The 56,971-nt window shown below is 73.4% G+C and carries 46 protein-coding genes and 2 pseudogenes (1 of these 48 only partly in view); 16 read left to right on the top strand and 32 right to left on the bottom strand.

What is annotated here, in order from left to right; translation table 11 throughout:
• The 6 genes and pseudogenes from ACFZAU_RS04815 to ACFZAU_RS04790 all read right to left on the bottom strand — a co-directional run.
• Positions 1-3,737: pseudogene (locus ACFZAU_RS04815) on the bottom strand (type I polyketide synthase); the annotation flags it as partial.
• A gap of 347 nt (positions 3,738-4,084) precedes the next feature.
• Complete coding sequence (locus tag ACFZAU_RS04810; RefSeq protein WP_500551092.1) at positions 4,085-5,704, bottom strand: PH domain-containing protein; 1,620 nt, start codon at positions 5,702-5,704, stop codon at positions 4,085-4,087.
• Positions 5,701-6,201, bottom strand: coding sequence for a PH domain-containing protein (locus ACFZAU_RS04805; RefSeq protein ID WP_500551091.1), 501 nt, complete (start codon positions 6,199-6,201; stop codon positions 5,701-5,703). The genes ACFZAU_RS04810 and ACFZAU_RS04805 overlap by 4 nt, the downstream gene beginning before the upstream one ends.
• Positions 6,202-6,230: 29 nt before the next feature.
• Entirely contained in the window at positions 6,231-9,047 is a 2,817-nt protein-coding gene (locus tag ACFZAU_RS04800; RefSeq protein ID WP_500551090.1) for a helix-turn-helix transcriptional regulator, read from the bottom strand.
• 209 nt (positions 9,048-9,256) lie between these two features.
• Positions 9,257-10,021, bottom strand: a complete 765-nt coding sequence (locus ACFZAU_RS04795) for a thioesterase II family protein (protein WP_500551089.1) — start codon at positions 10,019-10,021, stop codon at positions 9,257-9,259.
• Positions 10,022-10,285: 264 nt separating this feature from the next.
• Positions 10,286-11,503, bottom strand: a complete 1,218-nt coding sequence (locus ACFZAU_RS04790; protein ID WP_500551088.1) for a serine hydrolase domain-containing protein — start codon at positions 11,501-11,503, stop codon at positions 10,286-10,288.
• 411 nt (positions 11,504-11,914) lie between these two features.
• Here ACFZAU_RS04790 and ACFZAU_RS04785 point away from each other — a divergent pair, with 411 nt between their 5' ends.
• Both ACFZAU_RS04785 and ACFZAU_RS04780 read left to right on the top strand, forming a co-directional pair.
• A complete protein-coding gene (locus ACFZAU_RS04785) occupies positions 11,915-12,676 on the top strand; it encodes an alpha/beta fold hydrolase (RefSeq protein WP_500551087.1) in 762 nt (253 codons plus the stop codon).
• A gap of 205 nt (positions 12,677-12,881) precedes the next feature.
• Positions 12,882-13,310, top strand: a complete 429-nt coding sequence (locus ACFZAU_RS04780) for a VOC family protein (protein ID WP_500551086.1) — start codon at positions 12,882-12,884, stop codon at positions 13,308-13,310.
• 134 nt (positions 13,311-13,444) lie between these two features.
• Here ACFZAU_RS04780 and ACFZAU_RS04775 read toward each other — a convergent pair whose 3' ends face one another.
• From ACFZAU_RS04775 to ACFZAU_RS04755, 5 genes are all read right to left on the bottom strand, one after another.
• Positions 13,445-14,434, bottom strand: a complete 990-nt coding sequence (locus tag ACFZAU_RS04775; protein ID WP_500551085.1) for an NAD(P)-dependent alcohol dehydrogenase — start codon at positions 14,432-14,434, stop codon at positions 13,445-13,447.
• Positions 14,435-14,586: 152 nt separating this feature from the next.
• Positions 14,587-15,273 carry a TetR/AcrR family transcriptional regulator gene (locus ACFZAU_RS04770; RefSeq protein ID WP_500551084.1) on the bottom strand — a complete coding sequence of 229 codons (687 nt, stop codon included), beginning with the start codon at positions 15,271-15,273 and terminating at the stop codon, positions 14,587-14,589.
• A gap of 116 nt (positions 15,274-15,389) precedes the next feature.
• Positions 15,390-15,806 (bottom strand): hypothetical protein, encoded by a 417-nt coding sequence (locus ACFZAU_RS04765; RefSeq protein ID WP_500551083.1) that lies wholly within the window; start codon positions 15,804-15,806, stop codon positions 15,390-15,392.
• A gap of 148 nt (positions 15,807-15,954) precedes the next feature.
• On the bottom strand, positions 15,955-16,689 hold the full coding sequence (locus tag ACFZAU_RS04760; protein ID WP_500551082.1) for a hypothetical protein: 735 nt from the start codon (positions 16,687-16,689) through the stop codon (positions 15,955-15,957).
• A gap of 312 nt (positions 16,690-17,001) precedes the next feature.
• Positions 17,002-18,042, bottom strand: coding sequence for an aldo/keto reductase (locus ACFZAU_RS04755; protein WP_500551081.1), 1,041 nt, complete (start codon positions 18,040-18,042; stop codon positions 17,002-17,004).
• Positions 18,043-18,254: 212 nt separating this feature from the next.
• On the opposite strand from ACFZAU_RS04755, the gene ACFZAU_RS04750 reads away from it, so the two are divergent.
• The 10 genes from ACFZAU_RS04750 (at position 18,255) to pqqE (ending at position 28,485) form a co-directional block, all read left to right on the top strand.
• Entirely contained in the window at positions 18,255-18,875 is a 621-nt protein-coding gene (locus ACFZAU_RS04750; protein ID WP_500551080.1) for a TetR/AcrR family transcriptional regulator, read from the top strand.
• Positions 18,876-19,086: 211 nt separating this feature from the next.
• Positions 19,087-20,481 carry a DNA-binding protein gene (locus ACFZAU_RS04745; protein ID WP_500551079.1) on the top strand — a complete coding sequence of 465 codons (1,395 nt, stop codon included), beginning with the start codon at positions 19,087-19,089 and terminating at the stop codon, positions 20,479-20,481.
• A 33-nt stretch (positions 20,482-20,514) separates the two neighbouring features.
• Positions 20,515-22,794 carry a catalase/peroxidase HPI gene (katG, locus tag ACFZAU_RS04740; protein WP_500551078.1) on the top strand — a complete coding sequence of 760 codons (2,280 nt, stop codon included), beginning with the start codon at positions 20,515-20,517 and terminating at the stop codon, positions 22,792-22,794.
• 206 nt (positions 22,795-23,000) lie between these two features.
• Entirely contained in the window at positions 23,001-23,462 is a 462-nt protein-coding gene (locus tag ACFZAU_RS04735) for an MSMEG_3727 family PQQ-associated protein (protein ID WP_499601191.1), read from the top strand.
• Positions 23,463-23,485: 23 nt separating this feature from the next.
• Positions 23,486-25,186, top strand: coding sequence for a PQQ-dependent dehydrogenase, methanol/ethanol family (locus ACFZAU_RS04730; RefSeq protein ID WP_500551077.1), 1,701 nt, complete (start codon positions 23,486-23,488; stop codon positions 25,184-25,186).
• A gap of 45 nt (positions 25,187-25,231) precedes the next feature.
• On the top strand, positions 25,232-25,327 hold the full coding sequence (gene pqqA / locus ACFZAU_RS04725) for a pyrroloquinoline quinone precursor peptide PqqA (RefSeq protein ID WP_499601189.1): 96 nt from the start codon (positions 25,232-25,234) through the stop codon (positions 25,325-25,327).
• Positions 25,328-25,439: 112 nt separating this feature from the next.
• Positions 25,440-26,327 carry a pyrroloquinoline quinone biosynthesis protein PqqB gene (pqqB, locus tag ACFZAU_RS04720; protein ID WP_500551076.1) on the top strand — a complete coding sequence of 296 codons (888 nt, stop codon included), beginning with the start codon at positions 25,440-25,442 and terminating at the stop codon, positions 26,325-26,327.
• 4 nt (positions 26,328-26,331) lie between these two features.
• Complete coding sequence (pqqC, locus tag ACFZAU_RS04715; RefSeq protein WP_500551075.1) at positions 26,332-27,042, top strand: pyrroloquinoline-quinone synthase PqqC; 711 nt, start codon at positions 26,332-26,334, stop codon at positions 27,040-27,042.
• Between the two features lie 5 nt (positions 27,043-27,047).
• Positions 27,048-27,377 (top strand): pyrroloquinoline quinone biosynthesis peptide chaperone PqqD, encoded by a 330-nt coding sequence (pqqD, locus tag ACFZAU_RS04710; protein WP_499601186.1) that lies wholly within the window; start codon positions 27,048-27,050, stop codon positions 27,375-27,377.
• Entirely contained in the window at positions 27,370-28,485 is a 1,116-nt protein-coding gene (pqqE, locus tag ACFZAU_RS04705; protein WP_500551074.1) for a pyrroloquinoline quinone biosynthesis protein PqqE, read from the top strand. The genes pqqD and pqqE overlap by 8 nt, the downstream gene beginning before the upstream one ends.
• Before the next feature lie 16 nt (positions 28,486-28,501).
• Here pqqE and ACFZAU_RS04700 read toward each other — a convergent pair whose 3' ends face one another.
• From ACFZAU_RS04700 to ACFZAU_RS04645, 12 genes and pseudogenes are all read right to left on the bottom strand, one after another.
• Positions 28,502-28,798, bottom strand: coding sequence for a DUF7336 domain-containing protein (locus ACFZAU_RS04700; protein WP_500551073.1), 297 nt, complete (start codon positions 28,796-28,798; stop codon positions 28,502-28,504).
• Positions 28,798-29,109: a hypothetical protein gene (locus ACFZAU_RS04695; RefSeq protein ID WP_500551072.1), complete on the bottom strand. Its 312-nt coding sequence runs from the start codon at positions 29,107-29,109 to the stop codon at positions 28,798-28,800. Before ACFZAU_RS04695 ends, ACFZAU_RS04700 begins: the two co-directional genes overlap by 1 nt.
• Before the next feature lie 51 nt (positions 29,110-29,160).
• Positions 29,161-29,700 (bottom strand): manganese efflux pump MntP, encoded by a 540-nt coding sequence (locus tag ACFZAU_RS04690; RefSeq protein WP_499601183.1) that lies wholly within the window; start codon positions 29,698-29,700, stop codon positions 29,161-29,163.
• A 187-nt stretch (positions 29,701-29,887) separates the two neighbouring features.
• Positions 29,888-30,802, bottom strand: a complete 915-nt coding sequence (locus ACFZAU_RS04685; protein ID WP_500551071.1) for a class I SAM-dependent methyltransferase — start codon at positions 30,800-30,802, stop codon at positions 29,888-29,890.
• 93 nt (positions 30,803-30,895) lie between these two features.
• Positions 30,896-31,483: a helix-turn-helix domain-containing protein gene (locus ACFZAU_RS04680; protein WP_500551070.1), complete on the bottom strand. Its 588-nt coding sequence runs from the start codon at positions 31,481-31,483 to the stop codon at positions 30,896-30,898.
• A gap of 127 nt (positions 31,484-31,610) precedes the next feature.
• Positions 31,611-33,206: an ABC transporter substrate-binding protein gene (locus ACFZAU_RS04675; protein WP_500551069.1), complete on the bottom strand. Its 1,596-nt coding sequence runs from the start codon at positions 33,204-33,206 to the stop codon at positions 31,611-31,613.
• A gap of 442 nt (positions 33,207-33,648) precedes the next feature.
• Positions 33,649-36,603 (bottom strand): annotated as a pseudogene (locus ACFZAU_RS04670) (M14 family metallopeptidase).
• 279 nt (positions 36,604-36,882) lie between these two features.
• Positions 36,883-37,851: a hypothetical protein gene (locus ACFZAU_RS04665; RefSeq protein WP_500551068.1), complete on the bottom strand. Its 969-nt coding sequence runs from the start codon at positions 37,849-37,851 to the stop codon at positions 36,883-36,885.
• Positions 37,848-38,336, bottom strand: a complete 489-nt coding sequence (locus ACFZAU_RS04660; protein WP_500551067.1) for a hypothetical protein — start codon at positions 38,334-38,336, stop codon at positions 37,848-37,850. Before ACFZAU_RS04660 ends, ACFZAU_RS04665 begins: the two co-directional genes overlap by 4 nt.
• A 3-nt stretch (positions 38,337-38,339) precedes the next feature.
• Positions 38,340-39,566 carry a macrolide family glycosyltransferase gene (locus ACFZAU_RS04655; RefSeq protein ID WP_500551066.1) on the bottom strand — a complete coding sequence of 409 codons (1,227 nt, stop codon included), beginning with the start codon at positions 39,564-39,566 and terminating at the stop codon, positions 38,340-38,342.
• On the bottom strand, positions 39,563-40,627 hold the full coding sequence (locus ACFZAU_RS04650) for a patatin-like phospholipase family protein (RefSeq protein WP_500551065.1): 1,065 nt from the start codon (positions 40,625-40,627) through the stop codon (positions 39,563-39,565). The genes ACFZAU_RS04655 and ACFZAU_RS04650 overlap by 4 nt, the downstream gene beginning before the upstream one ends.
• Before the next feature lie 190 nt (positions 40,628-40,817).
• On the bottom strand, positions 40,818-41,303 hold the full coding sequence (locus ACFZAU_RS04645) for a MarR family winged helix-turn-helix transcriptional regulator (RefSeq protein WP_500463858.1): 486 nt from the start codon (positions 41,301-41,303) through the stop codon (positions 40,818-40,820).
• Positions 41,304-41,467: 164 nt separating this feature from the next.
• Between ACFZAU_RS04645 and ACFZAU_RS04640 the strand changes: the two genes are divergently transcribed.
• A complete protein-coding gene (locus tag ACFZAU_RS04640; RefSeq protein WP_499601173.1) occupies positions 41,468-41,992 on the top strand; it encodes a signal peptidase II in 525 nt (174 codons plus the stop codon).
• Between the two features lie 51 nt (positions 41,993-42,043).
• Here ACFZAU_RS04640 and ACFZAU_RS04635 read toward each other — a convergent pair whose 3' ends face one another.
• On the bottom strand, positions 42,044-42,409 hold the full coding sequence (locus tag ACFZAU_RS04635; protein ID WP_500551064.1) for a winged helix-turn-helix transcriptional regulator: 366 nt from the start codon (positions 42,407-42,409) through the stop codon (positions 42,044-42,046).
• A 139-nt stretch (positions 42,410-42,548) separates the two neighbouring features.
• Here ACFZAU_RS04635 and ACFZAU_RS04630 point away from each other — a divergent pair, with 139 nt between their 5' ends.
• Positions 42,549-43,616: an alkene reductase gene (locus tag ACFZAU_RS04630; protein ID WP_500551063.1), complete on the top strand. Its 1,068-nt coding sequence runs from the start codon at positions 42,549-42,551 to the stop codon at positions 43,614-43,616.
• A gap of 175 nt (positions 43,617-43,791) precedes the next feature.
• Entirely contained in the window at positions 43,792-45,747 is a 1,956-nt protein-coding gene (locus tag ACFZAU_RS04625) for an FUSC family protein (RefSeq protein WP_500551062.1), read from the top strand.
• On the opposite strand, the gene ACFZAU_RS04620 is transcribed toward ACFZAU_RS04625, so the two are convergent.
• The 8 genes from ACFZAU_RS04620 to ACFZAU_RS04585 form a co-directional block, all read right to left on the bottom strand.
• The gene (locus tag ACFZAU_RS04620; RefSeq protein WP_500551061.1) at positions 45,727-47,367 is read right to left on the bottom strand and encodes a phytoene desaturase family protein; all 1,641 of its coding nucleotides are present in this window, start codon (positions 47,365-47,367) and stop codon (positions 45,727-45,729) included. The genes ACFZAU_RS04625 and ACFZAU_RS04620 overlap by 21 nt on opposite strands.
• Positions 47,368-47,413: 46 nt before the next feature.
• A complete protein-coding gene (locus tag ACFZAU_RS04615) occupies positions 47,414-49,552 on the bottom strand; it encodes a SpoIIE family protein phosphatase (protein ID WP_500551060.1) in 2,139 nt (712 codons plus the stop codon).
• 212 nt (positions 49,553-49,764) lie between these two features.
• On the bottom strand, positions 49,765-50,496 hold the full coding sequence (locus ACFZAU_RS04610) for a sigma-70 family RNA polymerase sigma factor family protein (RefSeq protein ID WP_500551059.1): 732 nt from the start codon (positions 50,494-50,496) through the stop codon (positions 49,765-49,767).
• Positions 50,497-50,643: 147 nt separating this feature from the next.
• The gene (locus ACFZAU_RS04605; protein WP_500551058.1) at positions 50,644-52,809 is read right to left on the bottom strand and encodes a SpoIIE family protein phosphatase; all 2,166 of its coding nucleotides are present in this window, start codon (positions 52,807-52,809) and stop codon (positions 50,644-50,646) included.
• 53 nt (positions 52,810-52,862) lie between these two features.
• Entirely contained in the window at positions 52,863-53,321 is a 459-nt protein-coding gene (locus tag ACFZAU_RS04600) for a carboxymuconolactone decarboxylase family protein (protein WP_500551057.1), read from the bottom strand.
• A gap of 113 nt (positions 53,322-53,434) precedes the next feature.
• On the bottom strand, positions 53,435-54,316 hold the full coding sequence (gene sigJ, locus ACFZAU_RS04595; RefSeq protein WP_499601162.1) for an RNA polymerase sigma factor SigJ: 882 nt from the start codon (positions 54,314-54,316) through the stop codon (positions 53,435-53,437).
• Positions 54,317-54,417: 101 nt separating this feature from the next.
• Entirely contained in the window at positions 54,418-54,903 is a 486-nt protein-coding gene (locus ACFZAU_RS04590; RefSeq protein WP_500551056.1) for an RrF2 family transcriptional regulator, read from the bottom strand.
• A 260-nt stretch (positions 54,904-55,163) separates the two neighbouring features.
• Positions 55,164-56,360, bottom strand: coding sequence for an MFS transporter (locus ACFZAU_RS04585; RefSeq protein ID WP_500551125.1), 1,197 nt, complete (start codon positions 56,358-56,360; stop codon positions 55,164-55,166).
• Between the two features lie 123 nt (positions 56,361-56,483).
• Here ACFZAU_RS04585 and ACFZAU_RS04580 point away from each other — a divergent pair, with 123 nt between their 5' ends.
• Positions 56,484-56,971, top strand: partial view of an ADP-ribosylglycohydrolase family protein gene (locus ACFZAU_RS04580; RefSeq protein WP_500551055.1) — the 5' portion only. The gene runs 2,011 nt beyond the window's last position; only the first 488 of its 2,499 coding nucleotides appear in the window; the start codon lies at positions 56,484-56,486; its stop codon lies beyond the right edge, outside the window.

Below are 56,971 nucleotides of genomic sequence, written 5' to 3'. Positions count from 1 at the left end.
CGCACCGCCACCTGGTCCTCACCGAAACCAGCCAGCACCCCGACCACACGTGACAGCGCACGCTCGTCCAGCACCTCCGGCAGGTCGACCAGACCGCCCCAGCGCTCCGGAACCTCCAGCGCAGCCACCCGGCCCAGACCCCACACCTGCGCCTGCACCGGCGACACCAGCCGGTCCGACCGGCCGACCGACACCGCACCCCGCGTGAGACACCACAACCGGGCACCCACACCGGCATCGCCCAACGCCTGCACCAACGCCACCGTGTCGACGAGCCCGAGCAGCGAGACGACACCGGCGTACGCACCGCCGACCAGCCTCGCCAACGCCGCACGATCCGTCCCCGGCTCGACCTCGACCCGGCGCACCTCCGCGCCCCGCCCCACCAGCGCACCCACCAACGGCCCGGCAACGTCACTCCCGGCCGGCGCGACCACCAGCCACTCGCCCGACGGGCGCGCGCCGGAAGCCTCGGCGAGCGGCTGCCACACGACCCGGTACCGCCGGCCGTCCGCCTCGGACTCCGTACGCCGCCGTCGGCGCCACGCCGACAGGGCGGGAATCAGTTCGCTGAGCGGCCGGTCGCCGTCGAGGTCGAGTCCGAGTGCCGTCGCGAGTCCGGCCACGTCCTCCTGCTCGACCGCGTCCCAGAAGGCGGTGTCGACGGTGTCCGGGCCGTGCGCCACGTGGGCGGCGGTGCCGGGGCCCGCGTCCATCCAGTAGCGCGAGCGCTGGAAGGCGTAGGTCGGCAGGTCCACGCGCCGTGCGCCGGTGCCGCCGAAGAGGCGGCTCCAGTCGACGGCCGCGCCGCGTACGTGGGCGCGGGCGACGGCGGTGAGCAGGGTGACGTCCTCGGCGCGGCCGGAGCGCAGGGCCGCGGCGAAGGCGGTGCCCTCGAGGTCGACGCACTCCTGCGCCATCGCGGTGAGCACGGCGTCGGGGCCGAGTTCGAGGTACGTGGTGACGCCGCGGCCTTCGAGGGTGCGGACGCCGTCGAGGAAGCGGACGGCCTCGCGGACGTGCCGCACCCAGTGCTCGGGGTCGGCCAGTTCGTCCGGGGTGGCGGCGCGTCCGGTGAGGAGGGAGACCAGCGGGAGCGTCGGGGTGCCGTACTCGATCACCTGCGCCACTCGGCGGAACTCGTCCAGCATGCCGTCCATGTGGGGCGAGTGGAACGCGTGGCTGACGACGAGCCGCCTGGTCTTGCGTCCCCGTGCCGTGAAGTGGGCGGCGACGTCCTTCGCGACGTCCTCGTCGCCGGCGATGACCACCGACTCCGGGCCGTTGACGGCGGCGACGCTCACGCGTCCGTCGAGCAGCGGCAGGACCTCGTCCTCCGCGGCCTGGACGGCGATCATGACGCCGCCGCCCGGCAGCGCCTGCATCAGCCGGCCGCGTGCGGCGACCAGGGCGCACGCGTCCTCCAGCGAGAACACGCCCGCCACGTGCGCCGCGGCGATCTCGCCGACCGAGTGGCCGGACACCACGTCCGGCCGCAGGCCCCAGCTCTCCAGCAGCCGGTACAGCGCCACTTCCACCGCGAACAGCGCGGGCTGGGTGTAGGCGGTCTCGTGGAGGAGCGCGGCCCCGGGTGTGCCCTCTTCGGCGAACAGTACGTCGAGCAGCGGTCGTTCGAGCTGGTCCTCGAGGTACCAGCACACGTCGTCGAGGGCGTCGGCGAACTCGGGGTGAGTGTCGTACAGCTGACGGCCCATGCCCAGGCGCTGGCTTCCCTGCCCGGTGAACAGGAACGCGAGCCGGCCGGTGGCGGGCTCGTCGTGGACGGTGGCGGGGGTCCCGGTGCCGTGGGCGAGGGCGTTCAGCGCCTGCAGGAGCGTCTCGCGGTCGGTGCCCAGCGCCACGGCGCGGTGTTCGAAGACGCCGCGGGTGGTGGCGAGGGAGTGGCCGATGTCGGCCGGGGTGAGGCCGGGGTCGGCGGTGACGTGGTCGGCGAGCCGAAGGGCCTGGGCGCGCAGGGCTTCCGGGGTCTTCGCGGACAGGGCCCAGGGCAGCAGCGGCCGGCTGTCGCCGTCTCCTTCGTCGCCGTCTCCTTCGTCGTGGCCGAGGGGGGCGGCGGCCGATGCCGTGCCGTCGAGGCCGGTGGCGGTGCCGGTGGCGGCTCGCGCGTCCTCGGCCGTGGGTTCCTCGATGATGGCGTGCGCGTTGGTGCCGCTCATGCCGAACGAGGACACGCCGGCGCGGCGCGGCCGTTCGCCCCGGGGCCAGTCGACGGGCTCGGTCAGCAGGGAGACGTCTCCGGCGGCCCAGTCGACGTGCGGCGTGGGCTCGTCGACGTGGAGGGTCCGCGGCAGAACGCCGTGCCGCATCGCCATGACCATCTTGATGATGCCGGCGACACCGGCCGCCGCCTGCGTGTGGCCGATGTTCGACTTCAGGGATCCGAGCCACAGGGGGCTGCCCTCGGCCCGGCCCCGGCCGTAGGTGGCGAGCAGTGCCTGGGCCTCGATGGGGTCGCCGAGCGTCGTGCCCGTGCCGTGGGCCTCGACCACGTCCACGTCCGCGCTCGACAGGCCGGCGTTGGCGAGTGCCTGACGGATGACGCGCTGCTGCGAGGGGCCGCTCGGGGCCGTCAGGCCGTTGCTGGCGCCGTCCTGGTTGATGGCGGAACCGCGCACCACGGCGAGCACCGGGTGCCCGTTGCGCCGGGCGTCGGAGAGGCGTTCCACCAGCAGCATGCCGGCGCCCTCGCCCCACCCCGTGCCGTCGGCGGCGGCCGCGAACGGCTTGCACCGGCCGTCGGGGGCGAGGCCGCGCTGGCGGCTGAAGGCGATGAAGGAGCCGGGGCTCGCCATGACGGCGACGCCGCCCGCCAGGGCGAGGGAGCACTCCCCGGTGCGCAATGCCTGGACGGCGAGGTGGAGGGCGGCGAGGGAGGACGAGCAGGCGGTGTCGACGGTGACCGTCGGGCCCTCGAACCCGAAGGTGTAGGCGATGCGGCCGGATGCGACGCTGGCCGCGTTGCCGGTGACGAGGTACCCCTCGAATCCGTCGGTGGCGTCCTGGAGCCGGGGGCCGTATTCCTGGGTTTCCGCGCCGACGAATACGCCGACCTGGCCGCCGCGCAGTCCGGCGGGGTCGACGCCCGCCCGGTCGAAGGCCTCCCAGGACGTCTCCAGCAGCAAACGCTGCTGCGGGTCCATGGCGAGTGCTTCGCGCGGGGATATGCCGAAGAAGCCGGCGTCGAATTGGCCGGCGTCATGGAGGAATCCGCCTTCGCGGGTGTAACTCGTTCCGGCCCGCCCGGGGTCGGGGTCGTAGAGCGATTCGAGGTCCCAGCCGCGGTCGGTGGGGAATTCGGTGACGGCGTCCGTGCCGGCGGCGACGAGGTCCCAGAGGGCTTCGGGGCTCTGCACCCCGCCGGGGAAACGGCAGCCGATGCCGACGATGGCGATGGGTTCGTCGCTGCTGACGGCGGCGGTGACGGGCGTGCCGGCGGTGTCGTCCAGGCCGAGGAGCGCGGCGCGCAGGTGCCGGGTCAGGGCGTCGGGGGTGGGGTGGTCGAAGGCGAGGGTGACGGGGAGCCGCAGGCCGGTTCCGGCGGTGAGGCGGGCGTGCAGGTCGACGGCGGCCAGGGAGTCGAAGCCGAGTTCCAGGAAGGGCCGCCGGGGGTCGAGCACGGCGGGGGCGGAGTCGCGGAGGGCGGCGGAGACCAGTGAGGCGACCCATGCGAGCAGGGTGGCGTGCTGCTCGGTCTCGGTCAGGGGGGCCAGCCGCTCAGGCCACGGGAGGGGGTCGGGCGCGGATTCGGGAGCGGCGTCGATCTCGGTCGGGAAATCGCCGGACTGATTCAGCATCGCACGCTCCATTACCCCCGGACAAGAACCCAAGACCAGGGGTCACTCTCGCATGCGCGGGAAGGGGGAGAAACCCCTAACAATCCCCTACGGGCCCCTAGTCGGGGATCCCGGACTCAAGCGGTCTGACGTGCGACTGCACCAGGATGCGCGGAGTGCGGAGGCAATTGCAAGAAAGAACGGAAAGAACGGCGAGAATTCCCGGACGGCCTTTCCGGCGGTACGCGGAATCGGGCCCGCGAAGTGACGGTCCCCGGCGGCGTTTCCGGTTACGGACGGGCGTCCTTCCGTCCCCCGGGTGCGTTCCGCGTGCCGTGGCCCGCCCCCTCCGCCGGCGCGTTCCGTGCCGCTCGTTCGACGAACGGGCCGAGCAGCCCGGGCGTCACCTCCTCCGCGAGGGCGAGCCCGTCGGCGACCGCGACGTCGCGGACCTTGTAGCAGCCGTCGCCCGCGGCGACGACGGCGCCAAGGGTCAGCAGTCCCTTGCGGCGCTGGAATGCGGTGCGGGTGATCTTCCAGCCGATGACGCCCTCGTGGTGGACCGCGGCGGTGCGGCGGGTGAAGGTGCCCGCGCGGACGACGAGGTAGCGGTCGCGCAGGGCGTGGCCCAGGGCGCGGTAGGCGTCGTGGGCCAGCGCGAGGACGACCGGTACGCCGACGAGCGCGGTGATCCAGGCCGCGTGCACGGGGACGGCTCCGAGCAACGGTCCGAGTCCCAGCAGGCCGGCGACGAGGGGCGCGAGGGCCAACAGGCCGCGGTTGATCCGGCGGCGCAGGGCGACCGGTGGGTGCGGCCGCAGGTCCGCCGTCTCCGTCGGGGACAGCTCTTCCGCGAGGACGTCGGCGGCGACCCGCAGAGCCTCCCGCCGGGGCACGGCGGGGGTGAGCGAGCGCCGGCTGCGGTTCTCCTCGCTGCTGCCGAGGCCGCCCGCGACGGCGTCGAGGCGGGCGGCGCCGGCCCAGCGCAGCGGCATGGGCTCGGCGAGTTCGACGCCGCGCAGGCGGCGGCGTTCCATGGTGACGGACCGGTGGACGAGCAGACCGCGGCGGACCCGGTAGGCGTCGTCCCCCTCCCTCTCCAGCCGGTAGCCGGTCCAGCCCTCCACGAAGGCGGCGGTGGAGAGCGCGGCGCCGACGACGAGGAGGGCGACGACGGTCGTGAGGACGCCGAACCACCAGGGGACGGAGCCGAAGCGGTCCCTGAGGTCCACGACGACGGCGAGGTCCAGGGGGTTGATCTTCATCTCGCCCAGGACCCGCGCGACCGTGCCGACCCCGATGAGGACGGCGCCCAGCCCCCACAGGCTCAACGGCGCGTAACGGAGCCACGCCCAGTCCAGCTCGGCGACGGGACCGGGCCCCGGGCCGTCCCCGTCCGGCCCCGGGGTCCGGGTTCCGGCGCCGGCCCGGCCGTCCCGGTCCAGCAGGAGCCGGCGGATCTCGTCCGCGTGGCCGCGGGTGATGCCTCCGAGCCGCAGTTCGCGGGCGGCGGGCGAGCCCTGTCCGCCGGTGCCGATGCGCAGGGAGACGAGGCCGAACAGGCGGTGCAGCGGCTTGGCGTGGACGTCGACGCTGCGGATCCGGTCAGCGGGGAGCGAGCGGTCGCTCCGGAAGAGCAGCCCGGAGCGCAGTTCGACGCGGCCGTCCGCGATCCGGAAGCGGGTGGTGAGCAGCCGCATCGTGCCGATCCAGGTGATCACCAGGAAGGTGGTCAGCAGGGAGCCGAGGGAGATCAGCGCCTGCAGATCGGGACCGGTCAGGAGCAGCGTCAGGGCGAACAGGGCGAGCGGACCGGTGAGCATGCCGAGGTTGACCAGCAGCAGACGGGGGCTGAGCCGGCGCCAGCCGGTGTCCTCGGCCCCGGCCGCGCCCGCCCGGCCCCCGCTCATGTGGCGTCTCCCGGTGTGGCCTGGGTGGCCGTCGTGAGGTGTTCGACGAGGTCCCGGGCGGTCCGCTGGTCGATGCCCTTGATCCGCACGGCGCCGGAGGAGGAGGCGGTGGTGACGGTCACCCCGGACAGTCCGAAGAGCTGTTGGAGGGGGCCGCGCAGGGTCTCCACGGTCTGGACACGGGAGAGCGGCACGACGCGCCAGGTCTGCCAGAGCCAGCCGGAGGCGGCGTAGACGGCCTGGTCGGTGACCTCCCAGCGGTGGGCCCGGTAGCGCCAGGCGGGCATGACGGCCATGTAGGCGACGCCGGGCACCAGGAAGGCCAGGCACAGCCAGCCGAAGACGAACCGCGCGGGCGGGATGAACAGGTACAGCAGGCCGAACACCAGGGGCAGCGGCAGCGCGAACACCGCCGCCTGCAGCGTCCACCAGGCCGGCGCACGCCGGTCGACACGGTGGCGCGGGGGCCGGAGCCCGACGTCGTGCGTGCGTTCCACTGCCGCCTCCTCCACGACCGGCCGCCGGCTCAGGCGACGCCGGTCAGGCTCAGGTCGGACAGCCGGGCCGGCAGGTCCCGGCGCCGCTTCACGTGCAGTTTGCGGTAGATGCGGGTCAGGTGCTGCTCGACCGTTGACACGGTGACGTAGAGCTTGGTCGCGATCTCCCGGTTGGTGTGCCCGCGTGAGGCCAGCAGCGCCACGCGCGCCTCAGCCTCCGACAGGACCTCGGCCTCCTTGGGGAGTTCGGCCTCGCGGCCGGCGCCCTCGGCGGGCTCGGCGCCCGGCTGGCCGCCGGGCATGAACTGCCGGCACAGCGGCTCGGCGCCGCAGGACTTGGCGACGTGCCAGGCCTTGCGGACGAGGATCCGGGCGCGGTTGAAGTCGCCCAGCGCGCGGTACCCGCGGCCCAGTTCGCCCAGTGCCACGGCGAACTGCAGGCGGTCCTCGCCGTTTTCCAGCAGCTCGACGGCCTCGGTGAGGCGCCCCAGCCGGTACTTGAGGTCGCCTCCGGTGCGGGCCAGCATGAGCAGCAGCGCGCCGCGGGAGCGGCTGCCCTCGATTCCGGTGTCGCGCCGGCTCTGCTGTTCCGCGTACTCGCGGGCGCGTCCGGTGTTGCCGAGGGCCAGCCAGGCCTCGGCGGCGTCCAGGCGCCAGGGGACGAGTTCCACGGCGTCCATGTCCCAGGCCTCCATCAGTTCGCCGCACGTGAGGAAGTCGCGCAGCGCGCCGTGGTAGCGGCCGGTCGCCAGGTGGCAGCGGCCCCGCGCCCTGAGGTAGTGGAGCCCGAGGAAGGTGGAGAACATGGCCTCGGGGACGGGCTGTTCGAGCAGGCTCATCGCCTCCTCGTGGTTGCCCATCTGGACCTCGGCCTCGATCAGGATGGACAGCGGCAGGGCGATGCCGACGCCCCAGCTCTGGGTGCAGATCCGGGAGAGTGCCTGGCGGGCCTGGGCCGCCGCGCCGGGCAGGTCGCCCCGGCGCAGGGCGATCTCGGCGCGGACGACGCCGAGGGCGGCGTCCCAGGTGGGGGCGTTGCGCGCGGAGCACTCGCCGAGGAGCCGTTCGCACCACGCGAGCGCGAGGTCGAGGCGGCCCGCGTAGACCAGGGTCAGCAGGGCGACGACGAGGGGCTGTACGGTGCGGTCGCCCAGGTGGTAGCGCTGCAGGACCTCGGTGGCCTCGGCGATGGCGGCGTCGGCCCGCCGTTCGCGCAGGGCCGTCAGGACGGTCCCGGCGGCCTGGACGTAGGCGCAGTCCGCCGCGTCGTAGCCGGCCGTGGCCGGTCCGGCCGCGACGGGAGCGTTCGCGGCGCCGGGCGGCGGGCCGGCGGACGGGGCGGCGTCCGGGAGGAGGGCGGCGAGCGGCGGGCTGATCGTCGTCAGCCAGGTCCGGGCGGTGGCGAGGGTGGCCGGTCCGTACGCCGGTTCGGCTGCGGCCAGGTGGTGCCGCAGTGCGTCGCCCGTGCCCTCGATCTGTCCCATCCACACCAGCGCCGACACGGCCTGGATCACGTCGGGGTCGGAGAGCCGGCCCGCAGCCAGTTCGCGGCAGAGCTGCCGCAGGTGGCTCTCGGCGGCGGCGGGGCTGCTGCGCCACACCAGGCTCACCAGCCGGGACTTGAGAGCGGCGCGCCGCGGGCCCTCGGGGCACGAGGCGACGGCCAGTTCCCAGCAGTGCAGGGCGAGTTGGTCCTGGTCGTCGATGAGGGCGTACTCGGCGGCCTCCTGGAGGACGGGGATCGCCCACTCCTCGACGTGCCGGCGGGCGGCCACGAGGTGGCGGGCCACGTCGAGGCAGGCGGCGCCCTCGTGGTGGAGCAGCTTGGCGGCCCGCAGGTGGAGCGCGGACAGCGCGGCGGGCGGCGCCGCGTCCAGGACGGCTTCGCGGGCGGCGGGGCTGCGGAAGTCGCCCTTGTGGAGCACGCCGCAGCGCTCGAGGTCCTGCAGTGCCTGCTCGGTGGGCTTCACGTGCAGGTCGACGATGTGGCTGAGCTGTACGGCGGAGCAGCCGTCGCCGAGGACGGAGACGCCGCGCGCGACGGTCAGCATCTCGGGGTCGCCGCGGTGCAGGCAGTCGAGGACGGCCTGCCGGAAGGTGTCGCCGGGGCCGGCCGTGGGGCCGTCCTCCAGCAGTGCTTCCAGCAGCAGCGGGTTGCCGCCGGTGGTCTGGTGGATGCCGGCCGAGAGCCGGCGTACCGCCGCCTCGGGCAGGTGGTCGCCGAGGACGCCCGCGGTGCCCTCGGGGGTGAGCAGCCGCAGCCGGATGCCGGTGCAGTTGGGCTGGCGCTGCAGCTCGGCGTGGAAGGCGAGTTGCGCCGGTCGCAGCCGTACGGCCTCGGTGAGCACGATCAGCACGCGGGCCTGGCGCACGCGGCGGGCGAGGCAGAGCAGGAAGTGCAGGGAGAGCTCGTCGCCGTGGTGGACGTCGTCGACGGCGATGACGACGGTCCGGTTCCCGGCGAGCCGCAGCAGGGCGGTCGACAGGTGTGGCATGACGCGCATGCCGACCTCGGTGCCGTCGGCGGTCTGCGCCGTCTCCTCGGCGGCCGTGTCCAGCAGTTCGGTGGCGTACGCATGGACCTCGGGCGACAGCTGTCCGGCGCTGTCGAGGATCCTGCGCAGGATGCCGAAGGGCAGGTAGCGCTCGGAGCGGGATCCCGAGGCTTCGAGGACGAGCGCGCCGGCGGAGACGGCCTCGTCGGTGAATTGCTCCAGGAGGCTGGTCTTCCCGCTCGCGACGGCCCCATTGATCACTGCGACCCGCCCCCGGCCGCGCATCGCGCTGCCGAGGAGTTCGTTCAGGGTGCCCAATTGCTTCTCGCGCTCGAACAGCCTTGCCGACACGGAGTTTCCCCTCCTGGTACCACACGTCTACGGAGGACGTGACGACAGCGGGCCGTGCCGGTGGGCCGGGGCCGTGCCGTCTTGTCACCTGTGCACCGCAGGGCTCGTGCAGACTGCCGGGCCGTTGTGCCGGCCCTGCCCCCATGCGGTTGACCGCCGTGACGTCGATGTCCGGCGGGTTCCGCCCCCGTTGTGCCCGAAGTCCCTGGTCAGTGGGTCCGGGCAGCCGAGGTCAGTGCCTCGGAGACGAGCTTCATGATGTGTTCCTGATGGTTCGCCAAGAAGAAGTGACCCCCGGCGAAACAGTGAATTTCGAACTCGCCGGTCGTGTGCCGCGCCCAGGCCTCGGCCTCTTCACGGCTGGTCCTCGGATCCGTTTCGCCGGTGAGCACCGTGACGGGCGCGCGCACGCCGTCCTCGGGTGTCGCGCGGTAGTTCTCCACGGCGGTGTAGTCGCTGCGGATGGCGGGCAGCACCATGCGGAGGATCTCCTCGTCGCCGAGGATCCGCGCGTCGGTTCCGCTGAGTTCACGCATCTCCGCCACGACGCCGTCGTCGTCGCGCAGGTGGACGGTCTCGTGCCGGTGGCTCGACGGTGCGCGGCGCCCGGAGGCGAAGATCCGCAGCGGGCTCACACCGTGGTCGCGCTCCAGCCGCCGTGTCACCTCGAAGGCCAGGACGGCGCCCATGCTGTGCCCGAAGAAGGCCAGCGGGCGGTCGGTCCACGGCAGGAGTTCCCTGGTGAGCGCGTCGGCGTAGACGGCCATGTCGGTGATGCCCGGTTCGTCCCTGCGGTCCTGCCGCCCGGGGTACTGCACCGACAGGACGTCCAGGTCGGGGGCGAGCGCCTGCGACATGGGGAAGTAGAACGAGGCCGAGCCACCGGCGTGCGGCAGGCAGACCAGGCGTACCCGGGCCCCCTCCGACGGGTGGTAGCGACGGATCCAGCGGCTGGAGACCAAGTTTTCTGCCACCTGAATGAGACTTTCCACTCAACGTCGGGATGGGATCGCGTGCCCGATGCCCTCATGGGCATGAACACGTTTCCTTCACAGCGCCATGTCTAGCAGAGCGGCAGAAGCGGGGAGTACCCCTAATCGGCACCCCTACGGGCAGCGAAACACCCCTGGTGGGACGTCCGCCGGCCAAGCCCCTACGTCCCGGTCGCGGCGCCGCCGCGCACCAGCCCGGGGGTGTGCCGGTGCGCGGCGGCGGTCCGGGGAACCGGAGTGCGGGGACTACCGGTTGTGGCGGACGACCTGCGGGGCGATGTCCTCGGTGAAGGTCTCGCCCTCGGTGGACTTGAGCGTGGCGGCCTTGGCGGCGGTGGTGCCGCAGAACGCGGCTTCGAGGGTGCCGCCGAGGACGGTGTTGACGGTGCCGTTGTTGGAGGTGTTGGCCATGGACGTCATGCTGCGCTTGCCGTCGGCCGTGGTGAACGCGTACGTGTAGAAGCCCTGTACGGTGCCGGTGTGGCCGTAGACGGTCACGCCGCAGGACAGCTTCCTGGCGCGCAGGCCGAGCCCGTAGGACTGGGTGCCGTCGGCGTTGACCGGGACCATGGTCATCATCTGCTGCAGCTGCGCCGCGGGCACGAGCCTGCCGGAGACCAGGGCGGAGAAGAACCGGTTGAGGTCGGCGGCGTTGGAGATCACCGCGCCGGCGGACTGGGCCCAGGAGACGGTCTGCTCGGTGGAGTCCACCAGCGGCAGGGTGGTGTCGTCCGGGCGCAGGTAGCCGTGGGCGTGGGAGCCGGAGATGGCGGTGTCCGGGTGGACGTAGGAGGTGTTCCTCAGCTTGAGGGGAGTGAAGATCCGCTGCTGGTAGTGGGTCGCCATCGGGACACCGGTGACGTCCTCGATCAGCGCGCCGAGCACCACGAAGTTGGTGTTGGAGTAGCTGTAGGCCGCTCCGGGCTCGTTGGTCGGCTCGTGGGCCGTGGAGAGGTCGATGAGCTCCTGGTAGGTGAAGACCTTGTTCCGTACCGATTCGAAGCCCGGGACGGTGTAGTAGAACATGTCGTTGGTGTAGTCCCACAGGCCGCTGCGGTGGCTGAGCAGGTGCCGCACGGTGATGCGGTCGTCGGGCAGCGGCCGGGCCAGGTAGGCGTTCGCCGGGGCGTCGAGGTCGATGCGGCCCTCGGCGACCAGTTGCATCAGCACCACGGTGGTGAAGCTCTTGCTGACGCTGCCGACCCGGAAGCGCCGGTCCGCGTCCATCGCGGTACGGGCGACGGTGTCCGCCTGCCCGGAGGCGATGCGGTAGCTGACGGCTCCCGAGTCGATACGGGTCAGCGCGCCCGGGGCGCCGTTCGCCATCGCCTGCTTCTGGACGGCCAGGACACCGGCGATGTCCGGGGCGGCCGGCGACGGAGTCGCGGCGACGGCCGGCGAGGCGGCCAGGGTGGTGATCACTGCGGTGCTCGCGAGCGTGATGCTCGCAATGGTGAAGCGCATCCGGTTCTCTCTGTCGTCGGTCAAGGAGCGCGGGACGGAGTCACGCGGGCCGAACGCCCGCAGCGCTCACGGCTCCACGTCAACTGACCGGCCCCGCACCGGTTCTGTGACAGCGACGGTAGCTCCCGATGCGCCGGCCGCAGGGGCGGCACCACTACATCCGGCCATCGCCAAGGCACCGTGAAACCAGGGCACTGACGCATTCGGCCGGGGGCCGGCCGCCCCACCGCTCGCCGCCCCACCGCTCGCCGGCTCACGTCTTCCGTACCGGATGCTGTCCGACCGCTTTTGGTTGCCCACAATTAACTTGCATGCGAGGCACTGTCGCGCTAGGTTTCTCGGTGTCGGCAGGCGCCACAACGGCGCACCGGCGAAGGACACGACCCACCACGCCCGAGGAGAACGACCGCCATGAACGACACGACCGCCAACGACACGACCGCCACCCGTCCCGCCCCGCACAAGCCCACGGTCGTCCTGGTGCACGGCGCCTTCGCGGACTCCTCCAGCTGGAACGGTGTCGTCGCGCACCTGCGGGAAGCCGGCTATCCGGTCGTCGCGGCCGCCAACCCGCTGCGGAGCCTCGCCACTGACGCCGCGTACGTCGCGAGCGTGGTGGAGGGCGTGGAAGGCCCCGTCGTCCTCGCGGGGCACTCATACGGCGGCGCCGTGATCAGCGCGGCGGCCGCCGGGAACGCCGACGTCAAGGCCCTGGTGTACATCGCCGCCTTCATCCCTGAGAAGGGCGAGAGCGCCCTGGAGCTGTCGAACAAGTACCCCGGGAGCACCCTCGGCCCGGCCCTCGACGCGCGGTCCTTCCCCCTGGCCGACGGCGGCACCGGCACCGACCTCTCCATCAGGGCCGAGGCGTTCCACGACCAGTTCGCCGCCGACGTGCCCCACGCCGTGACCGACCTGATGGCCGCCACCCAGCGCCCCGTCGCCGCCGCGGCGCTGGAGGAGCCGGCCACGGCCGCCGCGTGGCGGACGATCCCCTCCTGGAGCCTCGTCGCCACCGCCGACCGCAACATCCCGCCGGCCGCGCAGCGGTTCATGTCCGAGCGCGCCGGAGCCCACACCGTGGAGGTCGACGCCTCCCACGCGGTCTCCGTCTCCCGGCCCGAGGCGGTCGCCCGCCTCATCGAGCAGGCGGCCGCGAACGCCGCCCGCTGACCCCGCCGTTGCCCGGCGGCCCGGCAGCCACTAGATTCTCCCAGGTGACTGCCGGGTCGGCCGCGAGCCATGCACGAACAGGGTCCCCGGCCCCGGCGTGAGCACGGGGCGGGCAAGAGCCCCGCCTCCCCTTCCGAGTCTCCTCGCGGCGCCTCCACACGGCGCCTCTCCCAGCGCACCCGAGACCCGGAGAACGATGCCACCGATGCAGAACGACCAGCGCGGCGCCCACCCGTCCGAGCCGCCACCGGCCCCCGCCCAGCTGAACCACACCGCCGTCTACGCCCGGGACCGGCGGCTGTCGGCCGAGTTCCTCGCCGTGGTCCTGGGCCTGGAGGTCGGCGCCCCCTTCGGGCCGTTCCTCCCGGTGGAGCTCGGCAACGGCGTCACGCTCGACTACTACGAGAAGCGCGACGAGCCGGTCCAGTCGCAGCACTACGCGTTCCTGGTGACCGAGGAGCAGTTCGACGCGGTCATCGCCAGGCTGCGGGCGGTGGGCGTCACTCACTACGCCGACCCCGGTCACACCGAGCCCGGCCGGATCAACCGCCTCTTCGGCGGCCGCGGCGCGTACTTCGCCGACCCGGACGGCCACAACCTGGAGGTCATGACCCGCCCCTACGCCCGCCCGTAGGCGACGGCGGACGCCGGAGCGTTCCTTCGGCCCCGACTCCGACCCGGCCCCGGGGCCGGGCTCCAGGAGCCCGGCCCCCCGGTCCTTCGGCGTCGACCGCGCACGGAGAACCGGCGGTTCGGCGGACCGGCCGTTCAGCCGACGGTGATCACGGTCTTGCCGCGGGCGTGGCCCCGCTCCACGTGGCGCATGCCCTCGGCGGTGTCCTCCAGCGGATGGGTCCGGTCGACGACGGGGGTGAGGCGGCCCGCCTCGATGAGCGCGGTGACGGCCAGGAGGTCCTCGTGCGTCGGTCCGGCGGGGGCCGCCGGGAGGATCACGCGCAGCTGCTGCCGGACGAACGCGTTGGCCGCGACCACGCGCAGCGTCGAACCGACCGCCCCGACCACGCGGCCGGGCGATCCGCCGCCGTTGGCCACCAGGATGCCCGCCGGGGTGAGCGCCCGGCGCAGCCGGCCGGGCGGGTGGTTGCCGACGTTGTCCAGGATGAGGTCGTAGCGCGCGCCGGAGCGCGTGAAGTCCTCACGGGTGTAGTCGACGACGTGGGCGGCGCCCAGCGAACGCACCAGTTCCGCGTTCCCCGGGCTGCACACCGCGGTGACCTCCGCGTCCAGGGCCGAGGCGATCTGCACCGCGAAGCTGCCCACGCCGCCCGCGGCCCCGTTGACCAGAACGCGGTGCCCGGCCTTCGCCTCGCCGACGGTCCGGATGCCGCGCAGCGCGGTCACCGCCCCCATCGGCACCGCGGCGGCCTGCTCGAACGTCAGCCCCTCGGGCTTGCGGACCAGCAGGTCGGCGGTGGTGCGCGCGTACTCGGCGAGGGCACCAGGGCAGAAGCCCAGCACCGCGTCACCGGGCCCGACACCCCGCACCCCGGGGCCGACCGCCTCCACGTGACCGGCCGCGTCGATGCCCGCCACCTCCGTCTTCGGGCGGGTCAGCCCCATGCCGCCCATCAGCCGCGCCACATACGGGTCGCCGCGCATCATGTGCCAGTCGTACGGGTTGAGCGCCGCCGCGCGCACCCGCACCAGCACCTCACCGGCACCCGCCTCGGGCCGGTCGACGTCCTGCAGCCGCAGGACCTCCGGCGGGCCGAACCTCTTCTGGACGATCGCTCGCATCGAGCCCCCCAATGTCCGAACTCCCTTGCCACGCACCGTAGGTGTACGGCGTACACCCGTCAAGGGGCACGGGCAGGGAGCTGGTGGCGGAACGTCGTTTCGCGAGGCCGGCGCGCGCCCGAGCGGCGGGCCGGCGAGTTCGTGCGGCCGGGTCAGGCGGCGAGCCGGAGCCGCTCCAGGCCGTCCAGCATCAGGTCGAGGGCGAACTCGAACTCCAGCTGGTCGTCGCAGCCGCCGCCGACGACGGAATCCGGGTCGTGGGCGACCGCCATGGCCAGCTCGGTGACGTGCGGGTAGCGCGCCGCCATCTCCTCGGGCGGCAGGGCGTCCGGGTCCGGTTCGCCGCCGGGAGTGTCCTCGAACAACTCCTGGGAGAAGCCCAGCACACGGCTGCCCATGATGTGCATCGCGTGGTGGACCAGGTCCACCGTGAACCCCCCGGCCCTGAAGATCCCGATCATCGAGTCCAGGTAGCCCAGCACCGCCGGGGTCGGGGCCGAACGCGCCTTCATCCGGGCCTCGATCACGCCCGGCGCCCACGGGTGGCGCAACAGCATCCGGCGCGCCGACAGCACGCGCCGCCGCACGACCTGCTGCCAGTCCGACTCGCCGGAGGGCGGGTCGATCTCACCGACCAGGGCGTCGATCATGCCGTCCAGCAACTCGTCCTTGTTCGCCACGTGCTTGTACAGCGCCATCGGCACCACACCGAGTGCCGCCGCGATCTTCCGCATGCTCAACGCGGCGACCCCGCCGTCGTCGGCCAGGGCCACCGCGGTGCCCAGGATCCGCTCCCTGCTGAGCGGCTTGCGGGGCCGCGCCGCGGTACCGGACTGCATGGCGATCTCCACCGTCCCTCTCTTCCGACTGCTCGACCGGGCCCGTCGGCGGCACCGGCGGCGCACCCGCGGGCCCGCCCCATCCTCCCCCACATCCGGGGCGGTTGCGCGGGCGGTCAGCCCTCGCCGCGGCGGCGCGGGTGCCGCACGGCGGCCAGGGCGGTGCAGGCGGCGGCCGCCGGCAGCGCCAGGATCTCGGTGCCGGGCATGTCGTCACGCACCAGCAGCAAGGTGGCCGGCGCCACCGCGGCGAAGGCTCCGGCCAGACCGGGACGCACACAGGTCAGCGCCAGCGCGGTCAGCCACGCGGCGGCGAGCGCCGCCGTGGTCGAGCCGGCGTACGCGTAGGAGTTCCACGTGGAGATCACCACGGGCAGCGCCAGCAGCGTCGCCACCAACGGGGCGAGCCGTTCGCCCCGCCACAGGGAGCCGAACGTCAGACGGTCCGGCGTCGGCGCGGTGACCGGGGGCGCGGCCCCGTAGGCACCCGCCGCAGGGGCGACCGTCGCTGTGCAGGCTCCCCAGCGCGTCACGCAGGGCGCCCATGCCCAGGAATCGCCGCTCGGGCTGTTTGGCCAGCGCCCGCAGCACGACGGAGTCGACGTCGCAGGACAGTTGTGGGCGCAGCACCGAAGGCGGCACGGGGTCCTTGGCCGCCCGGGCCGCGCAGCGGCCGAGGCGTCACGGCCGCATCAGGCCGAGGTCCTCGCCCCGCGCGTCCAGCACCTCGCCGTGTCCGGCCGCTCGGGCGACCGCCTCGACACGGGCGAACAGCCGCCGCTGCGCGGACACGTCACCGGTCGCCGAGACGCGGTCCACGGCGTCGAGCAGCACGCCGGTGTCCCAGCCCGGCAGCGGGTACTGGGCGAGCTCCCACTCCAGGTACCTGTTGTACGGGCGGGGGCGGCGCTCGAGGGCGAAGAGCAGCTCGAGCAGGAACGCCATGCTGTCGGCGGCGTCGAGCCGGGCGGCGAGGGCCTGCCCGTCGCGGTGGTTCTTGACGGAGCGATAGAGGGAGTTGGCGTAGGCGTCGAGCCGGCCGGCGGAGACCCGGAACGCCTCGTCGGCACCCAGCCGGGCCTTGTCGGCGAGGGCCCGGGCGATGCCTCCGTCGAGACGGTCGAGCACGACCCGCGCCCGGGCGAGGGCGTAGCGTTCGAAACCGGGCATCCCGGCCGCGCGGAACTCCGTGAGCCGGAGGACGACGACGTCGAGTTCGGTGGTGCGGTGCCCCGCGAACCGGGTGAGGCCGGTGGTGGCGTCATCGGCGACGACCACGTACAGGTCGTGGTCGGAGTGCCGGGTGGCCATGCCGTCGTGGGCTCGCGAGCCTTTCAGGACGAGCCCGACCACGGCTGGATCGGCGGCGGCAAGTTCGACGAACGACTCGTAGGTGAGGGGCTGCTGAACGCTCATGGTGCGGCTCTCCGGCTCTCCGGTGGGGTGACGGCGACGACGGGCACTCCTGCCGGGGCGCCCCCGTCATGGGAGCTCCCGGCACCGTCCGCGGCCGCGCGAGGCGGCCGCCCGGAGGATCAACGCACGCCCGGACCCTATCGCCTGACGGCCTTCCGGGGCAGGGCGTCCGGTGACGGACGGGGAACCGGCCGTGCGCGGCGCCGCGTCCACGCACGGGCGCCGGAGACGGCCGTGGACGCCGCCCCACGGGCCTTCCCGCTCGGGCACCTCACGCCGGTCGGCGCGGCCGGTGCCCGAGCGGCAGGCCCGTCAGGCCAGGTTGCCGGCCGGGATCCGTACCGGTGCGAAGCCTTGCTGGATCCAGTTCGGATAGGCCGCCGGGGGCCGGCTGACCTCGTCGAGTTCGGCGAGGTCCCGCTCGGTCAGGGTCAAGGCGCCGGCGGCGACGTTGTCCGCGAGCTGCGCCGGCGTGCGGACGCCGACGATGACGCTGGTGACGGCGCGCTGCGCGAGCAGCCAGGCCAGCGAGACCTGCGCCGGGCTCACCCCGTGCCGCGCCGCGACGAGCCGGACGACGTCGAGCACCGCGAAGCCCCGTTCCGCGTCGAACGGCACGAAGTCGTAGCCGTTGCGGGCGCGGCGGGAGTCCGGCTCCGTGGCGACCCCGCCGCGGTCGAACTTGCCGGTGAGGAACCCGCCGGCCAGCGGCTGCCACACCGTCAGGGCCACGCCCGAGTCCTCGGCCTGGGGCACCAGTTCGTGCTCGGCGTCACGCGCCACCAGGGAGTAGTGCGTCTGGTTGGCGACGAACGCCGCCTGGTGGTGCAGTGCGGAGATGCCGAGCGCCTTGCTGATCTGCCAGGCGGCGAGGTTGGAGCAGCCGATGTAGCGGACCTTGCCCTGGCGCACGGCGTCGTCGAGGGCGCTCAGCGTCTCCTCCAGCGGCGTCAGGTGATCGTGGTTGTGGATCTGGTAGAGGTCGATGTGGTCGGTCCCCAGCCGGCGCAGGCTGTCCTCCAGGGCGCGCATCACGTGCAGCCGCGACAGCCCCTGGTCATTGGGTCCAGGCCCGACCGGGGCGAGCAGTTTGGTGGCCAGCACCACGTCCCGCCGGCGGCGGCCGAGCGCCCGGCCGAGCAGTTCCTCGCTCTCGCCGTCGGCGTAGACGTCCGCGGTGTCCATGAAATTGATCCCGGCGTCCAGCGCGGCGCCGACCACCCGGTCGGCCTCCTGCTGTCCCAGCGCCCCATGGGTGCCGTAAACGGGGTGGTCCTTGCCGCCGAAGGTCATCGCGCCCAGGGATATCTCGGAGACCCAGACCCCGGTGCGTCCCAGCAGTCGATATTTCACCAGTCACTCCTCATGCGCACACGTGCTTGCCCGTGGCGGCGGGGCCCCCAGCTTTCCGGCCGACACGTCCGGACATAGCGTCCGGAAATTACGCTACACGATGTCCGGACAGCGTGTAATCTGACGTCCGCCGCCGAGCCCACGGCCCTTCGCGACGACCGGCCCACGACCGGCCGCCGACCGACCCACCGCCACGACCCCAGGATCCGGACATGCCCTCGATCACCCGCCGGCGCACCGCGAAGGTCGGCCGCCCCACCTCTGCCGAGGCGGAGGTCCTGGCCGCGACGCAGCGCCTGCTGGCGGGGGGCGCCAATTTCACGGAACTGGGCGTGCAGCGGATCTGCACCGAGGCCGGTGTCGCCCGCTCGACCTTCTACAGCCACTTCCGCGACAAGGTCGACCTGCTGCTGCGGCTGGCGAACCAGCTCATGGCCTCCTCGTTCGACGTCACCTCGGCCTGGCAGCCGTCGGCCGGCGTCGAGGGCCTCGAGGCGGTCTTCCTCGACGTGATCCAGGTCTACCGCCGGCACGCCGCCGTCCGGCGGGCGCTCGCGGAGGTCGCGACGTACGACAGCGCCGTGCGCGACCACTTCACGGCCGAGCTCCACCAGTTCACCGACTGGACGGTCACGATCCTCCGCGCCGAGCAGGCGGCCGGCCGCACCCCCGCCGGCCTCGACTCGGTCGGCGCCACGCGGATCATCGTCATCGGGGGCGAACGCGCCCTGACCGACCAGGTCACCACCGCCGACGCCGCGAGCGACCCCGCGTTCGCCCGCGAGCTGGCGCAGACCTGGTGGCACGGCGTCTACCGCCGTCCCGACGCGTAACGTCGCTCCCGGCCTCGGCCGCCGCCCCGCCCCGCGGACGCGGCCCTGCAGGCGTCTGCCCGGCAGCCCGGCGGTACTAAGGTGGGAGGTGGACGGCGAGAGGATCGGCGACGCGGCGACCGGTCCGTGGCGGGCCGCCACGAGCGGCGGCCGGCACGGATGGTGCCCGCGCCGTCGGGCATCGGGGAGGGACCGGAGGCGGTTCTGAACCATGAGGGACACACATCGGCTGGACCCCACCTCGGCGAACCTCGGCAGCGGCCCCGTGCTCGCCGCGTGGGAACGGTTCGTCCAGGGCGAGGACCATGTCCCCGGCGTCCGGCCGCTGGTGGCGATCTCCTGGCACCGCTGCCGGGAGCGGTACCGGGTCGACCCCCACCTCACGAAGGCCCCGGTGGCCGCCGCGGAGCGGGAACGCGCGCCCGAGGACGACGTCGTCCTCGCCGAGCTGGGCTTCCGCGCCGCCGCCGTGGCGCACGAGGTGGGCGACGTCGGCGGCATCGTCACCGTCGCCGACGCCGGCGGCCGGATCCTCGCCGCGTGGGGTGACCGCACCACGCTCGCCCGGGCCGGCGAACGCAACCTGGCGCCCTGGTTCTGCTGGTCCGAGTGCGCGGTCGGCACGAACGCCACGGGGACGGCGCTCGAGGCGCACGGGCCGGTGCCCATCCGGGGCGCGGAGCACTGGTGCCGGGCCCTGCACGACTGGGTGTGCGCGGGCATCGCGGTGCGTGACGTGGTGACCAGGGAGCCGATCGCGGTCCTCGGCGTCTCATGCTGGCGCGGCGGACTTCCCGCGGGCGTCGAGACCTGGCTGTCGAGCGCCGTCACCATGACCCGGTACCCGCTGAAGACGCGGGCCCGGGACAGCGGTGCGGAGCTGGTCGCGGCGTACACCCGGGCCAGGGCCACGACGGGGGCGGCGCTCGCCGCCGTGGACACCGCGGGCAAGGTGGTGATCGCCGACGACACGGCGAGCGTGCTCCTGGGCGTCCCCGCGTGCACCCCGGCGATCGACCCCACCCTGCGGTGGAACCCCGGCCTGCCGGAATTCCTCGCGGCCGCCCGGTACGCGGGCAGGCAGGCCGTCCACGACCCCGGCTGGGTCGGCTCGACGCAGATCTTCGCCCACCTCGCCGAGGAGCCGACGTCGATCAGCTTCCGGCCCGTCTTCTCCTGCGGCCACCTGATCGGGAACCTGGTCCTGTTCGGGGTCGCCGACGGAGCGCGGCTCCCCCGGGCGGAGGGCTCCGGGCACCCCCGGGTGCCGCCGCGCCGGCTGGTCGCGCTGCGCGGGAACCGGATGGTGCTGCTGCGGCTGCCGGAGGTCTCCGTCGCCGAATCGCACGGGAACGACGTGTGGCTCTCGACCGACCAGGGCCGGCTGCGGGCCGCGTCCCTCAGCCTGGACCGGCTCGACAGCGACCTCGCGGACGTCGGCTTCCTGCGGGTGCACCGCCGGTACGTGGTCAACCTCAGCCGCGTCCGTGAGGTCGAGCGCGGGCTCAAGGGCGAGCTGTCCCTGGTCATGGACGACCGTGCGCACGAGATGGTGCCGGTCTCCCGGCGGAACGCGCCGGCCGTCCGGCGCGCGCTGAACCTCTGAACCCCGACGCCTCCGATACGGAAGGAGATCCCCGTGTCCCAGAATCCGGACGCCGCCACCGGCGGGACGAACGCCGGCGAGGCGGGTGGGCTCGGCCTCTCCGTCCCCGCCGGGCACCACGGCCGCCCGGCCGGCGGCGCGCGCAACCGCGACTGGTGGCCGAACCGGCTCGACCTCGGCATCCTGCGCAAGCACCCCGCCGACGCCGACCCGATGGGCGAGGACTTCGACTACGCCGCGGAGTTCCGCACGCTCGACCTCGACGCCCTGGCGCGCGACGTCGACGAGGTGCTGACCACGTCCCAGGAGTGGTGGCCGGCCGACTTCGGCCACTACGGGCCGCTGGTGATCCGGATGGTGTGGCACTGCGCCGGCACGTACCGCGTCCACGACGGCCGCGGCGGGGCCGGCGCGGGCATGCAGCGTTTCGCGCCGCTGAACAGCTGGCCGGACAACCGCAACCTCGACAAGGCACGCCGGCTGCTGTGGCCGGTGAAGAAGAAGTACGGCCGCAAGGTCTCCTGGGCCGACCTGATGGTCTTCGCGGGCAACCGCGCCCTGGAGACGATGGGTCTGAGGACCTTCGGCTTCGCGGGCGGCCGGGCCGACGTCTGGGAGCCCGGCGAGGACGTCCACTGGGGTCCCGAGCGCGACTGGCTCGGTGACGAACGCCATGGCGGCGTCCGGGAGCTGCAGGAGCCGCTCGCCGCCGACCAGATGGGCCTCATCTACGTCAACCCCGAGGGGCCGAACACGGTCCCGGACCCGCTCACCTCGGCCCGGGACATCCGCGAGACCTTCCGGCGCATGGGGATGAACGACGAGGAGACCGTCGCGTTGATCGCGGGCGGCCACACCTTCGGCAAGACCCACGGCCCGGCCGACCCGGGCACCCACCTCGGCCCGGAGCCCGAGGGCGCTCCCCTCGAACAGCAGGGCCTGGGCTGGAAGTGCGGCTACGGCACCGGGAAGGGCGCGGACACCATCTCCAGCGGGCTCGACGGCACGTGGACCCCCACCCCCACGACGTGGGACAACGGCTTCTTCGAGACCCTGTTCCGCTACGAGTGGGACCTGGAGCTGAGCCCCGCGGGCCTGTGGCAGTGGATCCCGGCCGACGGCGGCGGCGCCGGCACCGTACCGGACGCCCACGACCCGTCGGCGTCGCACGCCCCGACCATGCTCACGACGGACCTGGCGCTGCGGCTGGACCCGGTCTACGGGCCGATCTCACGGCGCTTCCTGGCGGACCCGGAGCTGCTCGCGGACGCGTTCGCCCGGGCCTGGTTCAAGCTGACGCACCTCGACATGGGCCCGGTCCGGCGCTACCTCGGTCCGCTGGTCCCGCGGGAGACGCTGCTCTGGCAGGATCCCGTCCCCGCCGTGGACCACGAACTCGTCGGGCCGGCGGACGTCGCCGCGCTCAAGGAGCGGATCCTCTCGAGCGGTTTGTCGGTCCCCCAGCTCGTCTCGACCGCGTGGGCGTCGGCGTCGACGTTCCGCGTCAGCGACCGGCGCGGCGGGGCGAACGGCGCGCGCGTCCGCCTCGACCCGCAGCGCGGGTGGGAGGTCAACGACCCCGGCACGCTGGCGCGGGTGCTGCGCACCCTGCAGGGGATCAAGGAGTCCTTCGACGCGTCCGGGGCCGGGGGCACGAGGATCTCGCTGGCCGACCTGATCGTGCTCGGCGGGGCCGCCGCCGTCGAGCGGGCCGCCGCGGCGGCCGGCCACGACGTACGGGTCCCCTTCGCGCCGGGACGGACGGACGCCACGCAGGAGTGGACCGACACGGAGTCCTTCGCGGCCCTCGAACCGGTCGCGGACGGGTTCCGCAACTACCACGGGGGCAAGGGCGGCCGGCTGCCGCCGGAGCACCTGCTGGTCGACCGGGCGAACCTGCTGGACCTGAGCGTGCCCGAGATGACCGTCCTGGTGGGCGGCCTGCGGGTACTGGGTGCCAACCACCGGCAGTCGCCGCTGGGCGTGTTCACCTCGCGGCCCGGGGTGCTCAGCAACGACTTCTTCGTCAACCTGCTCGACCCGGGCACCGCATGGGAGCCGGCGTCCGCGGCCGGTGACACCTTCGTGGGGCGCGACCGGGCCACCGGCGAGGTCAGGTGGACCGGCAGCCGCGTCGACCTCGTCTTCGGCTCGAACTGCGAACTGCGTGCCGTCGCCGAGGTCTACGCGAGTGACGACGCGCGGGAGAAGTTCGCGGCGGACTTCGTCGCCGCGTGGGACAAGGTCATGAACCTGGACCGGTACGACCTCCCCCGGCGCTCCGAGCGGTGCCGCACCGGGGACGAACGGTAGCCCGTCGCGGACGAACGGCAGGAGCCGTCCCGCCCGGGCGGACCTCCCTTGTCGCTGTGATCCGTGCGGCGTAGCGTGATTTTCGGGGGCAGATCGACCGCTTTCCCGTCCGCTCCGGTCCGGTGCGGGGCATTCGGCACACGAGGTGCGAGGACGATCCGGACGGACGGCGGAGCGGGATTCGGCATGAGGGGAGTGACGCCCCGATGACGACCATGCAGGAGCGATCCGACCTGCTGGACAAGATCGGGTTGGCCGAACAGAACAAGGCGGCGCTGGGTCAGGTGCTGGGGACCGGGAGCATCGGGTACGCCGTCGAGAAAGCCGACGGCACCATGCAGGCCACCATCCGGATCCACCCGGACGAGCTGGCCTGGGACCCCTCCATCCTGGTCATGCCCCATGGAGGCGATATCGAGCTCGAGCTCCTCAACGACGACCAGAACACGCACTGCGCGCTCCTGCCGAGCAACGGCGACCGGAAGTTCATCTGGCTGGTGAACCACTCGCGCGGCCGGGCGACGCTCAACCTCGACGGACCGGGTTACTACTGGTTCGGCTCGCCCACCGGCAACGACGAGGGCCGGGGGCTGACCGGGGCCATCGTCGTCATGGGGGAAGCTCCGCCGGAGGCCCGCCTCGACCGCCCCGAGCAACCGCGGCCGTAGGCAGAAGCAGGAGGGAGAGGCCGATGACCGTCGACTACGTGGACGCGGGTGAGGCCGTCGACCAGGGCAAGCTGAGCGGCAAGGTGGCGGGCGGCGACGTCGCACCGCCCGTGGTGGCCGGGGTCGACTACGAACGTCTGCTCAACGCGCGCCAGGAGCCGCACAACTGGCTCACCTACTACGGCGCCTACGACGGGCAGCGCTACAGCCCGCTGGACCAGATCAACACCGACAGCGTGAAGCGCGTCGTCCCCGCATGGGTCTTCCAGGCCGGCACGACCGGTCTGATCGCTGGCGCGTCGACCTACTCGTTCGAGGCCGCCCCCATCGTCGTCGACGGGGTCATGTTCCTGTCCGGCTGGGACGGCTGGGTCTGGGCGCTCGACGCGAAGACCGGTGTGGAGATCTGGCGCTACAAGCACGCCGTCCCCTTCGACGTGTCCCTGTGCTGCGGGAACGTGAACCGCGGGGTCGCCGTGGCGCAGGGGAAGGTCTTCACCGTCACGCCGAACGCCCGTCTGCTCGCACTCGACGCCACCACCGGAAAACGGGTCTGGGACCGGACCTACGGTGACGTCCGGGCCGGGGAGAGCGCCACGCTCGCCCCGCTGGTCGTCAAGAACATGGTCGTCGTCGGCAGTTCCGGCGGCGAGTTCGGCGTACGCGGTCACCTCGACGCGTTCGACCTCGGCACCGGCGAGCACCAGTGGCGCTGCTACACGGTGCCCAAGCCCGGGGAACCGGGTTCGCAGACCTGGCCCGCCGACGGCGAGGCCTGGGCGCGTGGCGGGGCGAACTGCTGGGTGACCGGCACGTTCGACCCGGAGACCAACCTGCTGTACGTCGGCACCGGCAATCCGGCACCCGACTTCGACGGAGGTGTCCGCGAGGGCGACAACCTCTTCACCGACTGCGTCATCGCCGTCGACGTCGACAGCGGCCGGTTGCGCTGGCACTACCAGTGCACCCCGCACGACGTGTGGGACTACGACAGCATCGCCGAGTGCATCCTGTTCGAGCGGGACGGCCGCAAACTGCTCGGGCACTTCGACAAGAACGGCTACTTCTTCGTCCTGGACCGCACGAACGGGGCACGGGTCGGGATCACCCCCTTCGTGGACCGCATCACGTGGGGCGCCATCACGAGGGACGGCCGGGTCACGGCCAAGCTGTACCCGGACAAGGAGGGAGAGCCCGTCCACTTCTACCCGGGTCCGGCCGGCGCCAAGGAATGGACCCACGCGGCCTACAGCCCGAAGTCCGGCCTCTTCTACGTCCCCGTCCAGGACACGGGCGCCACAGCCACCCGGCGGCGGCGCGAGTTCAAGGAGAGCATCCCGTACTGGGGCGCGGGCGTTCAGGTGGACATCGAGGACATGGCGGGATCCGTCAGCGCGTTCGACGCCGACGGCGAGGAGAAGTGGCGCTGGCGCAACGAACTGCCGATGTGCGCCTCGGTGCTGGCCACCGGCGGGGACCTGGTGTTCGCCGGAGAGCCCTCCGGGGAGTTCAACGCGCTCGACGCCCGTACCGGGCAGGCGCTGTGGCAGTTCCAGTGCGGGAGCGGCCACCACAGCAGCCCGACCACCTACATGGTCGACGACAGGCAGTACGTCGCCGTACCGGTCGGCTGGGGCGGGTGGGCCGAGGGGTTCCTCCCCGGCATGCTCGGCGCGGGGCACGGCAGCGCCCTGATCACCTTCGCCCTCCCGGAATGGTCGTAGCCGACGGCCGCTGACCGCCGTGTCCGGCGGAGAGGAGGTGAGTCCATGGAATCCCAGCTCATCGTGTGGGAGACGCCCGAGTTCGAGGAGATCCCCGTCGCGGCCGAGGTGACCGCCTACGTCGCCCGGCTGGAGGACTAGAGGGTGCGGGGTGGCGCGCCGGACCGGTTCCGGCGGCCCCCCGGCGGCTCGGGACACCGACATGCGGCCGGGCCCGCGACGGACCCGGTCAGGGGACGAACGGAGGACCGGCGTGCTGGTGCGGGTGCTGGGCTCGGCGGCGGGAGGCGGGTCCCCGCAGTGGAACTGCGGGTGCGCGGTGTGCGCCGCGGTCCGCTCCGGGGCCGGCCCCGCGCGCACGCAGTCCTCGGTCGCCGTCAGCGTCGACCGCCGCCGGTGGTTCCTCCTCAACGCCTCCCCCGACCTGCGCGCCCAGTTCGAGGCCTTCCCGGCCCTGCACCCGCGGGGCGACCGGACGACGCCGCTGGAGGCGGTGCTGCTCACCGACGCCGAACTGGACCACACGCTGGGCCTGCTGCTGTTGCGCGAGGCCCGCGCCCTGCGGGTGTACGCCACGCCGGCGGCGCACAAGACGCTGTGCGACGGCTCGGGAATCCTCAGCACGCTGCGGCACTACTGCACCGTCGAGTGGCGGGCGGTGGTGCCCGGCACCGACCTGGCCCTGGCGGACGGGCTGACCTGCCGGGCGTTCGACGTGCCCACCGCCAAACGCGCCCGGTTCGCGGCCGACCAGGACCACGGCCGCGTCGTGGGCTACCGGCTCACCGACGAGGACGGCGGGGGCACGCTGGTCTACCTGCCGGCGGTGCAGTCGCTGACGCCGGCGCTGCGCACGGAGCTCGAGGACTGCGGATGCCTGCTGTTCGACGGCACCTGCTGGCGCGACGACGAGCTCGTACGGCTCGGCCTGACCGGCCGGACGGCCCGGGAGATGGGCCACCTGCCGATCGACGGCCCGGACGGCGGCCTGGCGCAGCTCCCGTCGCTGCGCGCGGGACGGACGGTCCTCGTCCACGTCAACAACACCAACCCCGTTCTCCTGGAGGACGCGCCCGAGCGGCGTGCGCTGCGGGAGAACGGCGTCGAAGTGGCCACGGACGGCCTCGAGATCCAGGTGTAGGGCCGTGACGACGACACCCACGAGGACGACCGGGCGCAGCGGCGCCGACGACTTCGTCGAGGCGTTGCGGGCCCACTCGCGGCGCTACCACGACCAGCACCCGTTCCACGTCCGGATGAACGCCGGCGGGCTGAGCCGGCACCAGGTCCGCGGCTGGGTGGCCAACCGCTTCTACTACCAGGAGAACATCCCCCGCAAGGACGCCGCGATCCTCGCCAACTGCCCCGACCTGGAGTTCCGCCGCCGCTGGATCCGGCGGATCACCGACCACGACGGCACCGCCGCCGGCGAGGGCGGCATCGAGGCGTGGCTGAGCCTCGGCGAGGCCGCCGGGCTGACCCGCGAGGAGGTCCGCGACCACCGGCACCTGGTGCCCGGAGTGCGGTTCGCCGTCGACGCCTACGTGGACTTCGCCCGGACCCGCCCCTGGGTGGAGGCGGTGGCGTCCTCGCTCACCGAGCTGTTCGCACCCGACCTGATGGCCGCGCGCCTGGCCGCCTTCGAGCGCTGGTACCCGTGGATCGACCCCGCGGGCCTCGCCTACTTCCGGACCCGCCTGGAACAGGCGCCGCGGGACTGCGAGCACGCCCTCCAGGTCGTGACGTCGCACTGCCTCTCCGAAGGGTCCCGGGCACGCGCCGTCGCCGCGCTGTCCTTCAAGTGCGACGTCCTGTGGAGCCTGATGGACGCCATCGACCACGCCTACCCGGAGTGACCGCCATGGACCCGACCCCGACCGCAGCGACCCGCACCAGGACCAGGACGGGACCCGGCGTCGAGGTGTGCGGCCCGGACCGGCCCCGGCTGGCACGGCACGTCCGGCTCGGCTTCTGCCGGACCAGGCAACGCCACGTCCTGCTGCACCCCGAGACCGTGGTGGTCCTGAACGGCACCGGCGCGGCGATCCTCGAACTGTGCGACGGGCGGCACACCGTGACCGGGATCGTGACCGAACTGGGCGCCCGCTACCGGACCGTCCCCGAGGACGAGGTACGGCGGTTCCTGACCCGGCTCGTCGCCCGGCGCTGGATGGAGCTCACCGATGGATAGCCCGTTCGGGCTGCTTGCCGAACTCACCTACCGCTGCCCGCTGGCCTGCCCGTACTGCTCCAACCCCCTGGAGATGGCCCGCTACCGGGACGAGCTGACCACGGACGAGTGGCGGCGCGTCCTGGCCGAGGCCGGCGAGCTGGGAGTCCTGCAGTGCCACCTGTCCGGCGGTGAACCACTGCTGCGGCGCGACCTGGTGGAGATCGCGGCGGCCGCCCACGACCTGGGGCTGTACACCAACCTCGTGACCAGCGCGCTGGGCCTGTCCCGTCCGAGGGCCGAGCGGCTGCGGGCCGCCGGGCTCGACCACGTGCAGGTCAGCGTCCAGGCCGCCGAGGCGGCCGCCTCCGACCGGATCGCCGGCACCCCGTCCTTCCGGCGCAAGATCGAGGCGATGCACCTGGTCAAGGAACTGGGCTGGCCCCTCACCGTGAACGTGGTGCTGCACCGGCACAACATCGACCGTGTCGCCGACGTGCTCGGCCTGGCCGAGGAGGTGGGCGCCGACCGGCTGGAGCTGGCCAACACCCAGTACTACGGCTGGGCCTGGCGGAACCGTGCCGCGCTGCTGCCGAGCCGGGCCCAGCTGGAGGCGGCCGAGTCCGTCGTACGGGCCGCCCGTGAACGCCTGCGGGACCGCATGGACGTCGTCTACGTCATCTCCGACTACTACAGCCGCTACCCGAAACCCTGCATGGGCGGGTGGGCGTCCCGGCAGCTGACCGTGACGCCCAACGGCGACGTCCTGCCCTGCCCGGCCGCGCAGTCCCTGCCGCTGCCGCGGGCCGGCGTACGGGAGCACCCACTGGCGTGGATCTGGGCCGAGTCGCCGGTGATGAACGCGTTCCGCGGGACGGACTGGATGCCGGAGCCCTGCCGGAGCTGCTTCCGCCGGGAGGTGGACTTCGGCGGCTGCCGGTGCCAGGCGTTCCTGCTCACCGGCGACGCGGCCCGCACCGACCCGGTCTGCCACCTGTCGCCCGACCACCACCTGGTGGCCGAGGCGGTCGAGGCCGCCGGCACCGGCTCGCGGACCGGCGCCCCGCGCCTGGTCCCCCGCCCGCACCGCCCCCGCCCCCCGGCCCACGCCCCGGGAGCACCCGCCTGACGCGTCGACTGCCTGCTCAGCCGTCGGTTGGTTCGCCGACGAGGAATCCTTCGGCCCAGTGGGGCTGACCCACGGTGTACTCGTGCACGTGGAAGCCGTGGGGATGGTCCTTGAACCCGGGCAGGGTGCGCGCCTGCTCGATGCGTCGTTCCGCTCGTTGCAGGCTCGAGTACAGGCCGAGGAACGTGAAGCTGTCCTCGCTGTCGTCCCAGAAGAGCGGTTCGCCGTCTTCCATGAAGTCGACGGCGGCCGGAGCACCCGGCTCGTCCGCGAAGCGATGCCTGTGCACCAGGAGGTAGAGCGTCCGGCCCATCAGTCCCGCCCGAGCCCTTCGGGATTCACCGTGACGAACCCCTGGTTCCACAGATCCTCGTCCACCGTCACGGGTGCGATCTCGAAACAATCAGGTTCGTCCCGGAACCCTGGAAGCTTCCTGGAGATCTCCCGCTGCCTCTCCGCGACCGCCTGGTCCGGGTAGACACCGATGATCCTCCACTCCTCCTCGTCCAGGTGGACGGTGCCGTCCGCATCGAGATGCACGACCCGTCCGTCCTGCTCCACCACGAGATGGCGCGCGTGCCACAGCACGTAGAGATCGCCGTCGGGTTCGTGTTCCTCTGTCATGGCGGGAATTCTCCCTTGCCGGCGCGTCCGCAACCTCGCCGGGCCGAACGACTAGCCACCGAGCCACAGCGGCAGCGCCACCGCGGCGATGATCAGGGTGACCCCGCTCAGCAGGTCCGGGCGGAGGCGGATCAGACGTGCCGCGGCCCGCCCGAGGCGCAGCCCGAGCAGCGACATCACCGCCGTCACGATTCCGAAGACGGCGGCCGAGAACCACGGAGAGAGCCCGAGGAGACCCAGACTCGCCCCGGCGAACAGGTTGTCCAGGCTCAGCGTCAGCGGGATGCCGAACAGCGCCCACGGGTGGTCCAACTCCTGGGGCTCGGGGTTCCGCAGGGCCGAGACGACGAGGTAGAGACCGTATCCGCCGAGAGCGGCCGCGCCGACGAGGTCGGCGACGTCCCCGACGGAATCCCCGATACGGCGACCGATCAGCAGCCCGACCAGGGGCATGACGGCGTCCCACAACCCGAAGGTGAGCGCGACCTGCACGGCGCGCCTCAGGCTGAACGGGACGGTGCCGAGCGCGATCGACACCCGGAAATTGTCGAGGCTGAGCACGAAGCCCAGCACCAGTACTTCCCAGATCATGGCGATGTCGCTGCCCGTCGACGACCGACGGCGGCGGAGCCGGTACGCCCCGTGGACCGGCCGTCGGGTGAGGGACGATGGCCCGTGCCCCGGATGGGCCCGGGAACGCGGCCGCGAAGCGGTGTCCGGGGCGTTTCCCACACTACTCGCCGGGCCCGGGTGCCGCTTCCGCCGGCCGGGGAGCGGATCAGGGCCGGCGGGCGGCCCAGACCGTGCGTTCGGTGCGGACCCGCAGGTCGGTGCGGCGCGCGAGGCTGCCGGGGGCGTCGGCGTCGAGCAGGCGGTCCAGGGCGGCCAGGTCGTCCGGCGTCAGGGCGTCGGCGACGGCGGCGCGCATCCGGCGCAGGGTGCTGAGGGCGTAGCGGGTGACGGTCTCGGTGGGCGGCGGCGCGATGTCCACGGCCAGGGTGCGTTCGGCTTCGACGGTGAAGCCGGCCCCGGTCAGCTCGGCCCCCCAGTCCGCGCCGCGGTGCGGGAGGTGCACGGCGTGCCGGCGGTCGAGCGCGGCGTGGCAGCGCTCCTCGAGGCCCGGAGCGTCGTCGGGGGCGTCCTCGGGCAGGAAGCGCGGGAACCCGGCCAGTTCGACGGCGGCGAGGAGGCCGCCCGGGGCCAGGAGGTCCTGGACCCGGCGCAGGGTCCTGCCGGGGTCGGCCATGTGGTGCAGGGAGGCCGAGGCCCACACGAGTTCCGGGGTGCCGAGGTCGGGCCAGGCCGTCGCGTCGAGGTCGGCGTGGACGAGGCGTACGCGGTCGGTCACTCCGGCCGCGGCTGCCTTGGCCTGCAGGCGCTGCAGGTGCGGGGCCGAGGAGTCGACGGCCGTCACCTGGGCGTCGGGGAAGCGCCGGAGCAGGGCGAGGGTTCCGGCTCCGGTGCCGCAGCCGAGGTCCACGACGCGGCGGGGGCCGTTCCCGACCGGCAGCCAGGCCGTGATGGACGCAGTGTGCTCGGCGAGCACTTCCGCGTCCAGGTCGAGGATCTCCGCCTGGCCTTCCGTGTCGTGCTCGTGGTCCTGGCCGTGCTGCTGGCCGTGCTCGTGGACGTCGACGTGTGCGTGCACGTGGGGCGCGCCGTGGTGCGCTGCCTGAGGGCGGGGGGCGTTCATGGCGGCCACGCTAACCGGGCGGTACGCCCGCGGCCCGGTGGCTTCCGGAAAGCGCAAGACGATGGCCGGCTGGGCTGCGGCACGCGCAAACCGTCACGGTGATGACGCCTTCCCGGCGTCATCGCCGCGCTGGTGCCCGCGCCGGGCGTCGCGGTCGAAGATGCCGAGGATCTCGCACGGTCCGCCCTCGGCTCCAATGGCGTGCGGCAGCATCGTGGGGAACTCCGCCGCCTGGTTGGTCTCGACCCGCAGCCGCCGGTCGCCCAGCAGCAGGACCGCGGTGCCGGACAGGACGACGAGCCATTCGCGGCCGGGGTGGGCGCGCATGCGCGACGGCTGGTCGGGCGGCGGGCTCGTCATGCGCTGCCGTACGACGGTCATGCCGGGTTCCGCCTTGATCGGCCAGCGCAGCTGCCCGCGCGCCCTGTCGGCCGTCGGGTGGGAGATGACGTCGTCCGAAGCGGTCTCGACCAGCTGGTCGAGGGAGGTGTCCAGGGCGCGGGCGAGGATGACGAGCTGGTCGAGGGCGAGCCGGCGCTGCCCGTTCTCGATCCGGGACAGCGTGGACTGGCTGACGTTGGCGCGGGCGGCCAGTTCCTCCAGGGACCAGCCCTGGGCGACGCGCAGGGCGCGGATGCGTTGCCTCACCAGGCCGTCCAGATCACCATCGCCTTGCGTCATGGGCAAGATTCTATGCGCTCACGGCAAGACCGCCCGTTCCGTGACCGCGCCGCCGGGACGCGGCAGCCGCGAGGAGCACGGCTGCCGCGTCGGCGCCGACGGTGGTCGACGACCGGTCGCGCGTCGGCTACTGGGACGCGCCCTTCTGGATCTCCCAGAAGCGGAAGACGGTGGAGGGGTCGAGGGTCCACTCCAGGCCGTTGATGTTGTCCTTGGAGACCACGTACTGCTTGCCCTGCCAGAGCGGGATCATCGGCACGTCGTCCGCCACCGCGGACTGCAGGTCCTCGAAGTCGGCGGTGGTGTCGCCGCGGCCGGCCTCGGCGGCGGTGCGCGGGATCAGCTGCCCGGTGATCTTCTTGTTGACGTAGTTGTTGGACAGCACGTTGCCGTCACCGAAGAACGGGGCGGTGAAGTTGTCCGGGTCCGGGTAGTCCGGCACCCAGCCGCGCACGTACGCCGCGTACTTGCCCGCCTCGATGTCCTTGGCGTACTGGTCGGCGTCGGTGGTCTTGACGTCCACGTCGAACAGCCCGCTGTCGTTGAGCTGCTTGGCGATCGCCTTCAGCTCCGCCACCGTGCCCGGCCCGAAACGCACCGGCGTCGCCCACAGCGTGAACTTCACCTTCTCGGTGATCCCCGCCTGCGACAGCGCGGACTGCGCGCCCGCCACGTCACCGCCCTCGCCGTACCGGTCGAAGAACGCCGTGTTGTGACCGGTGATGCCCTGCGGCACGATCGAGTACAACGGCGTCGCCGTGCGCTGGTACACGTCCCGGATGAACGCCTTGCGGTCGATCACGTACGCCACCGCCCGGCGCACCGCCTTGTTGCCCACCACCGGGTCCTTGACGTTGAACACCAGGTGCTGGACCTCGGCACCGGTGCCCTCCACCACCTGGATCCCGGTGTCGCCGGCTATCGAACTGCGCTGCAGCGACGCGATGTCGGCCGAGTCCAGACCACGGTAGGCCAGGTCCACCGACCCGTCCTCGACCGCCGTCTTCAACGCCGGCTCGTCACCGAAGAACTTCATCGTCATACCGGAGTTACGGATCTCCGCCGACCCCTGGTAATCGTCGTTGACGGTGAACACCGCCTTGTCGCCGGCCTCGTAGGAGTCCAGCTTGTACGGGCCCGAACCCGTCGCCCCACCGTCGGTGCGCAGCTTGTCCGCCGGGTACTGCGTGTGGTCCACGATCGACCCCGCACCCGAGGCGATCTTCATCGGGAACGTCGCGTCGGAGTACTTCAGGTGGAACACCACCCGCTCCGGCGACGGGGTGTCGATCGTCTTGATCGAGTCCAGCAGCACCGCGGGACCGTTCTCGTCGTTGATCTTGACGGTCCGCTCGAAGGAGAACTTCACGTCCTGCGACGTCAGCGCCTCACCGTTGCTGAACTTCAGGCCCTTGCGCAGCGTGCAGTCGAAGGTCTTGCTGCCCTCGTCGGTGAACTTGCAGCTCTGCGCCGCCTCCGGCTCGGGCGTGGTCGCGCCCTTGGGGAAACTCAGCAGCGATTGGAAGACGTTGCTGAAGACGATCCAGGAGCCGACGTCGTAGCCGGACGCCGGATCGACCGCGGTCACCTTGTCCGTGATGCCCATCGTGAGGGACTTCCCGGTGGCTCCCCCGTCGGCCCCTCCCGTGCCGCAGCCGGCGACCACGGCCGCCGTCACGGTCACGGAGAGCGGGAGCGCCAGTCGCTGGACTCGATTCCTCACAAGACTTCCTCACTACTTTGCGGTAACCTGTGCTGGCTCACGCGCATACAGTTACTATTTTCCGATTCGCGTCAGACGGTCGCTCATCCTGCCAGGCGTCACCCGGGGGCGGGAAACCGGGGTGACCAGCCGGAACGGCGGCATGCGATGACATATGCAGATCAGGCCGCGCGTCGCCGCACCGGCGCTCACGCCCAAAACATCGAACCTAGCCGCCGCTTGGTGAACGCCGGATTGCCGCACGGTGGAGAAGCACTCGCGCCCGGCGGAACTACCGGGGGGTCGGGGCCGCCCCGTGGCCCTGTCGGCCGGCTCCGGCCCGCTCCCGTGTGGACGGCGCCGGGGGGAAAGCGAAAGGCGGTCCGTACCCGCGATGGGTACGGACCGCCTGACGTACTGCTCCTCGCGTCCCGGCCTCAGGGTCGCCGGGCGGGTCGGACCCTCATCGCCGCAGTGCCTTGAGCGCCTGGCGGACCAGGGTCGCGCGGTCGGCCGCCGAGGTCACGTGCTCGAGGCCGAAGCCCAGCAGCACGGTGTCGTCAGTGACGACCGCCCCCTGCGTCAGCGGGCCGGTGCGCGTCCAGTCCCGCTGGGCGGGCGGGCTGCCCGCGGGCGGTCCGGAGACGGTCCAGGGGCCGAGGGAGGTCTCGAAGCCCTCGGTCTCGGTGACCGCGCCCCCGATGACCAGCGAGGCCTCGTCGGCCTGGACGCCCTGACCGCCGGAGCCCGGGTCGGTGACGTAGCTGAGCGAGACCTCGATCCTCTTGCCCGCGTAGGCGCTCAGGTCGAAGTTCACCTGCTGCCAGCCCCTGGAGGAGCCCGTGAAGCTGTTCCAGACGCCCGAGGTGCCGGTCGCCCCGCAGCCGCTCGCGCCCGGGGTCAGGTAGTGCGTCAGCCACGGGTGCTCGGCGATGTAGAACCCGGCCTCGCACTCGGCGGGCACGGCCGTACCGGTGGCACCGCCCGCCTCGGGGAGGGTGGTCCAGTCGTCGCCGCCGACGGTGTGGACCTCCAGGATCGCGTTGTCGTAGCCGGGCTCGGTGTCCCACAGGAACCGCGAGCGCAGGGTCGGCGCGTCGGCCGCGGTCACACCGCTGAGGTCGATCGTCCGGGTGAGCCGGTTGTAGGCGTCGTCGGTGTGGACGGCGGCCGCCATGAAGGAGCCCGCGTAGGGCGCGTCCGAGGCGACGGACCCGGTGTAGCGGCCGGCTCCCTTGCTGCCGAACTGCGGGAACGTGGCGGGCGCGAGCCAGTCGGAGGTCACCCGGTACGTTCCGGCCGTGTCCAGCGGGTTGCCGGTGGCGGCACCGAGCGGACCGCCGGCTCCGGCCAGCGCACCCGCGCCGGCGAAGCCCGTGGCGCCGTTGGTCGACGTGCGCGAGTACGCGCCGAGGTAGTACTGCGCGAAGTCGTTCGACGGGGTGCCGTCGGCCAGGGCCACGTTGCCGCCGGTCCGTTCGCCCGCCTCGATCAGCTTGCCGCCCTCGTTGAGGTAGGCGCGCAGCTCGAGCTGGGTGGGGTTGCCCGGCAGCGCCGCGCCCGTGTAGTGCACGACGGTACCGAAGTGGCCCAGGACCCCGAGCGCGTCGGGCACGCCCTGCGTGGCGACGTCCCAGACGGCCGCGCGGTGGCCGTTCGCCTTCAGCGCGTCGACGTACGCCTTGGTCTGCGTGGCGGCCGCGCCCTCCTCGGCGACGACGAGGGTGTCCGCCCAGGGGCGGTCGGCGACGGTGTACGTGAAGTGCTCGCTGGAGACCTTCTTGCCGCTCTTGGTCCGGCCGGTGAACCACACCTCGACCTTGTCGCCGACGTCCCCGTCGCGGACCGTGGCACGGTACTCGTCGAAGTAGAGGTTGTCCTCGCCGCCGTAGGTCTCACCGCCCCGCCAGGAGCGCAGCGACTCGTCCTTCGTGCGGCCGCCGTTGACGCGGTAGTTGAGTTCCCTGTCGCGCAGCGACTTGCGGGCGACGACCGAGACCTGCTGGTCGTCACCGCGCGAGTAGGAGGTCGTGAAGGAACCCGGGGTGAAGTCGGCGGCGTCCAGGCCCACGGAGGAGGAGGGCACGTCGGGGTGGGCCGCCGTCTCGGCGACGGAGAGCGCGAACGGGACGTTCTTCTCGAACTCGTCCTCGATCAGCTTCTCGTCGTCCGGGAAGTTGAAGCCCGACTGACAGTCGGAGGCCACCCACTGGTCGTCGGGGTCGATGTCCGACGCGGTCTGGCAGGTCGACATCTCGGGCGTGAACATCGCCAGGCCGTTGACGTTGGACGCGTGGCCGTCCGCCTCGCCGTTGGTGGTGTACAGCTCGGAGGAGACCTGCGGGTGGTAGCCGGGGATCGCGGAGTTGTCCGGCGTGCCGGCGAGCGCCTTGTAGAGGACGTCGTCGGGGGTGTCCGTGGCCACCTGCCAGCCGACCCCGTACAGGAGCAGTTCGGCGGCGGAGTGGTAGTTGATGCCGTAGGTGAAGTCGATGCGCTTCTGGAACGCGTCCAGGGCCCGCGTCTCCGGCTCGGAGTTCGGGCTCGCGCCGCGGTAGGTCTCGCTGGCCGGATTGGGCGAGGAGCCCTCGTTGTCGTAGCCCCACTTGTAGGCGAAGTTGCGGTTGAGGTCGACGCCGTCGCCCGCGGTGATGACGCCGTCGCCGTTGTTGTCCCGCAGGTTCTTGCGCCAGAGGCGGTTGTCCTCGCTCTGGAAGGTGTAGTCGTAGCCGTCCGGGTTCGCGGATATCAGGAACCAGAGCTCGGTGGAGTCGACGAGCTTCTTGATCCGCTTGTCGGTCCGCTAGTTGTCCAGGTAGTGGTGCATGAGCCGGCGGGTCATCTCCGGCGTGATCCACTCACGCGCGTGCTGGTTGGACATGTACAGCACGGAGGGCTTGGAGCCGTCCTTCGTCCTGGCGGCGTCCTTGGTGAGCTTGAGGGCTAGGATGTCCTGCCCCCGTACAGTCTTCCCGATCGAGACGACCTTGGTCAGACCGGGGTTGGCGCGCTGGGTGGCGAGGATCTCCTCCTTGATGCCGCCCTTGCCGCTGTACGGACGGAACACCTTGTCGGCGGCGTCCTGCACGCGCGCCTCGGCCCTCGCTCCGAGCGTGCGCTCGGTGAGCCGTACGCCTTCCTTCTCCAGTTCCTTCGCCTGCTTGCCGGTGAGGTAGACCTCGACCGTGGCCGTGCCCTGCGCCGGCGGCCGCTCGCTCAGCTCGTGCGCGTCCTGGCCGGCCTGGAGCAGCAGCGGGATCTGACCTCGGGTCACTTCTGCGCGGTACACCTTGACGGGGTCCGCCTCGGTGGCGGCCGTGCCCGAGTCGCGGGCCTGTGCCATGGGCGCCACCGTCGCACCGCACAGGACGAGGGCACCGACAGCAGCGATCGTTAAGGATCTGGTTCTCACGAGCATCCCTTCACGTCGTTCCAGGACAGAGGCGCCATCCCATAAGAAGTCGGGGCGCCAGTCAAGATGCGGGGAAAGACGTGTCCGGGGAGGCGGGTGCGCCGCAGGGCGGGCATTTCCCGTCCGGTGGCGGTGAATTCGGCCGCCATTGCTCGAAAGCCGGGTCGCGGACTGTGGGGAATTGCGGGATCGCCGTGAACGCGCTTTGTGATGGGCCGCGTCTACTTCGCGGTAACCTGCTATCGACGGGAATACCTCATTCCGCGTTCGCGGGTCGGCCGGTGTTCAGCTTTCCCGGTCCGGAAGGCCCTTTGGCGGCGTGGGGTCCGAGGGCAGCGATGCGGAAACGGTCACATCGCTGCGGATGACCGCGATCACGGTGTCGGCGGTGCGGTCGAGGTGGCTGCGGCCGTCGGGCAGCCGGGCGGTCCGGCTAATGTAGCTCTGCGGGCCGACGTGCGTGGCCGGATCCAGACGGTGCGTGGTGATCTTGCCCGCGCGGCGGGCGCGGTTCCAGCCGCTGAGCCGGAGCAGTGGCCAGCGCTGCGGGAAGATCCAGCCGCCGAGCCGTTCAATGCGGTCGCCTGGGCTGGTCAGCCGGTGCAGGTGCACGGCGTGGGTGAGGTCGTTGGCGCCGTTGTGGAAGCCGCCGAGGGTGATCAGCAGCAGGGGGGCCCGCAGTTGGGCGTGCAGTTCGCCGACGGCGCCGGTGGCGACCTGGGCGCCGCCGCTGTAGCTCAGCAGCACCACGGGGGTGCCGCTACCGGGACGGTAGCCGGCGAACCGGAGCTGGGTGGCGATCTGGCGGCCGACGGCCCGGTTGTACAGGGGCCGGTAGTGGCGGTCGGCGGCGACGAAGATCTGCATGACGTTGTGCAGGAACAGCAGCAGTCCGATGCGGCGGCGCAGCCGTGCCCACACCGGCCGTTCGGCCAGGGGGTCGGCGAGGGGCGAGTACGGCTGGACCTGGCCGAGCACCCGTAGTTCCGGGGCCCGGGACAGGAGGGCCGTGACGAGTCGACCGCCGTCGCGGGTGTCGCGGACCCGGCGTTTGCCGATGCCGTCCAGGTAGACGAGGTAGGCGGCCGGGGGGTCACCGGGAGCGGCGCCGCGGGCGTAGGGGACGCCCGCCGGGAGTTCGGTGACGGGGGCACGCCAGCGGGCACCGTAGGCCAGCACCTCGTACCGGGCCAGCAGCGCTTCGGCGATCAGGGCCGGCCCGACCGCGAACGCCCAGAGCAGGTGGCCGTTCACGCGATCGCCTCCGGCGGCTCGGTCGCGCCCAGCCGCACGACCAGGCGCCGTACGGCCTCGACCGCGAGACCCAGTCCGGCTCCCGCGACGGCCACGCAGCCGGCCGCCTCCCACCAGCCGGCGCCGGTGGCCGTGGCGAGCGGGCCGGCCAGACCGGCCCCGACCCCGGCGAAGAGCAGGAAGTGGAGAAAGGGTCCGAGCCAGGGGAAGGCGAGGACGCCGGCGAACACCAGCGGGGCCGCCAAGTCCGCGGTCCACACCGGCGCGGCGCCCACGGGCGGGCGGGACAGCACCAGTTCGGCCAGTGTCGCCGCGGTCGGCGGCCACAGCGCGAACACTGCGCTCTCGACCAGGCCCCCGCCCAGCAGCGATCCCGCCACGAGCGTGCGCGGCATGCCGGGACGCCGCACGGCCAGCGGCACGATGCGCCCGGCGGCCTCGGACACCCCGGCGAGCGTCAGCATTGTGATGACCAGGGGTGTCACGGCTCAGCTCCGCCCCGCGCCGGCGGCGGCTGCGGGCGCCCGGCCGGTGGACCGGGCCGCACGCAGGTAATCCTCGAGCGCGTCGGCGGCACCCCGGTATCCGCCGGCTTCGCGCTGGGCGGCCCGCAGGGTGGCCGTGGCCGCCCGGAACCCGGGCCCCTGGAGCAGCCGTGCGGCGCGGCCGCGTACGGCGTCCTCGGTGATGTCCCGCCCGGTGAGCGCGAGTCCGGCGCCGAGTTCCTCGACGCGGCCGGCCACCATGGGCTGGTCGGCGCCCTGGGGGACGATCAGCATCGGCACACCGGCGTACAGGGCCTCGTTGACGCTGTTCATGCCCCCGTGGGTGACGAACAGTGCGGCGCGCCGCAGCACTTCGGGCTGCGGGACGAACGGGCGGACGAGCACGTTGGGCGGCAGCGGGCCCAGTGCGGCGGGGTCGGTGCGTCCCGAGGAGACGACGACCGTGCCGGCCAGGGGGGCCAGGGCGCCGGCGAGGGTACGCAGCAGTCGTGGGTCGGAGGTGAACACCGTGCCCAGCGAGGCGTACACCACGGGGTCGCGCAACTCGGCCACGGGGAAGGAGGGGTCGCGGGGGCGCGCGCCGATGCTGGGGCCCACGAAGCGGTAGGTGTCGTCGAAGTGCCCGGCCCTGGGCTGGAACGCCCGGGAGGTGTAGACGAGGTTGAGCGGCTGCCGGATGTTGCCCAGGTCGGTCAGGGGCAGTCCGCGTGCGTCGTAGCGCCGGCACAGCTCCCGGCGCGACCGCAGGTAGCCGCGCAGGCTGCGGGGACTGGCCGCGGCGGCGGTCAGCAGCTCCCGGGAAACGCGGGTGGGGCTCGGCACGAGGTGGTTGAACGCGAAGGTCGTGAACGAGGAGGCGGCCGGCACGCCCAGTTCGCGGGCGGCGATCGCGCCCCACGGGCAGGCGTTGTCGTGGACGACGAGGTCCGGCCGGATGCGCCGCAGGTCCGTGAGCACGGAGGGCAGCAGGGTCACGGCGCTGTGGGCGAGCCCTTCCAGCAGCGCGACCGGAGTCGGCGGATCGGGGAGGGGCCGCTCGCCGCCGGCGTACGGGTGCACCTCGGCGCCCGCGGCCTCGATCTCCTCCTGGAAGGCGGCCGAGGTGTGGTAGGTGACGCGGTGCCCGCGCCGGACGAGTTCGGCGACCACCGGGAGGGTCGGGTTGACCCGCCCGTGCATGGCGATGTTGAGGAAGGCGACGGTGCTCACGGGAGGTCCTCCGGTGCGATGGGTGCCGCCCCGGCCGGGCAGGACGGGCCGGCCGGGAGCGGCAGGGGTGCGTCGGCCCGGTACAGGCCCGGTCCGGTGACGCGCAGCGCGTCGAGGAAGTCCCCCGCCGTACGGCGCGCGGTGCTGATCAGCCGCTGCGCGTGGCCGAAGTCCCAGGGCGCGGGCCAGGTGTCGATGCCGGTCGGCAGCACGACGGTCGGGACGTGCCGGGAAACCTCGCGCAGATCGCGTTCGATCTGGTGCCGCATCAGGAGCACGCCGGCCCTGGAGGCGACCGCGCCGGCACCGCGGCGCCGGACGGCCCGGTCCTGCGGTGCGCCCTCGGGCCCGGTCGACAGCGCCACGACGCTGGCCGCCCCGGCCTGGAGGGCCGCCAGGACCGGGACGTAGGCGATCACGCCGCCGTCGACCAGCGTCCTGTCCTCGCGGTCGACCGGGGGCAGGATCCCGGGGACGGCCGCGCTGGCCAGCAGGGCGGACTCCAGGTCGCCGTGGTCGAGGAGCGCGGCGGCCCCGGTGTCGAGGTCCATGGCGACCGCCGTGAAGGGGACGGGGAGGTCCTCGATCCGGGACGGCAGCCCCGACCCGGCGATCAGCCGGCGCAGGCCGCGGTCGGCGAAGACGCTGGCCCGTGAGGGCGGGTAGCCGAGGGGGTACACCTCACGGCGGCGCAGGCCGGTCCAGACGCGCTCCAGCCAGGCCGCCGACCCGTCGGGGTGGGCGGCCGCGATCGCGCCCAGCAGGGCGCCCACCGAGGTGCCGACGATCATGTCGGGGACGAATCCGCGCTCTTCCAGCGCGTAGCCCAGGCCGACGTGTGCCGCCCCGAGCACGCCGCCGGCGCCGACCACCGCGGCCACGGGCCGGGGAAGGGCGCCCAGGGACTCCGGCGCCGGAGGCCAGGGCCGGCCGACACGGCCGTCGGCCGCGGTGGGCACGGTGGGCGCGCGCCCGCCTGGCCCGGCGCCGCTCGCCGGCCGGCCGCCACGGGCCTCCGTGCGGGGCGAGGGGACCGGTGTCCGGCCACGGGTGATCCTCATGATCCACCTTCCTTGACCGCGGCACCGCATCGGACCGGTGCCGCGGCTCGACCTCCCACCCCCTCCATCTCATGACACAAAGGTAGTATCATCCGATACCATCACGTGTGAGAATTTCTTGCGTTAACCCAGCGAAAAGCCGCGTGGCGGACACGCCACGCGGCTGAAGACCCTCCCTGCGGTCCGGCTGCTACACCTCGTCACCCGCGGGGTGGGCGAAGCGCGTCAGAAGGCGCGTCAGCAGTTCGGCCTCACCGGGGCCCAGGTCCGCGACCAGACGCTCGGCCAGCGGCGCCGCCGCCTCGTGGGCCGCGTCGAACAGCTCCAGGCCGGCCGGGGTGATCTCCACCGCCCGCACCCGACGGTCCCCCGGGACGCCCTTGCGGACCGCGAGTCCCTTGCGCTCCAGGTCGTCCACGACCCGCATGATCCCCGCCTTGTCGGACCCCGTCGCCGCGGCCAGGTCCCGCTGCACCGTGGGCCCGCGGCCGACCAGGACCAGCAGCACCGCGAAGTGCCGCATCTCGATGCCGAGCGGCCTGAGCGCCTCCACCATCACGGCACCGGCACGCCAGTGCGCCCGGCGCAGCAGCAGGCCCAGGGCGAACGGCGAGGTGTCGCCGGGACGGTCGGTGGCACGCGGGGCACCGGCCTCACGAGGGGTGTCGGCAGTCATGGACGCACATTACCAGCCATCCACACATTCAATACCGTATCGAGTGATACCGCATACCGGCCGGGCACCGCCGCCCCGTTCCGGGCGCCCGCTCCGGGCGCCCACCCCTCCGCCGGGAGCGGCGCGTACGCTCGGTGCGGTCACCAGCGATCAGGAGGTGGGCGGTGCGGCGGGCGTATCTGCTGTGGACGGTTGCGGCGGCCGGACTGGCCGTGGACCAGATCACGAAGGCGATCGCCGCCGTGGTCGTCGAGGGCCACGAGCCCAGGTACGCCCTGGGCGGTGCGGTGACCTTCACCGCGTTCCGCAACTCCGGGGCGGCCGGCTCCTTCGCACCCCGCGCGACCCTGCTCTTCACCCTGGTGGCGATCGTGGCGCTGGCGGCCATCACGCGGGTCGCCGGTTCCGTGCGTTCCACGGGCTGGGCGGCCGGCCTCGGGCTGATCTTCGCGGGCGCCGGCGGCAACCTCGCCGACCGCCTCTTCCGCACCCCCGGGTTCGGCCGGGGCGCCGTGCTGGACTTCATCCAGGTCGGCGATTCCGGGATCTTCAACCTCGCCGACCAGTGCGTCACGGCGGGTGCCGTGATCGTGCTCATCCAGACCTTCCGCGGCGTCCCGTTGCGTGCCGCCGCCGCGAGCGGCGCGGGAGCGAGCGGCACCGCCGGAACCGGGGCGCTGGAGCGGTAACCGCACCGCAGGACGCGGCGCACGCGCAGGGCGTGCGGCCGCGGCGCGGCCTCACGCCGCCGACTCGACGTCCTCGCCGGACGCAGCCGCCTCCTCATCGGCCGGCAGCCACGACTCGGCCCACGTCGAGATCTCCCGGACGACCTCCTCCAGGGCGCGGCCCTTGGCGGTGAGGTGGTACTCGATGGTCACCGGGGTGGTCGGCAGGACGTGGCGTTCGACCACGCCCTCCTGCTCGAAGCGCTTGAGGCGGTCCGACAGCAGCTTGTCGGTGATGTCGGGGATGGCGTCGCTGATCTGGCGGAAGTGCGTCGCGCCACGGAGCAGCTCACGCAGGATCACCCCCGCCCACCGGCGTCCGATCATCTCGACGGCCAGGTGGTAGCGAGGGCAGAAGTCGGGCTCGTAACCGCTCATACCAGCCAGCTTACCAATGGATAGCGACTTGCCCACAGGGGATAGACCCTGTTAGCTTTCACCCGGCCAGCCACTTTCGAATGGATAGCCCCTATCCCTGGGGTGGCCGTACCCTCCGCCGGACAAGGAAGCACCAGAGATGACCACACCGTTCGAGCCCATCACCGTCGGTGAGACCCAGGTCCCCCACCGGATCTTCATGTCGCCCATGACCCGCAACCGCGCGACCGCCGAGGGCGGACTCGCCACCGAGGCCATGGTCGACTACTACACGCAGCGGGCCGGGGCGGCCGCGCTGATCATCACCGAGGGCACCCAGCCCAACCGGGTCGGCCAGGGCTACAACGCGACCCCGGGCCTGCACAGCGACGAGCAGGTGGCCGCGTGGCGCACCGTGACCGACGCCGTCCACGCAGCGGGCGGCCGCATCTTCGCCCAGATCATGCACTCCGGCCGGATCGGCCACCGGGACCTGACCGGCCTGGTCCCCGTGGCGCCGTCGGCCGTGCGGGCGCCCGGCGTCACGTACACCGCCGAGGGGCCGAAGGAGCACGACGTCCCGCGCGAACTGACCGAGGAGGAGATCCTCGGGACGATCGCCGACCACGCCTCGGCGGCGCGCAACGCGATCGCCGCCGGCTTCGACGGCGTGGAGCTCCACTCCGCCTCCGGCTACCTGCTCCACCAGTTCCTCTCCGACAGCGTCAACCTCCGCACCGACCGCTGGGGCGGCAGCACCGAGAACCGCATCCGCTTCGTCGTGGAGACCGTCAGGGCCGTGGCCGAGGCCGTCGGCGCGGAGCGCGTCGGACTGCGCATCTCCCCCGGCATCACGGACCAGGGCATCGTCGAGAACGACCCCGTCGAGCTGTACACCGCCCTGCTCACCGCCCTGTCGGACCTGCCGCTCGCCTACGTCCACACCCGTGAGCAGGCCGGACGCGACCTGACGCGCAAGATCCGTGCCGCCTGGCCCGGCACGCTCGTCCTCAACCCCCAGTACGACGACGAGCGCCCGCCCCACGAGGCGCTGGCCGACGTCTTCGCCGAGGGCGTCGCCGACGCCGTCACCCTCGGCCGGGCCTTCCTCGCCAACCCCGACCTGGTCAGCCGCATCAAGGCCCAGGGGCCCTACAACACCGCGGACCCGGCGAGCTTCTACGGCGGCGACGAGCGGGGCTACACCGACTACCCGGCCCTCGTCTGACCCCGCCCGCGCGCCGCCCCGGCGGCGCGCCACGGGCGGACGCGCCGGGCGCCTCCCCTCCCGGGGACGCGCCCGGCGCTCTGGTAGGACTCGTCCCACGGCGCGGGCGGGGCACGGGGTCCATCGCCGTCCGGACGTTCGGAGGCCACGAGCTTGCCCCAGTTCCCAGCCACCCGTGCCGGCGGCTTCCTGCGGGGACGCCCTGCGCCCGGGCGGCGGTCCCGGCTACCGGTACGCCGCCGGTCTGCGCGCGGCGTCGAGCATGGGCATCCCCCTGACCGCCGGTGCCGCAACGGGCCACCTGGCGTGGGGGCTGACCGCCACCATGGGTGCCTTCAGCGCCGTCTACGGTGCCAAGGAGCCCTACGGCAGGCGGGCGGTGCTCCTGGCCGGGGTGGGGGCGGGCTTCGTGCTCTCCGTCGCCGCCGGGTCGCTGGCCGGGGGCAGGACCTGGCTCGCGCCGGTCGTCATCGGCCTCGTCGGCGCGGTCGCCACGTATGTCTGCGACGCGCTGCGGATCGGGCCGCCGGGCGGTTACCTGTTCGCCCTCGCCTGTGCGATGTCGACCCCGCTGCCCGCCGACGCGGCGCTGACCGGTCAGCGCGTCGCGCTCACCGCGGCCGGCGCGGCCTGCGCCTGGCTGGTCTCGATGTCGGGGTTCCTGATCGACCGGGACGGGCCGGAGACCAGGGCCGTCGCCGACGCCTACGAACAACTCGCCGCCTACCTCGACGCGATCGGCGGACCCCGTCAGGACGCCGCCCAGCACCAGGCCGCCATCGCGCTGCGCACCGCCTGGTACGCCGTCGCGGCCCCGCCCCAGCCCCTCCGGGCCGGCGGCCGGGCACGGCTGCGGCCCGCCGTACGCCAGGCCCACCACGTGTTCGCCGCCGCCGTCCGGGCCGCCGCGGCCCCGCGCGAGCCGCTCCCGCGGGAACTGACCGCGGCGCTGCGCCGCACCGCCGGCTGCCTCCGCGAGCGCCGTACGGCCGCCCCGCTCCCGCCGCCCGGGCCCGGAACAGAGCCCGGGCCCGGAACGGAGCCCGCCGCGCGGCGCGCCGTACGCGGCGAGGTCGAACGGGCGGTGCGCGACGCCGTGTCGGGGGCGCCGCCGGCCGACACGGGCGAACTCCTCGAACCGTCCAGCGCCACACGGCTGCTGGCCTCCGCCAGGAAACGGCACTCGCTGGTCCTGCCCGCGGCGCTGCGCGTCGGGTCGGGCGCCGTCGTCGCCGGCTGGCTCGCCCACCTGAGCGGCCTCGCGCAGCCGTACTGGGCCTCCGGCGCCGCCATCGTCGTGCTGCAGGGCGCCAACGTCACCACCGTGCTCCGGCGCGGCCTGCAACGGGGCGCCGGCACCGCCGCGGGCGTCCTGCTCGGCGGGGCCGTCCTGGCGTTCCACCCCGGCGCGGCGGCGCTGGTGGCGGCCGTGATGCTCGCCCAGTTCGCCGCGGAAGCCGTCCTGGCCCACAACTACGCCCTCGGCGTCGCCTTCATCACTCCGCTGTCGCTGTTCCTGACCGAGGCCGCGCAGCCGGCGCTGCCCGTGGAACACCTCGTCACCGCCCGCCTCCTCGACACGGTGTGCGGCTGCGCCGTCGGCGTGGCGGCGGGTCTCACGCTGTGCCGGCGCACCTCGACCGTCCGGCTCGCCGGCACCCTCGCCCACGTCATCCGCGCGGAAGGCGCGGCCTGGCACCTGATCCTCACCGCCGGCGACGACGCCGGGCACACCCCCGCCGCGACGGCCCGGCACCGCCTGCGCACCGACCTGATCAACCTCCGCACCGTCGCCGACAGCGCCGCGGGCGACCGCCCCGCGCCCTGCGAACTCGCCCGGCTCTGGCCCGCCATCGCCGCCACCCAGCAACTCGGCTACCTGGCCATCTCCACCACCCGTCCGCTCCCCCCGCGGGCACGGCCCGGACCAGGCGACGCCGCGCGGGTCGCGCACGCCTTCGACACGCTCGCCGATGCCGCGGCGACGGGCGCCCCTCCCCCGCCCCTCGGCCTTCCCGGCCCGACGACGCCGGCCCGTCTGGAGGCCGCTCTGGACGCTCTCCACAGCGCCCTGAGTACCCCTCACCCCGAGGAATGTCGCTGCCGCCCACTACGGCGCGGCCGGCGCTGAGCCCGCCCGGGCCCGTCGGCCGCGCGGCCGCGGACGGGAGTCCTTCAGCACCCGGCACGCCGCGAGGTGCCCCGACGCGGCGTTGTTCCCGGCACCGGGCCACGTCGCGGCACCGGTCAGGTACAGGCCGGGGACCGCGGTGCGGTAGCCGCCGTGCCCCGGCATCGGCCGGAACAGGAAGTTCTGGGCCAGGTGGTGGCTGCCCCCGGTGCTGTCCCCGCCGACCAGGTTGGGATCGGCCGCCTCCAGGTCCCGCGGGGTGTACGCGGTGACGCCGGCGATCCGGGCCCGGCAGCCGGGTGCGTACCGCTCCAGCTTGGCCAGCACCCGGTCGGTCATCGCCTCGGCGACCTCGGGCCACCCGGTCTGCGTGATCGTGCCCGCCGCGTCACCGCGGATGCGGACGGGCATCGTACGGACCTGGATCCACACGACCTGGCGGCCGGCGGGGGCCCGCGTGGGGTCGACCGCGGAGGTCTGACCGACGATCAGCAGCGGGTCCGCGGGCAGCAGCCCCGCCTGCGACTCGGTGTAGGTGCGCGCGAGGTCGTCGACGTACGGCGCCACGTGGACGTACCCGAAGCCGGACAGTTCCTCGCCCGCCGCCCACGGCAGGGGGCCGTCGAGCGCGAGGTGCAGCATCAGCGTGCCCGGGCCGTACAGGAAGCGGTCCGCCTGGCGGCGCACGCGCGCGGGCACCTGCTCCGGTTCCAGCAGGTGCCGGTAGAGCACGCCGGGAGCGGTGTTCGCGACCACCGCGCGCCGCGCGGTCACCGTGGCGCCGTCCGCGGTGCGCACGCCGACGGCCCGCCCGTCACGGCACAGCACGCGCGTGACCTCGACACCGGTGCGCACCTCGCCGCCGTGGTCGGCGAGCACGGCCGCGAGCGCCTCCGGCAGCCGCCCCGCGCCGCCCTCGACGACGGACATGCCGTTCTCCATGTCCGCGAACAGTTCCAGGAAGGGGAACATCGCCCCGCCGGAGACGTCCGGCGCGAAGTCCAGGTGCATGCCCCAGCAGGCCGCCATCGCCTGCGCCTCGCGCGTGGCGAACCAGACCTCGCCCAGTTCGCGGGTGCTCATGAGCAGCGTGTGCGCCAGGTCCGCCGCGCCGCGCACACCGTGGCGGCGCAGCAGGCCCAGCACCTCGCGCGCCGCCGAACGGGACGGCAGCGCGGACCCGTACAGCGCGAACAGGTGGGGCGCGAACCGCCGGTACTCGCGGTAGAGGCCCTCGAAGCCCTCGGCGTCCCGGGCGTCGTGTGCGGCCAGTTCCTGCGTCGTGCGCGCGTGGTCGCCGTAGACCCGGACGCTGCGGCCGTCGGGGAACACATTGGCGTAGGGCCGGTCCGTGGTGCGGAACCGCAGCCCGTGGCGGGCGAGTTCGGCGCCGAAGTCGGCGTGCGCCCGGGAGCCGAGGAAGAGGTTCTGGTTGGTGGAGTACAGGTCGTGCACGAACCCGGGCTGGGTCACCTTGCCGTCCGCGATGGCTCCTCCGATGCGGGCGTTGCGCTCCAGCACGGCCACCGACCACCCCGCGCGCGCCAGGTACAGGGCCGCCACCAGTCCGTTGTGGCCGCCGCCGACGACGACCGCGTCGTAGGAGTCGCCGGCCGTCATCGCGCGGCCCTCCCCGCTCCGTCGGTCCTCCCGCTTCCGCAAGGGTTCATCCCTGTCCTCCGTTCGCCGGTGGGTTGGCCGCGGAACCGTCCGGGCGGACGATCAGCAGGGCCGTGTCGTCGGTTCCGGGGGAGGTCCGCAGGGCGTGTTCGAGGAGACCGTCCGCGACGGCGTCCACGCCCCGGTCGGCCGTGTCGACCAGGTGCCGCACCAGGTCGCGCGCGGCGGACTCGGCGTCGACGCCGGGCGATTCGACGAGGCCGTCGGTGTACAGCGCCAGCAGCGTGCCCGGGGGCAGCGGGATCTCCTCGGTGGGGTAGTCGCCGTCCGGCGCGATGCCCAGCAGCAGGCCCGGCGTCATGCCGAGGATGCCCGCGCGGCCGTCGGGGTGGCGGATCAGGGGCGGCGGGTGGCCGGCGGTGGCGAGCCGGCCGACGTGCCGCTCCAGGTCGATGTGGGCGAAGAGGCAACTCGTGAACAGGCCGGTGTCCAGGTCGGAGAGCAGACGGTTGGTCCGGGCCAGCACGTCGCCCGGTGAGGAGTGGGCGGTGGCGTGGGCGTGGACGGCGATGCGGACCTGTCCCATGAGGGCCGCGGCCTGCAGGTTGTGCCCCTGGACGTCGCCGATGGTGACGGCCGCGCAGCGGGGGCCGCAGCGTATGAGGTCGTAGAAGTCGCCGCCGATCTCGCTCCCGTGGCCGGCCGGCAGGTAGCGGGCGGCGACGTCGAGGCCCGGTATCCGGGGCAGTTCCTTGGGCAGCAGGCCGGTCTGCAGGGTGCGGGCGAGCTGGTGCTTGGTGTCGTAGAGGTGGGCGCGGTCCAGGGCCTGCGCGATCAGCCCGGCCAGGGCGATGAGGACGTTGCGCTCGGCCTGGGGGAAGGGGCGGGACCGGTCGTAGGACAGGACGAGCAGTCCGACCGGCCGTCCCGAGGTGATCAGCGGCAGGAAGGCCCACGCGTCCCTGTTGCGGAAGCGCAGGGCCAGCGGGTAGGCGCGGTGCAGGTCGGCGTAGCTGGGGAAGAACAGCGGGGTGCCGCGGGTGAGGGCCCGGGCGGTCACGATGGAGGAGGTCAGGGGCGCGCCGTCGACCTGGGCCATGAACTCGTCGCTGTAGCCGCGGTGCCCGACGACGCGCAGCCGCCCGCCCTCGGCGGTGAGCACGACCAGTCCCTGGGCCTCGAACGCCGGGACCAACTGGTCGGCGACCTGGTCGACCACGTCCTGCACGCCGACCGCCTCGGTGAGCGTCGCGGCCAGGTACATCAGCTGGTACATGGCCGAGGCGCCGACCGTTCCGCGGGCGCCGGGAGGGACGGCCGGGCCGTCGGCGGGCGGCGCGGGCTCCCCCTCCGCCGGGGTGACGGTGACGCTGATCCCGGAGGGCCCCGGGTCGAGGCGGAAGGACAGCCACTGGTCAGGGGGGCGCAGGGCGGTGAAGGCGGTGGTCTGCTTGCTGATGACGGCGGCGCGGTACGCGTCCTCGAACGCCGGGCCGTCCATCCACAGCAGGCGCTCCCACGGCGGTGATCCCATCAGGTCCGCGGCGCCGACGCCGAGCAGGTCCTCGGCCGCCGCGTTGAGGAACCTGACCCGGCCCTCCAGGTCCAGGGAGCAGCATCCGGTCGGCAGCCGCTCGGCGAAGTCGTACGCCGCGAGGGCCTCGGCCCGGCCCGGCGTGCGGCGGCGCACCGACCGCAGGGTGAGGACGTCCGGGCCGGCGACGACGGGATGGCCCCGGTCCGCGTAGTGCCTCAGGAGCCGCCCCGACCTCCCGCAGAAGATGCCGATCACGTCCCGCTCGAAGGGGCTCAGGACCGGCGGGTGCCAGGCGGGCCACATCAGGCACACCGCGCCCCACGTCACGTTGCCGTCGGTGATAGGCGCCGCCGCCAGCATGATCTCGTAGGGGGCCACCAGCGCGACCCGGGGGAAGCGCTGGGCCAGCTCCCGGGAGTTGCCGACCCACACCAGCGCATGATCCCGTACCGCCTGCGCGACCGGTGCCGCGTCGTCCAGGGACATCCGCGCCCAGGGGGCGGCGATCCGCTGGGACGTACCGGACAGGGCCACCAGTTCCAGCGACCGCTCCCCCGGCGCGAGGACGTAGAGCATGCCCACCGCGGTGTCGGTGTCGCGGACGAGACCCTCGAACAGGCCGGCGAGCCGCCGCAGGCCGCCCGTCATCGGCCTCACGTCATGCCGGGTCACCGCGTTCGCCCCCGTCGCCTGGGTTCCGGGACGACGCGTGGGACGGCCACCGGCGGTACCGTGCGCGCCGAGCCGTCCGTAGGTGCCGCTGAGCCCCGCGGCCACCACACCGCTCTGGTCCCATAAACGGACCATACGCCCCAAGGGGCACTACGGCATCCACAAGCGCCGGCTACCGTCCACGACCTTCAGCTAGGGCGATCACCCCAGGTCAGGGGGGCACTCCGGTTCCACCGGCGCAGCTTCTCCGGGTTGAGCACGGCCCAGACCTGGGCCACCCGGTGTTCGCTGACGTCGAGGCTGATCACGGCGGCGACGCTGTGGTCGCAGCGCGCCACGAGTCCGGTGCGGCTGTTCACGGACTGGGCGGTCAGCGTGGTGCGCGGGTGGGGGCCGAGCAGCGTCAGCAGACTGTGGGTGACCTGCTCGCTGCCGTGCACTGACCGGACCGTCGTCCGGACCTTGCCACCGCCGTCGAACACGGCCATGGCGTCGGGGGACAGCGCAGACGCGAGCGACGCGGCGTCACCCGCCCGGCAGGCCTCCCCGACGGCGCGGACGACCGCGTCGTGCTCCAGCGCGGCCGACGGCCCGGAGCGCCGTGCCTGGAGCCGGCGGAGCGCGACGGCGGTGAGCTCTTCGTACCCCGCCCCCGCGACGGCCGGCCCCGCGACGCGTTCCCCGCCGTGCGTGGCCGGGCGGCCCCGGCAGATGCCGTCGGCGGTCGCCGACAGCCAGGCCCGGGGCGACGTGATCCGCGCACGCTCGGCGTCGGACAGCGCGTACCAGCGCCGGTAGGTCTCGTCGATCACGCCCTCCGCCTCGCGGCGGCTGCCCGACATCCGGTGGGCGACGTCCAGCAGATGCCGGCGCTCGTCGAGCAGCTCCACGATCGGCACCGCGTCCCTGGCAACGTCCATGCGGCATCCTCCCTCTCGTACGACACCACACAACGCGGCCGCACGCATCAACCTCGCAGAAGTCGGGGGCTTCCTCCCGGTCCCGTGAGGGAGACGAGACGCCCCGCACGGGTGTGACGGCCCCCGCGGGTCACGCGGCGGCGCAGGTCAGGCGGCGGCGCACTTGATCAGCAGCAGGGCGATGTCGTCCGTGCGCGGGGCGGTCCTGCGGGCCTGGTCGATCAGGTCCGTGGCGAGACGGTCGACGGGCCCGGGAGCCGTCCGCGCGAGGCGGGCGGCGAGCCCGGCCATGGCGTCGTCGAGGTCGACCCCGGGGGTCTCGACCAGCCCGTCGGTGTAGAGGGCGAGGACGCCGCCCCGCTCCAGCGGGATCTCGGTGGTGGGGTAGTCCGCCTCGGGGTCGATGCCGAGCAGCAGCCCCGGCTGCACCCTGAGGACCTCCGCGTTCCCGTCCGGGTGCAGCACCACCGGGGGCAGGTGGCCGGCGGTGGCCAGGAGGGCCCGGCCGTGCGCGAGGTCGAGCCGGGCGTACAGGCAGCTGACGAAGCGGCCGGGGTCGAGCTCGACCAGCTGGCGGTTGGCCTGGCGCAGGGCCTCCGCCGGTGCCGCCCCCGCGGCGGCCTGGGAGCGGATGGCGGGCCGGATCCTGCCCATGAGCGCGGCGGCCCTGACGTGGTGGCCCTGGACGTCGCCGATGATCGCGGCCGCGGTGGTGTCGTCGACGCGGACCAGGTCGTAGAAGTCGCCGCCGATGTCCATGCCGCGGACGCTGGGCAGGTAACGGGCGGCGACGTCGAGTCCCGGGAGGTCCGGCAGCGAGTCGGGGAGCATGGCCGCCTGCAGGGTCTCCGCCAGCTCCTTGCTGGTGTCGTAGAGGTGGGCCCGCTCCAGCGCCTGGGCGACCAGCCCCGCCAGCGCGGTCAGCACGGTGCGCTGGTTGCCGGAGAAGTGGTGGGGCCGGTCGAAGGCGAGGACGCACAGGCCCACGGGCCGCCCCGAGGCGATCAGCGGCAGGTACGCCCAGGCCTGCAGGCCCTCGCGTCGCGAGGCGCGCGGGTAGACGGCGGCCATCTCCTCGAAGGTGGCGAAGAAGGCCGGCACGCCCTCGGCGAGGGTCCCGACCCCGGCCGGGGAGTTGACCACCGCACCCGTGTAGATCTCCAGGGGGCACGGGTTGTGGCCCCGGCAGCCCACGAACCGCAGGCCGCCGTCCTCGTACAGGGCCAGGGCCAGCGTCGTGGCCCGGAAGGTCGGCAGCAGCTCGTCCGCGACCAGGTCGACCACGTCCCCCACGCCGACCGCTTCGGAGAGGGCGGCGGCCAGGTGCATCACCTGGTAGATCTCGCCCAGCGGGATCGGCGCGCCCCGCGGTGCCGCCGTGCCGGGGCGCGTCGCGTTCCGCACGCGGTCGGCGCCGAGGCCGACGATGCGGACGCTCACCCCGGAGGCGTCGGGGTAGAGCTCGAAGGCGAGCCACCGGTCCGGCGGCACCATCGCCGTGAAGGATTCCGGCTGCCGGCTGACCACGGCGGCGCGGAAGCGGTCCTCGAAGGCGGGATCGGTCGACCACGCCATCGCCTCCCAGGGGCGTTTGCCGAGGAGACCCGCGACGCTCTCGCCGAGCAGGGCCGCAGCGCTCTCGCTGATGTAGGTGACCCTGCCCTCGAGGTCGAGGGTGGAACTGCCTCCCGGCAGGCGTTCGGCGAACCGTGCCGCGGCCAGCGTCTCGGCCGGCGCCCGCTCCCGGGCGGGCGGCTGCGACAGCGTGCGCGGGTACGCCGCGGGGGTGACCGGGTGCCCGGCGTCCGCGGCGTCCTGGAGGAACCGCCCCAGGCGCCGGCAGGCGGCACCGACCCGCTGGTGGCTGGGTCCGGAGACCTCGGCGGAGTCGCAGCAGGGCCAGAACAGCAGGAGCGCTCCCCTGGGTGCCTCGCCGCCGAGGACCGGTGCCGCGGCCACCGCGAAGTGGTACGGCATGGCGATCGCGGTGCGCGGGTAGCGGCGGGCGAGTTCCTGGGGCTTGCCGAGCCACACCAGCCGCCGCTCGCGCACCGCGTCGGCCACGGGCACGTGGCTGGCCAGGCCCACCCCGAACCACGGCGCGAGGAAGTCCACCGGCATGCCCGTGCTCGCCTCGAGCCGCAGCGCGTCGCCCTCGGGCACCAGCAGGAACAGCGCGGCCGCGTGGGCGCCCGTGTCACGGGCGGCGAGGTCGAGCAGCCGGTCGAGTTCCGCCCGGAGCGCCGGCCCGGCGGCGTCGACGGGGCTCGCCGCGTACGCCCGGGCGGCACCGTCGTCCGGTGTGGCGCGCATGGCTCAACGGTACGTCCGGACCGGCCGGCGCCGCCCGGGAGCCGGTGACCGGGTCAGCCGGCGACCCGGTAGCGGCTGGTGATCGCGACGCGGTTGAAGGCGTTCATCACCGTCGCCAGCCAGGCGACCGCCGAGACCTGGTCAGCGGAGAGCACGGCCGCGGCCGCCTCGTACTCCGCGTCGCTCACGTGCCCGTCCGCGACGCGCGTGATCGCCTCGGTCAGGCGCAGGGCGGCGCGGTCGGTCGCGGAGAAGTAGCCGGCCTCCGCCCACGCGGGCAGCACCGCGATGCGGTCCGGGTCCTCGCCCTTCTTGAGCGCGTCGCGGGTGTGCATCCGCAGGCAGAACGCGCAGCCGTTGAGCTGCGACGTGCGGATCTTCAGCAGTTCGACCAGCAGCGGGTCGAGACCCGCCGCGGCGGCGCTCACCTGCACCGTCTCGGACAGGGCGAGAAGCGCCTGGTAGCTGGCCGGGTCCTGCTTCCCGATGTTGACGCGCTGCTGCTCGCTCATGGGTGTCTCCTCCTGGGGGGTCTTCTGTCGGGCAAGCCTCGTCCAGGGCCGGGCCCCGCGCACGACGGCGTTCCGTCCGGTGCGTGTCGGGGGCGCCCGTAGGACGTTGCAGTTCAGAGGTGCGCGATCTTGTCGGGGTTGACCACCCTGCGGTACGCGGTGATCAGGCCGTCCCGGATCTCCACCGTGTCAACCGAGAAGACCCGGCCCGCGCGGCGGTGCAGGAGGGCGGGTTCGCCGCCGACCTCGACGAGGTCGATGCGCTCCGGACGCCACCGGGACAGCAACCCCAACATCAGCCGGGCGATACGGGCGCCGCCGTGGACGAGCTTGCGCGCGGTGACGACCCTGCCTCCGCCGTCGGTGACGTACACGGCCTCCGGGTGGAGCAGCCGCACCAGGCCCGCCAGGTCCCCGGCCTCGTAGGCGGCGCGGAACGCGATGAGCAGCCGTTCCCGCTCCGCCCGGGACGCCTGCGGAGTGGACTGCCTCGCCTCGGCCACCTTCCGCCGTGCCCGGGAGGCGAGTTGGCGGGCGGCGGGCCCGGAGGCGTCCAGCACGTCGGCGATCCGGGCGAACGGGAGGCCGAAGACGTCGTGGAGGATGAAGGCCACCCTTTCCGGCGGGGTCAGCGCCTCCATGACCAGGAGCATCGCCGACCCGACGGACTCGTCGACGAGCACCGGCTCCGAAGCGTCCGGTCCCGTCAGCAACGGCGCGGGGAGCCACGGCCCCACATAGGTCTCCCGGCGGACGCGCGCGGACTTCAGGATGTCGTACGAACGCCGGGCGGCCACCGTGATCAGCCAGGCCCGCAGATCGACGACGGCGCGCAGATCCGCTCCGGCCGCCCGCAGCCACACGTCCTGGGCCACGTCCTCAGCATCGGCGACGGTTCCCAGCAGGCGGTACGCCACCCCGAAGACGGCGGGCCGGTGCGTCTCCCACTCGGCCTCGAGCGTCGCGGGCGGCCCGGGCGTGGGCGTGGGACTCATGCTGACGGGACCTCCTTCACCCCCACCTGTGGAATCGAGATGTCATCTGTCCTGAATCAGGGGCCCGTGACAGCGGCGGAACCCCCGCACGGGCGAGCAGGTCAGTCCTGCCCGAGCGCGGCGCGCACGTACGAGCCCACCGCGGGAGCGTGCGCCTCGGCCTCCGCCCGCACGTCGGCGAGGCTCTGCTGGGCCAGCGCCTTCCGCCAGGCCAGCTCGGCCCGTCCCATGGCGGTGTTCACCGCGCACGGGCGGCTGAAGCCGCCGTCCGGCACCCGCTCGCCGATGGTGCCGCAGCGGCGGATCTCCGCACAGCGGAACAGGGGGTCGTCCCCCTCCACGGCCAGGACCACGTCCAGCATCGACACGGCCTCCAGCGGGCGGGCCGTCCGGAAGCCGCCCCGCGCGCCCGGGACCGATTCCAGCAGACCCGCCTTGACGAGCTGCTGGAGCTGCTTGTTCAGGTAGGACGCCGACAGATCGTGACCCGCGGCCAGTCGCGCGGTCGGGACCGGCTCGCCCTCTCCGAGCCACGCCAGGTTGAGCAGTGTGTGCACCGCCCACTCGACACCTTTGCCCGTTCGCATATCTGGATACTAAACATCCGGATATCGCACGTCAAAGACGGCGGCTCCGCGGTGGGAGCGCTCAGCGCTCCCACCCAGGGCGGACGGGACCACGACGCCGGCGATCCATGCGGGGCTCAGGACGACGTCGTCCTGGGACAGAACCGCGTCCCAGGCGTCGGGCAGTCCCGGGAGCACCACGGTCGCGAGAGGCGTCGACCGGTCCGTACGGCCGATCGCACGGAGGTGAGCGACCGGACGAAGGCCTGCGCCGCCGTGCGTCACCCCGTACGCGGCGGGCGGCGCAGGAGGAACACGCCCACGGCGGCCGACACCAGGATCACGTACACCGCGAACGCGACTCCCGCGTCCCGCAGCCCGAGTACGAGGGTGAGGGCGCCGACGCCGACCACCGGGACGGAGATGCCGACGTAGGCGACGACGAAGAAGGCCGAGATCGTGGCGCCGCGGCGCTCCTCGGGGGCCACCGCGCTCACGCCCGTCAGGCCCGCGCGGAACGACAGACCCTGGCCGAGGCCACCGGTCAGGGCGCCGACGACCAGCACCGGCAGGGACTCCACCACCAGCGACGCGGCGACCACGGCCATGCCGGCCGTGAGCGCCAGGCACCCGGCCGGCAGTGCGCGACGCACGCCCAGACGGCCCATCAGCATCTGGCCCGCCGTGGAGGCGCAGAACACCGAGAAGACGACGAGGCCTGTGACGGCCAGGTTGTCCTCCCCCAGCGTCAGGGCGAGGAAGCTCGGCGCGACCGCGGTGAACAGCCCGAGCATCGAGAAGCCGGCGAAGGCGGCGAGTCCGGCCGGTACGAAGGCCGCGCGCACCTGCGGCGGCACGACCATGCCCTGGGGACGCAGCGGGGGCCGCGGGCTGCGCACCGCCACCGTCTCGGGCAGGGCACGGGTGACGGCGAACGCGGCCAGCAGCAGGGCGATGTGCACCAGGAAGGGCAGCCGCAGCGGCCAGGGCGCGTACTGGGCGAGCACTCCCGACAGCAGCGGGCCGCACCCGAGGCCGCCCATGTTGGCAGCGGTGGCCGCGAGTCCCGCGCGTGCGCGCAGGCCGGGTGGGGCCAGTTCGAGCACGACGGCCGTGGCCGCCCCGCTGAGGAGCCCGGCGGAGAAGCCCGACAACAACCGTCCGGCGAACAGCAGCGGCAGGCCGCCCTGGAACAGGAAGCACACCGCGCTCAGCAGCGACAGCCCGAGCGCGGCCAGCAGCACCGGCCGGCGGCCGAGGACGTCCGAGAAGTCGCCGGCGACCAGCAGGGCGGCGATCACCCCGATCGCGTAGACCGCGAAGACGACGGTGACGACCAGTTCGGAGAACCCGATCCGCTCGCGGTAGAGGCCGTACAGCGGGGTCGGCAGCGTGGTCCCCGCCATGCCGACCGCGAAGACACCCGCCGCCGCGACGTACGCGCTGCGCGCACGGCCTTCCCCGGGGGCTTCCTTGATCACGCCTCCCAAACTAGCTGACGGACCGTCGGATCACCCGGGTACGGAGTCCGCCGGGCGGGCCGGGTCACCGGACGCGCGCTCCTTGGCGGGAGGCGGGGTGACGTGCGAGGCTCTCGCCCCATGACCCGTACTCCCGGCCTCCGCCTCGACTCACAGGGCATCGACCGCGCGGCCGGGGTGCTGCTCGGCGCGGCGGTCGGCGACGCGCTGGGGGTGCCGTACGAGTTCGCGGAGACGCTGCGCGAGGACCAGCGGCCGGGCATGATCGGCGGCGGGCTGGGGCCGTACCGGCCCGGTGAGTACTCCGACGACACCCAGATGCAGGTCTGCGTCGCCCAGGTCGCGGCGACCGGGGCGGACCTGCGCGGCGCCGAGGCCCTGGACGCGATCGCCACCGGCTTCCGGCGCTGGGTGGAGGGCGGGGCCACCGACGTCGGCGCCCAGACCCGTACGGTGCTGGGCGCCGCCGGACGGCTGCCCGGAAGCCCGGCCGAGGCGCTTCGGGAGGCCGCCCACCGCTACGCCGCGGGCCACCGGCTCACCGCGGGGAACGGCTCGTTGATGCGCACCGGGGTCGTGGCGCTCGCGCATCTCGATGACGCCGCGGC

The organism is Streptomyces sp. NPDC008238 (assembly GCF_042956445.1).
In the GTDB taxonomy this organism is placed as follows: domain Bacteria; phylum Actinomycetota; class Actinomycetes; order Streptomycetales; family Streptomycetaceae; genus Actinacidiphila.
This window is presented reverse-complemented; position numbering and strand designations above follow the sequence as displayed.

Excerpts from the sequence above, each read along its gene's own strand:
- ACFZAU_RS04790 (WP_500551088.1), bottom strand. The coding sequence starts at position 11,503 with ATGCGCTTCACCATTGCGAGCATCACGCTCGCGAGCACCGCAGTGATC.
- ACFZAU_RS04605 (WP_500551058.1), bottom strand. The coding sequence starts at position 52,809 with ATGCGCGCCACACCGGACGACGGTGCCGCCCGGGCGTACGCGGCGAGC.
- sigJ (WP_499601162.1), bottom strand. The coding sequence starts at position 54,316 with ATGAGTCCCACGCCCACGCCCGGGCCGCCCGCGACGCTCGAGGCCGAG.
- ACFZAU_RS04760 (WP_500551082.1), bottom strand. The coding sequence starts at position 16,689 with ATGAGCGTTCAGCAGCCCCTCACCTACGAGTCGTTCGTCGAACTTGCC.
- ACFZAU_RS04750 (WP_500551080.1), top strand. The coding sequence starts at position 18,255 with ATGCCCTCGATCACCCGCCGGCGCACCGCGAAGGTCGGCCGCCCCACC.
- ACFZAU_RS04745 (WP_500551079.1), top strand. The coding sequence starts at position 19,087 with ATGAGGGACACACATCGGCTGGACCCCACCTCGGCGAACCTCGGCAGC.
- ACFZAU_RS04785 (WP_500551087.1), top strand. The coding sequence starts at position 11,915 with ATGAACGACACGACCGCCAACGACACGACCGCCACCCGTCCCGCCCCG.
- ACFZAU_RS04775 (WP_500551085.1), bottom strand. The coding sequence starts at position 14,434 with ATGCGAGCGATCGTCCAGAAGAGGTTCGGCCCGCCGGAGGTCCTGCGG.
- ACFZAU_RS04590 (WP_500551056.1), bottom strand. The coding sequence starts at position 54,903 with ATGCGAACGGGCAAAGGTGTCGAGTGGGCGGTGCACACACTGCTCAAC.
- ACFZAU_RS04780 (WP_500551086.1), top strand. The coding sequence starts at position 12,882 with ATGCAGAACGACCAGCGCGGCGCCCACCCGTCCGAGCCGCCACCGGCC.
- ACFZAU_RS04770 (WP_500551084.1), bottom strand. The coding sequence starts at position 15,273 with ATGCAGTCCGGTACCGCGGCGCGGCCCCGCAAGCCGCTCAGCAGGGAG.
- ACFZAU_RS04735 (WP_499601191.1), top strand. The coding sequence starts at position 23,001 with ATGACGACCATGCAGGAGCGATCCGACCTGCTGGACAAGATCGGGTTG.
- pqqD (WP_499601186.1), top strand. The coding sequence starts at position 27,048 with ATGGACCCGACCCCGACCGCAGCGACCCGCACCAGGACCAGGACGGGA.
- ACFZAU_RS04615 (WP_500551060.1), bottom strand. The coding sequence starts at position 49,552 with ATGACGGGCGGCCTGCGGCGGCTCGCCGGCCTGTTCGAGGGTCTCGTC.
- ACFZAU_RS04610 (WP_500551059.1), bottom strand. The coding sequence starts at position 50,496 with ATGGACGTTGCCAGGGACGCGGTGCCGATCGTGGAGCTGCTCGACGAG.
- ACFZAU_RS04635 (WP_500551064.1), bottom strand. The coding sequence starts at position 42,409 with ATGAGCGGTTACGAGCCCGACTTCTGCCCTCGCTACCACCTGGCCGTC.
- ACFZAU_RS04730 (WP_500551077.1), top strand. The coding sequence starts at position 23,486 with ATGACCGTCGACTACGTGGACGCGGGTGAGGCCGTCGACCAGGGCAAG.
- ACFZAU_RS04620 (WP_500551061.1), bottom strand. The coding sequence starts at position 47,367 with ATGACGGCCGGCGACTCCTACGACGCGGTCGTCGTCGGCGGCGGCCAC.
- ACFZAU_RS04645 (WP_500463858.1), bottom strand. The coding sequence starts at position 41,303 with ATGACTGCCGACACCCCTCGTGAGGCCGGTGCCCCGCGTGCCACCGAC.
- ACFZAU_RS04680 (WP_500551070.1), bottom strand. The coding sequence starts at position 31,483 with ATGACGCAAGGCGATGGTGATCTGGACGGCCTGGTGAGGCAACGCATC.
- ACFZAU_RS04810 (WP_500551092.1), bottom strand. The coding sequence starts at position 5,704 with ATGAGCGGGGGCCGGGCGGGCGCGGCCGGGGCCGAGGACACCGGCTGG.
- ACFZAU_RS04695 (WP_500551072.1), bottom strand. The coding sequence starts at position 29,109 with ATGACAGAGGAACACGAACCCGACGGCGATCTCTACGTGCTGTGGCAC.
- ACFZAU_RS04700 (WP_500551073.1), bottom strand. The coding sequence starts at position 28,798 with ATGGGCCGGACGCTCTACCTCCTGGTGCACAGGCATCGCTTCGCGGAC.
- ACFZAU_RS04630 (WP_500551063.1), top strand. The coding sequence starts at position 42,549 with ATGACCACACCGTTCGAGCCCATCACCGTCGGTGAGACCCAGGTCCCC.
- ACFZAU_RS04600 (WP_500551057.1), bottom strand. The coding sequence starts at position 53,321 with ATGAGCGAGCAGCAGCGCGTCAACATCGGGAAGCAGGACCCGGCCAGC.
- pqqA (WP_499601189.1), top strand. The coding sequence starts at position 25,232 with ATGGAATCCCAGCTCATCGTGTGGGAGACGCCCGAGTTCGAGGAGATC.
- ACFZAU_RS04650 (WP_500551065.1), bottom strand. The coding sequence starts at position 40,627 with ATGAGGATCACCCGTGGCCGGACACCGGTCCCCTCGCCCCGCACGGAG.
- ACFZAU_RS04690 (WP_499601183.1), bottom strand. The coding sequence starts at position 29,700 with ATGATCTGGGAAGTACTGGTGCTGGGCTTCGTGCTCAGCCTCGACAAT.
- pqqE (WP_500551074.1), top strand. The coding sequence starts at position 27,370 with ATGGATAGCCCGTTCGGGCTGCTTGCCGAACTCACCTACCGCTGCCCG.
- ACFZAU_RS04685 (WP_500551071.1), bottom strand. The coding sequence starts at position 30,802 with ATGAACGCCCCCCGCCCTCAGGCAGCGCACCACGGCGCGCCCCACGTG.